Source organism: Sphingomonas faeni (assembly GCF_003053745.1).
GTDB lineage: Bacteria > Pseudomonadota > Alphaproteobacteria > Sphingomonadales > Sphingomonadaceae > Sphingomonas > Sphingomonas faeni.
On record NZ_QAYE01000007.1, the window covers coordinates 115,344 to 171,877 of the forward strand.

General features: G+C 65.1%; 57 protein-coding genes, 1 tRNA gene and 1 other RNA gene (2 of these 59 cut by a window edge). 35 read left to right on the forward strand and 24 right to left on the reverse strand.

The features are described 5' to 3' along the window. Positions 1-494 carry the beginning of a phage shock protein operon transcriptional activator gene (gene pspF, locus C8J25_RS13575; protein WP_107954891.1) on the reverse strand. The gene continues 544 nt to the left of window position 1, outside the view, so the window shows 494 of its 1,038 coding nt (coding positions 1-494); its start codon is at positions 492-494; its stop codon lies off the left edge, out of view. 172 nt (positions 495-666) lie between these two features. On the opposite strand from pspF, the gene C8J25_RS20770 reads away from it, so the two are divergent. The 9 genes from C8J25_RS20770 to C8J25_RS13615 all read left to right on the forward strand — a co-directional run bounded on the left by C8J25_RS20770 (position 667) and on the right by C8J25_RS13615 (position 3,968). Then, positions 667-810: a hypothetical protein gene (locus tag C8J25_RS20770; RefSeq protein WP_167397723.1), complete on the forward strand. Its 144-nt coding sequence runs from the start codon at positions 667-669 to the stop codon at positions 808-810. 54 nt (positions 811-864) lie between these two features. After that, positions 865-1,530 carry a phage shock protein PspA gene (gene pspA / locus C8J25_RS13580; protein ID WP_055878009.1) on the forward strand — a complete coding sequence of 222 codons (666 nt, stop codon included), beginning with the start codon at positions 865-867 and terminating at the stop codon, positions 1,528-1,530. A 1-nt stretch (position 1,531) separates the two neighbouring features. Further along, positions 1,532-1,819, forward strand: a complete 288-nt coding sequence (pspB, locus tag C8J25_RS13585) for an envelope stress response membrane protein PspB (protein ID WP_107954892.1) — start codon at positions 1,532-1,534, stop codon at positions 1,817-1,819. A gap of 1 nt (position 1,820) precedes the next feature. Continuing rightward, complete coding sequence (gene pspC / locus C8J25_RS13590) at positions 1,821-2,204, forward strand: envelope stress response membrane protein PspC (protein WP_056058224.1); 384 nt, start codon at positions 1,821-1,823, stop codon at positions 2,202-2,204. Positions 2,205-2,231: 27 nt separating this feature from the next. Further along, positions 2,232-2,543 carry a bZIP transcription factor gene (locus C8J25_RS13595; RefSeq protein ID WP_056058221.1) on the forward strand — a complete coding sequence of 104 codons (312 nt, stop codon included), beginning with the start codon at positions 2,232-2,234 and terminating at the stop codon, positions 2,541-2,543. Positions 2,544-2,554: 11 nt separating this feature from the next. Continuing rightward, positions 2,555-2,839, forward strand: a complete 285-nt coding sequence (locus tag C8J25_RS13600; RefSeq protein WP_056058216.1) for a hypothetical protein — start codon at positions 2,555-2,557, stop codon at positions 2,837-2,839. A 24-nt stretch (positions 2,840-2,863) separates the two neighbouring features. Continuing rightward, positions 2,864-3,112, forward strand: a complete 249-nt coding sequence (locus C8J25_RS13605; RefSeq protein ID WP_107954893.1) for a hypothetical protein — start codon at positions 2,864-2,866, stop codon at positions 3,110-3,112. A gap of 9 nt (positions 3,113-3,121) precedes the next feature. Beyond that, a complete protein-coding gene (locus tag C8J25_RS13610) occupies positions 3,122-3,361 on the forward strand; it encodes a hypothetical protein (protein WP_056482364.1) in 240 nt (79 codons plus the stop codon). Positions 3,362-3,560: 199 nt separating this feature from the next. Then, the gene (locus tag C8J25_RS13615; RefSeq protein WP_107954894.1) at positions 3,561-3,968 is read left to right on the forward strand and encodes a SufE family protein; all 408 of its coding nucleotides are present in this window, start codon (positions 3,561-3,563) and stop codon (positions 3,966-3,968) included. Positions 3,969-4,029: 61 nt separating this feature from the next. Here C8J25_RS13615 and C8J25_RS13620 read toward each other — a convergent pair whose 3' ends face one another. Together C8J25_RS13620 and C8J25_RS13625 are read right to left on the reverse strand one after the other, a co-directional pair. Next, complete coding sequence (locus C8J25_RS13620; RefSeq protein ID WP_244187092.1) at positions 4,030-4,389, reverse strand: (2Fe-2S) ferredoxin domain-containing protein; 360 nt, start codon at positions 4,387-4,389, stop codon at positions 4,030-4,032. Continuing rightward, entirely contained in the window at positions 4,374-4,913 is a 540-nt protein-coding gene (locus C8J25_RS13625; protein WP_056058203.1) for a J domain-containing protein, read from the reverse strand. The genes C8J25_RS13620 and C8J25_RS13625 overlap by 16 nt, the downstream gene beginning before the upstream one ends. Before the next feature lie 216 nt (positions 4,914-5,129). Between C8J25_RS13625 and C8J25_RS13630 the strand changes: the two genes are divergently transcribed. Both C8J25_RS13630 and C8J25_RS13635 read left to right on the forward strand, forming a co-directional pair. Beyond that, on the forward strand, positions 5,130-6,710 hold the full coding sequence (locus C8J25_RS13630) for a SulP family inorganic anion transporter (protein WP_107954895.1): 1,581 nt from the start codon (positions 5,130-5,132) through the stop codon (positions 6,708-6,710). Continuing rightward, a complete protein-coding gene (locus C8J25_RS13635; protein WP_107954896.1) occupies positions 6,707-7,345 on the forward strand; it encodes a carbonic anhydrase in 639 nt (212 codons plus the stop codon). Before C8J25_RS13630 ends, C8J25_RS13635 begins: the two co-directional genes overlap by 4 nt. Positions 7,346-7,390: 45 nt before the next feature. Here C8J25_RS13635 and C8J25_RS13640 read toward each other — a convergent pair whose 3' ends face one another. The 3 genes from C8J25_RS13640 to C8J25_RS13650 form a co-directional block, all read right to left on the reverse strand. Further along, a complete protein-coding gene (locus C8J25_RS13640; RefSeq protein ID WP_107954897.1) occupies positions 7,391-9,412 on the reverse strand; it encodes a hypothetical protein in 2,022 nt (673 codons plus the stop codon). A 60-nt stretch (positions 9,413-9,472) separates the two neighbouring features. Beyond that, positions 9,473-9,857, reverse strand: an RNA gene (gene rnpB, locus C8J25_RS13645) — RNase P RNA component class A. Between the two features lie 196 nt (positions 9,858-10,053). Further along, positions 10,054-10,686, reverse strand: coding sequence for an N-acetylmuramoyl-L-alanine amidase (locus C8J25_RS13650; RefSeq protein WP_056059541.1), 633 nt, complete (start codon positions 10,684-10,686; stop codon positions 10,054-10,056). A 280-nt stretch (positions 10,687-10,966) separates the two neighbouring features. Between C8J25_RS13650 and dcd the strand changes: the two genes are divergently transcribed. Next, entirely contained in the window at positions 10,967-11,521 is a 555-nt protein-coding gene (dcd, locus tag C8J25_RS13655; protein WP_055878967.1) for a dCTP deaminase, read from the forward strand. A gap of 556 nt (positions 11,522-12,077) precedes the next feature. On the opposite strand, the gene C8J25_RS13660 is transcribed toward dcd, so the two are convergent. The 5 genes from C8J25_RS13660 to C8J25_RS13680 form a co-directional block, all read right to left on the reverse strand. After that, positions 12,078-12,437: a tetratricopeptide repeat protein gene (locus tag C8J25_RS13660; RefSeq protein ID WP_107955031.1), complete on the reverse strand. Its 360-nt coding sequence runs from the start codon at positions 12,435-12,437 to the stop codon at positions 12,078-12,080. Positions 12,438-12,679: 242 nt separating this feature from the next. After that, positions 12,680-13,108 (reverse strand): ExbD/TolR family protein, encoded by a 429-nt coding sequence (locus tag C8J25_RS13665; RefSeq protein WP_208622606.1) that lies wholly within the window; start codon positions 13,106-13,108, stop codon positions 12,680-12,682. A 59-nt stretch (positions 13,109-13,167) separates the two neighbouring features. Then, the gene (locus C8J25_RS13670) at positions 13,168-13,644 is read right to left on the reverse strand and encodes an ExbD/TolR family protein (RefSeq protein WP_107954900.1); all 477 of its coding nucleotides are present in this window, start codon (positions 13,642-13,644) and stop codon (positions 13,168-13,170) included. 91 nt (positions 13,645-13,735) lie between these two features. Continuing rightward, complete coding sequence (locus C8J25_RS13675) at positions 13,736-14,530, reverse strand: MotA/TolQ/ExbB proton channel family protein (protein WP_056058190.1); 795 nt, start codon at positions 14,528-14,530, stop codon at positions 13,736-13,738. A 53-nt stretch (positions 14,531-14,583) separates the two neighbouring features. Beyond that, positions 14,584-15,264 carry an energy transducer TonB gene (locus C8J25_RS13680; protein ID WP_107954901.1) on the reverse strand — a complete coding sequence of 227 codons (681 nt, stop codon included), beginning with the start codon at positions 15,262-15,264 and terminating at the stop codon, positions 14,584-14,586. Positions 15,265-15,488: 224 nt separating this feature from the next. Between C8J25_RS13680 and C8J25_RS13685 the strand changes: the two genes are divergently transcribed. Continuing rightward, positions 15,489-16,385, forward strand: coding sequence for a hypothetical protein (locus tag C8J25_RS13685; protein WP_107954902.1), 897 nt, complete (start codon positions 15,489-15,491; stop codon positions 16,383-16,385). A 22-nt stretch (positions 16,386-16,407) separates the two neighbouring features. On the opposite strand, the gene C8J25_RS13690 is transcribed toward C8J25_RS13685, so the two are convergent. Then, positions 16,408-16,683, reverse strand: coding sequence for a Rossmann fold domain-containing protein (locus tag C8J25_RS13690; RefSeq protein WP_107954903.1), 276 nt, complete (start codon positions 16,681-16,683; stop codon positions 16,408-16,410). Between the two features lie 4 nt (positions 16,684-16,687). Further along, positions 16,688-17,059: a dihydroneopterin aldolase gene (locus tag C8J25_RS13695; protein WP_107954904.1), complete on the reverse strand. Its 372-nt coding sequence runs from the start codon at positions 17,057-17,059 to the stop codon at positions 16,688-16,690. A gap of 160 nt (positions 17,060-17,219) precedes the next feature. Between C8J25_RS13695 and C8J25_RS13700 the strand changes: the two genes are divergently transcribed. From C8J25_RS13700 to C8J25_RS13715, 4 genes are read left to right on the forward strand one after another with little or no spacing between them, the layout of a single operon-like run. Continuing rightward, positions 17,220-17,747 carry a GNAT family N-acetyltransferase gene (locus C8J25_RS13700; RefSeq protein WP_107955032.1) on the forward strand — a complete coding sequence of 176 codons (528 nt, stop codon included), beginning with the start codon at positions 17,220-17,222 and terminating at the stop codon, positions 17,745-17,747. A 43-nt stretch (positions 17,748-17,790) separates the two neighbouring features. Continuing rightward, positions 17,791-18,357, forward strand: a complete 567-nt coding sequence (locus tag C8J25_RS13705) for a DUF1285 domain-containing protein (RefSeq protein ID WP_107954905.1) — start codon at positions 17,791-17,793, stop codon at positions 18,355-18,357. Further along, positions 18,354-18,950 (forward strand): CoA pyrophosphatase, encoded by a 597-nt coding sequence (locus tag C8J25_RS13710; protein ID WP_056482395.1) that lies wholly within the window; start codon positions 18,354-18,356, stop codon positions 18,948-18,950. Before C8J25_RS13705 ends, C8J25_RS13710 begins: the two co-directional genes overlap by 4 nt. Next, entirely contained in the window at positions 18,941-20,119 is a 1,179-nt protein-coding gene (locus C8J25_RS13715) for a CCA tRNA nucleotidyltransferase (protein ID WP_244187093.1), read from the forward strand. Before C8J25_RS13710 ends, C8J25_RS13715 begins: the two co-directional genes overlap by 10 nt. A 27-nt stretch (positions 20,120-20,146) precedes the next feature. Here C8J25_RS13715 and C8J25_RS13720 read toward each other — a convergent pair whose 3' ends face one another. Both C8J25_RS13720 and parC read right to left on the reverse strand, forming a co-directional pair. Continuing rightward, entirely contained in the window at positions 20,147-21,820 is a 1,674-nt protein-coding gene (locus C8J25_RS13720; RefSeq protein ID WP_107954907.1) for a putative bifunctional diguanylate cyclase/phosphodiesterase, read from the reverse strand. A gap of 65 nt (positions 21,821-21,885) precedes the next feature. Continuing rightward, entirely contained in the window at positions 21,886-24,135 is a 2,250-nt protein-coding gene (gene parC / locus C8J25_RS13725; protein ID WP_107954908.1) for a DNA topoisomerase IV subunit A, read from the reverse strand. Positions 24,136-24,258: 123 nt separating this feature from the next. Between parC and C8J25_RS13730 the strand changes: the two genes are divergently transcribed. The 6 genes from C8J25_RS13730 to purQ all read left to right on the forward strand — a co-directional run bounded on the left by C8J25_RS13730 (position 24,259) and on the right by purQ (position 29,120). Further along, a complete protein-coding gene (locus C8J25_RS13730; protein ID WP_107954909.1) occupies positions 24,259-25,179 on the forward strand; it encodes an alpha/beta hydrolase family protein in 921 nt (306 codons plus the stop codon). After that, positions 25,176-26,390: a kynureninase gene (gene kynU, locus C8J25_RS13735; RefSeq protein ID WP_107954910.1), complete on the forward strand. Its 1,215-nt coding sequence runs from the start codon at positions 25,176-25,178 to the stop codon at positions 26,388-26,390. The genes C8J25_RS13730 and kynU overlap by 4 nt, the downstream gene beginning before the upstream one ends. Positions 26,391-26,450: 60 nt before the next feature. Beyond that, positions 26,451-27,326, forward strand: coding sequence for a DUF4349 domain-containing protein (locus tag C8J25_RS13740; protein WP_107954911.1), 876 nt, complete (start codon positions 26,451-26,453; stop codon positions 27,324-27,326). Between the two features lie 118 nt (positions 27,327-27,444). After that, the gene (purC, locus tag C8J25_RS13745) at positions 27,445-28,224 is read left to right on the forward strand and encodes a phosphoribosylaminoimidazolesuccinocarboxamide synthase (RefSeq protein WP_056050712.1); all 780 of its coding nucleotides are present in this window, start codon (positions 27,445-27,447) and stop codon (positions 28,222-28,224) included. Then, entirely contained in the window at positions 28,225-28,455 is a 231-nt protein-coding gene (purS, locus tag C8J25_RS13750) for a phosphoribosylformylglycinamidine synthase subunit PurS (RefSeq protein WP_056050714.1), read from the forward strand. It abuts the gene before it with no gap. After that, entirely contained in the window at positions 28,452-29,120 is a 669-nt protein-coding gene (gene purQ, locus C8J25_RS13755) for a phosphoribosylformylglycinamidine synthase subunit PurQ (RefSeq protein ID WP_107954912.1), read from the forward strand. The genes purS and purQ overlap by 4 nt, the downstream gene beginning before the upstream one ends. A 116-nt stretch (positions 29,121-29,236) precedes the next feature. Here the strand turns inward: purQ and C8J25_RS13760 are convergent, their stop codons facing one another. Continuing rightward, positions 29,237-29,992: a queuosine precursor transporter gene (locus C8J25_RS13760; protein WP_107954913.1), complete on the reverse strand. Its 756-nt coding sequence runs from the start codon at positions 29,990-29,992 to the stop codon at positions 29,237-29,239. A 61-nt stretch (positions 29,993-30,053) separates the two neighbouring features. On the opposite strand from C8J25_RS13760, the gene C8J25_RS13765 reads away from it, so the two are divergent. The 5 genes from C8J25_RS13765 to C8J25_RS13785 all read left to right on the forward strand — a co-directional run bounded on the left by C8J25_RS13765 (position 30,054) and on the right by C8J25_RS13785 (position 34,764). Then, positions 30,054-30,130: transfer RNA gene (locus tag C8J25_RS13765), tRNA-Arg, on the forward strand. A 297-nt stretch (positions 30,131-30,427) separates the two neighbouring features. Beyond that, positions 30,428-31,594, forward strand: coding sequence for a fumarylacetoacetate hydrolase family protein (locus C8J25_RS13770; protein WP_244187095.1), 1,167 nt, complete (start codon positions 30,428-30,430; stop codon positions 31,592-31,594). Between the two features lie 22 nt (positions 31,595-31,616). Next, positions 31,617-32,384 (forward strand): D-xylose 1-dehydrogenase, encoded by a 768-nt coding sequence (xylB, locus tag C8J25_RS13775; protein WP_107955033.1) that lies wholly within the window; start codon positions 31,617-31,619, stop codon positions 32,382-32,384. Further along, positions 32,368-33,276, forward strand: coding sequence for an SMP-30/gluconolactonase/LRE family protein (locus C8J25_RS13780; RefSeq protein WP_107954915.1), 909 nt, complete (start codon positions 32,368-32,370; stop codon positions 33,274-33,276). The genes xylB and C8J25_RS13780 overlap by 17 nt, the downstream gene beginning before the upstream one ends. 72 nt (positions 33,277-33,348) lie before the next feature. Continuing rightward, on the forward strand, positions 33,349-34,764 hold the full coding sequence (locus C8J25_RS13785; RefSeq protein ID WP_082452776.1) for a sugar porter family MFS transporter: 1,416 nt from the start codon (positions 33,349-33,351) through the stop codon (positions 34,762-34,764). A gap of 414 nt (positions 34,765-35,178) precedes the next feature. Here C8J25_RS13785 and C8J25_RS13790 read toward each other — a convergent pair whose 3' ends face one another. Both C8J25_RS13790 and C8J25_RS13795 read right to left on the reverse strand, forming a co-directional pair. Further along, complete coding sequence (locus C8J25_RS13790) at positions 35,179-36,957, reverse strand: IlvD/Edd family dehydratase (RefSeq protein WP_107954916.1); 1,779 nt, start codon at positions 36,955-36,957, stop codon at positions 35,179-35,181. 81 nt (positions 36,958-37,038) lie between these two features. After that, positions 37,039-38,130, reverse strand: coding sequence for a LacI family DNA-binding transcriptional regulator (locus C8J25_RS13795; protein WP_107954917.1), 1,092 nt, complete (start codon positions 38,128-38,130; stop codon positions 37,039-37,041). Between the two features lie 415 nt (positions 38,131-38,545). Here C8J25_RS13795 and C8J25_RS13800 point away from each other — a divergent pair, with 415 nt between their 5' ends. Together C8J25_RS13800 and C8J25_RS13805 are read left to right on the forward strand one after the other, a co-directional pair. Next, positions 38,546-40,099 (forward strand): aldehyde dehydrogenase (NADP(+)), encoded by a 1,554-nt coding sequence (locus C8J25_RS13800; protein WP_107954918.1) that lies wholly within the window; start codon positions 38,546-38,548, stop codon positions 40,097-40,099. A gap of 326 nt (positions 40,100-40,425) precedes the next feature. Next, entirely contained in the window at positions 40,426-43,548 is a 3,123-nt protein-coding gene (locus tag C8J25_RS13805; RefSeq protein ID WP_107954919.1) for a hybrid sensor histidine kinase/response regulator, read from the forward strand. Positions 43,549-43,852: 304 nt separating this feature from the next. Here the strand turns inward: C8J25_RS13805 and C8J25_RS13810 are convergent, their stop codons facing one another. Further along, entirely contained in the window at positions 43,853-45,448 is a 1,596-nt protein-coding gene (locus tag C8J25_RS13810) for an isocitrate lyase (RefSeq protein ID WP_107954920.1), read from the reverse strand. Between the two features lie 257 nt (positions 45,449-45,705). Here C8J25_RS13810 and C8J25_RS13815 point away from each other — a divergent pair, with 257 nt between their 5' ends. From C8J25_RS13815 to C8J25_RS13835, 5 genes are all read left to right on the forward strand, one after another. Then, positions 45,706-46,287 carry an SRPBCC family protein gene (locus C8J25_RS13815; protein WP_107954921.1) on the forward strand — a complete coding sequence of 194 codons (582 nt, stop codon included), beginning with the start codon at positions 45,706-45,708 and terminating at the stop codon, positions 46,285-46,287. A 31-nt stretch (positions 46,288-46,318) separates the two neighbouring features. Beyond that, a complete protein-coding gene (locus tag C8J25_RS13820; RefSeq protein WP_107954922.1) occupies positions 46,319-47,497 on the forward strand; it encodes a zinc-dependent alcohol dehydrogenase in 1,179 nt (392 codons plus the stop codon). Between the two features lie 12 nt (positions 47,498-47,509). Then, positions 47,510-48,295, forward strand: a complete 786-nt coding sequence (locus tag C8J25_RS13825; RefSeq protein ID WP_107954923.1) for an SDR family NAD(P)-dependent oxidoreductase — start codon at positions 47,510-47,512, stop codon at positions 48,293-48,295. Between the two features lie 29 nt (positions 48,296-48,324). Continuing rightward, a complete protein-coding gene (locus C8J25_RS13830; RefSeq protein WP_244187098.1) occupies positions 48,325-48,810 on the forward strand; it encodes a DUF4142 domain-containing protein in 486 nt (161 codons plus the stop codon). A gap of 122 nt (positions 48,811-48,932) precedes the next feature. Then, positions 48,933-50,603, forward strand: coding sequence for a formate--tetrahydrofolate ligase (locus tag C8J25_RS13835; protein ID WP_107954924.1), 1,671 nt, complete (start codon positions 48,933-48,935; stop codon positions 50,601-50,603). Between the two features lie 43 nt (positions 50,604-50,646). Here C8J25_RS13835 and C8J25_RS13840 read toward each other — a convergent pair whose 3' ends face one another. The 5 genes in view from C8J25_RS13840 to C8J25_RS13860 are tightly spaced (each overlapping or abutting the next) and all read right to left on the reverse strand, a layout consistent with a single transcriptional unit that may run on beyond the window. After that, positions 50,647-52,533 (reverse strand): XrtA/PEP-CTERM system amidotransferase, encoded by a 1,887-nt coding sequence (locus C8J25_RS13840; protein ID WP_107954925.1) that lies wholly within the window; start codon positions 52,531-52,533, stop codon positions 50,647-50,649. Beyond that, complete coding sequence (xrtA, locus tag C8J25_RS13845) at positions 52,534-54,009, reverse strand: exosortase A (RefSeq protein ID WP_107954926.1); 1,476 nt, start codon at positions 54,007-54,009, stop codon at positions 52,534-52,536. Continuing rightward, positions 54,006-55,280 carry a glycosyltransferase gene (locus C8J25_RS13850; protein ID WP_244187099.1) on the reverse strand — a complete coding sequence of 425 codons (1,275 nt, stop codon included), beginning with the start codon at positions 55,278-55,280 and terminating at the stop codon, positions 54,006-54,008. The genes xrtA and C8J25_RS13850 overlap by 4 nt, the downstream gene beginning before the upstream one ends. Continuing rightward, positions 55,277-56,314 carry a FemAB family XrtA/PEP-CTERM system-associated protein gene (locus C8J25_RS13855; RefSeq protein WP_107954927.1) on the reverse strand — a complete coding sequence of 346 codons (1,038 nt, stop codon included), beginning with the start codon at positions 56,312-56,314 and terminating at the stop codon, positions 55,277-55,279. The genes C8J25_RS13850 and C8J25_RS13855 overlap by 4 nt, the downstream gene beginning before the upstream one ends. After that, positions 56,311-56,534: the final stretch of an XrtA system polysaccharide deacetylase gene (locus C8J25_RS13860; RefSeq protein WP_244187101.1), read on the reverse strand. The gene runs 622 nt beyond the window's last position; 224 of the gene's 846 nt are visible here — the last part of the coding sequence; its start codon lies off the right edge, out of view; it ends in the stop codon at positions 56,311-56,313. The genes C8J25_RS13855 and C8J25_RS13860 overlap by 4 nt, the downstream gene beginning before the upstream one ends.

Sequence of the window (56,534 nt, forward strand, 5' to 3'; positions counted from 1 at the left end):
AGCAAATCGGCGCGGAACTCGTGGCGATCGACCTTGTCGGGGAGATGCTCGTTGGTCGCGGCCACAATCCGCACGTCCACCCGCATCGGCCGAGACGAGCCGATCCGCGTGATCTCGCCATACTCGACCGCGCGCAGCAGCCGGTCCTGTGCCGCCATCGACAGCGTGCCGAGTTCGTCGAGGAACAGCGTGCCGCCATCGGCCTCCTCGAACCGCCCTACCCGCGCCTTGGTCGCGCCGGTGAACGCGCCAGCCTCATGCCCGAACAATTCCGCCTCGATCAGCGTCTCGGGCAGTGCTGCGCAGTTCATGATGACGAGCGGCTGGTCCCACCGCGGCGACAGGCGGTGGAGGCGCTCGGCGACCAGTTCCTTGCCCGTTCCGCGCTCGCCGATCACCAGCACCGGACGGTCCAGCGCCGCCGCCCGCGATGCGCGTTCGAGCGCCGCCATGAACGTGCCGGACTCGCCGATGACCTGTGTGGTTCGCTCCATGGCAAAGATTTGGCGCGAATTCCCAACTCTTGGCAAGCTTCCGCCATGGTCCGAACACCTAAAATCGCACAAACCCCTGCAAACCCGCCGTTTTCAAAACTGGCACAAGAGATGCAAAGCTTCAGGCAACCCGCCGAATAGCGGAACCAACCATCCTTAAAGGGGATCCACCATGTTCAACACCAACATCGCCCGCACCGTCGCCGCCACCCTCTGCACCATCGTCGTCAGCGCAACCTGCGTCCTCGGCGCGGTCGGCCCCGCGATCGCAACCAACGCAACGCCCATCGCGGTAACCACCGCAATCGTGGCATAAGACTCCCGACGGACTCGCTGAGAGCCTCGGGCCGACCCCTGGAGTAGGATTTACATGGGCATCTTTTCCCGCACCCGCGACATCGTCGCCGCCAACTTCGCCGATCTGATCGAGAAGGCCGAAGATCCGTCGAAGATGATCCGCATGATCATCCTCGAAATGGAGGAAACCCTGGTCGAAGTTCGCGCCTCCGCCGCGCGCACCATCGCGGACCAGAAGGAGATGCGCCGCCATATCTCGAAGCTGGAGCAGCTCCAGGACAACTGGACTGAGAAGGCCGAGCTGGCGCTGAGCAAGGACCGCGAGGATCTCGCCAAGGCAGCCCTGGTCGAGCGCCAGAAGGCATTCGACATGGCCGAGCAGTTGAAGGCCGAGGTCGGCGTGCTCGACGATGCGCTCCGCGCGTCGGAGGAGGACATCGCCAAGCTCCAGACCAAGCTCCGCGAGGCGCGCACCAAGCAGAACGCGGTGCAGACCCGACTGGAGAGCGCGAACAACCGCACCCGGCTGCGCGAGATGTACAACGGCCCGAAGACGCACGAGGCGTTCAGCCGCTTCGACATCCTCGACCGCCGCGTCGACGAGGCCGAGGGCCGTGCGGATGCGATGGGGCTCGGGGTCGTCAAGACGCTCGAAGAGGAAATCGCCGAGTTGCGCAGCAACGACAAGGTCGACGCCCAGCTCGCCGCGCTCAAGGCGCGCATGAAGAAGGACGACTGAGATGGATGACCTGACCCCCGTTCTCGTCTGCGCGGTCCTCTTCATCGGGCTGCCGTGGGTGATCCTGCACTACATCACCAAGTGGAAGCAGGCGCCGCGGATTACCGAGGAAGATGAACGGCTGCTCGACGAGATGCAGATGCTCGCCCGCCGCCTCGAGGACCGCGTGATGACCGTCGAACGGATCATCGCCGCCGACAATCCCGACTGGAAGCCGGGGCTCGGCACCACGCAATCGCCGTATCTGTCGGACCATCAGTCCGACCGCACTTCTGATCGGAGGAACTGAGATGTCCGGCAGCCGCACACAGTTTTACCTCGATAAGCAGAACGCCAAGTGGAAGGGCGTCTGCGCCGGGATCGCCGACTATACCGGCGTCGATGCGCTCTTCGTCCGTGTCGGCATGGTCGTCCTGACGCTCGCCGGGGGATTTCCCTGGACGCTGCTGGCCTATTGGATGGTTGCCTGGATGGGGCATGCCAAGCCGATCGGCCTGTACGAGACGCCCGACGACGCGAAGTTCTGGCAGGGCGTCCGCTCGAACCCGAAGCGCTCGACCGCCGAGGTCCGCAGCAAGTTCCGCGACATCGACCGCCGCCTCGCCGACATCGAGACGCACTATACCAGCCGCAACAGCACCAGCCTCGCGGCAGAGATCGACAGCCTGCGCTGAGACGCGGCGTCAACAGGGAGAATGACTATGGCTTGGGGTGGACCAGGTTTCATTATCGCCATCATCGCGATCACGACCGTCGGCTGGATCGTCAACAACTGGATCCGTACGAAACACGGCTATCCGCCGAGCGACGACTGGGGCAACTCGATGAACTGGGGCGGCGGGCACAAGCAGGACCCGGCTGGCGAACGAAAAGTCGAACTGCTCAGCAGCGAGAATGAGCGCCTCACCGGTCAGGTTTCCCGCCTCGAGGAGCGGATCGCGGTCCTCGAACGCATCGCTACCGATCCCGCCGAGCGCACCGCTCGCGAGATCGACGCCCTCCGCGACCGCTGAAGGACACGACCATGCTCAGCCCCTTGCTCATCCCGATCCTCGGCATCTGCTGCGGACTGCTCGCGATCTTCGGCGGTGTCTTCGTCAGGCCCTGGTTCGCCTACCGGCACCGCCGCATGGAACTCGACGCGCAGATGATCGCCGAGAAGTCCGCGCAATATGCGGCGCATACCGACCGCCTCGAACAGCGCGTCCGGGTGCTCGAACGGATCGTCACCGACCGCGGGATCGAGCTCTCGAACGAGATCGACCTGCTCCGCGATACCGGTCCCGCGACCGAACGCCTGGCCAACTAGACCGACCCGTTAGGAGACAAGATCATGAATGGTGGACAGGTGATGGTCGTGATGATCGTCCTGATCGTGATGATTACCGGCATCTTCAAATCGCGCCACAAGAACGGCCGACATGCCGAGGGCACGTCATTGATGAACGATCACGAGGCGGTGCGGCTTCGCGACGAGGTGCAGCAGATGAAGGAGCGCATCCAGGTGCTGGAGCGCGTGATCACCGACAACCACAAGAGCGTCGATCTCGACCGAGAGATCGAACGGCTCCGCGACCGCTAGGAGGCGGACATGATCGAACCGAACGTCTATATCACCCTGGCGCTGGCGAGCCTTGCGGGGCTGGCGATGATCGTCGCCGGTGGATTGGCCGGATGGCGCGGATGGCTCTCGCTGCGACGGATGGAGCTGGATCACATGCAGGATGGCCGCATGCCGGTCGCGGTGTCGACCGGATCGCGGATCGAGATCGCGGATCTGAAGGAGCGGATCAAGAAGCTCGAGGCGATCGCGGCCGGGGTGGATCTTTAGGGCTCTTGACTAGAGGGCGGACCACCCCGGCGGAGGCCGGGGCCCAGTTGGAGAGTGGCAGTAACGGAGGACAGCACCTCACCATCGCCGTCCCCCAACTGGGCCCCGGCCTTCGCCGGGGTGGTGGTATTCAACGATACGCGCTCTAGTTTTGAGCCCTGGTGTTGAAGCGCTACGGCCGAACCGCTACCGGCGGGGAATGGCCACTCTCACCGACATTCGCGAGGAATACGACTTCCTTGAACCTGACGACCGCTATCGCCTGCTGATTGACCTTGGCAAAGAGCTTGAACCGATGCCGGAGGCGCTGAAGACCGATGCGACGTTGGTGCGGGGGTGCTCGGCTTCGGTTTGGGTGTATCCGACCACGACCGATGACGGCCGGCTTCATTTCCTGGCGGACTCTAACGCAGCGATCACGAAGGGGATTATCGCGTTGGTGTTGCTGACGGTGCAGGATCAGGCGCCAGGTATGATTGTCGCTACCGACATCACGGCGGAACTTGCGCCTTTCGATCTGAGTAAGCAGCTGAGTTCGAATCGGACGCAGGGGATTTCGAACATGATCGCTCTGATCCGTGAGACGGCCGAGCGGTACGCGGTGTAACGCCTAAATCGTGCCCTCACCCTTCCCACGGCCAATCGGCCGCGGGCCCTTCCCTCTCCCCTCAGGGGAGAGGGAGAGACGCCGGAGGCGGCGAGGGTGAGGGCACGCTGGCGGGTTCGCTGAGCGTAGCGACGACCTCTTCGGCGTCAGCACCGGCCGGGACCAGCATCCACCGGTCCGGCCGGGTGCCGTCGACCATCACAACCGCGTTCTTCGGGCACACGCCAAGACACTTCACCTCGACCACGCCGCGATCCGACTTGCGACCCTTCTTGACCCCGAGTGCATGACGCAACAGCTTCACGAGGGGCGTCCGGCCTTTTTCGCCAAACCCGCCATCCAGCTTCTTCGAGCATTTGCCGCAGACCAGAACGCTGCCCTGCCAGCGACTGGCAAGAACCCGGATCACGCCGGTTTCCACGTCCGCTGATCCTCGGCCACCTTCAAAACCTCATAGGCTGCCTGCACGCCCTGGAACCGCTTCGCAGCATCCTTGTCGTTCGGGCGCACGTCCGGATGATTCGCCTTCGCCATCCGCCGCCACGCCGCGCGGACGTCCTCGAACGTCGCGTCGGGCTCGAGGTCGAGCACCTCCAACGCGCGCATCTCGTCGCGCGACCGGCTGCCGTCGCCCGAGCCGGCCCAAGCGTAATGCTTGGGATCGGTGTAGCCGTCCGCGGTGCGCGTCTCCGCAGCCTCGCGCTCGGCCGCCTCCTCCGCGCTCAGACCTTCGAAATAATTCCAGCCGCGATTATATTCGCCGGCGTGGTTCATGCAGAAATACCAGCGGTCGGGGCTGTTGGGCGATTTCGGCGCCGGGCAGTTGCCGGGCTCGTTGCAGCCATGCCGATCGCATAGCCGGACGGTCACCGCCTCGGTGCTCGCGCCATACTCGCGCCAGCGCGGGAAACCCCAGTCGGAAGATCGTGTCGTGCTTCGAGCCATAGCGGCCCGAGATAGGCGTACCTACGGACAACGCAACCGCAGGCGGCACTGACGACCGAAACTCGCCCGATCCGACAATCTTCCGCGTCGCAACATTCCAACTTGAGTCAGACACCGTTCATCGATTACTGAACATGAACTATTTGTCATGTGGCATGGATAGATGCGTCCGGTGCGGACGTATTCCCGGCCGACACCTTAAGGACAGGAGCCCTGGTGCCGACTCTCATTCCAAAGCTTACCACATGGCGCGCGGATCTTCCCGCCTCCATCGTCGTCGCGCTCGTCGCGCTGCCACTCTGTCTCGGTGTCGCGCTCGCGTCGGGTGCGCCACTGTTCGCCGGCATTATTTCCGGCATCGTTGGCGGTATCGCGGTCGGCCTGTTCTCGAAATCGCCGCTGTCGGTGAGCGGCCCCGCCGCCGGCCTGACCGTGATCGTGCTGACCGCGATCGAGAGCATGCCGAGCTACCAGATGTTCCTGATGGCAGTCGTGCTCGCGGGCGTTCTCCAAATCTGCTTCTCGCTGACCCGCGCCGGCATCCTCAGCGAATTCGTGCCGTCGTCGGTCATCACCGGCATGCTCGCGGCGATCGGCCTGATCCTCATCCTCAAGCAGATCCCGCACGCCGTCGGTTTCGACCGCGAGGCCGAGGGCATCTTCGAATTCACCACGGCGAACGGCATCAACACCTTTTCGCGGATCCTCGACAGCCTCAGCGCAGCCGTGACTCCGGGCGCAATCCTGATCGCGTCGGTCAGCCTTGCCTTCTTGTTCTGGTGGGACGGCGCCAAGCCGAAGGACGGCCCGCTGCGCTTCGTCCCCGGCCCGCTCGTCGTCGTACTGATCGGCATCTTCGGCAACATGCTGCTCGGCGCCGTGAAGCCCGACTGGCAGCTCCAGGCCACGCACCTCGTCCAGGTGCCGATCACCCAGACGCTCTCGCAATTTCCGTCGCTGTTCACGTTCCCCGATTTCTCCGGGATCAAGATGGGCATCGTCTGGAGCAGCGCGGTCACGCTCGCGATCGTCGCCAGCCTCGAATCGCTGCTGAGCGTCAAGGCGGTCGACGAGATCGATCCGCGCCGTCGCTCGACCGACAAGAACTGGGAGCTGATGGCGCAGGGCGGCGGCAACATCCTGTCGGGCCTGATCGGTGGCCTGCCCGTCACCTCGGTGATCGTGCGTTCGTCCGCCAACGTCGATGCCAAGGCCGAGAGCAAGCTGTCGACGATCCTTCACGGTTTCTGGCTGCTGGTCAGCGTTGCGCTGATCCCGGCGGTGCTGAACCTTATCCCGCTGTCGGCGCTCGCCGCAGTGCTGATCGCGACCGGCTACAAGCTGACCAAGCCGAAGCTGTATACCGAACGCTTCAAGCAGGGCTGGACGCAGTTCATTCCGTTCGTCGTGACGGTGGCTGCGATTCTGTTCACCGACCTGCTCGAAGGCATCGTCATCGGGCTGGCGGTCGGCTTCGTGTTCGTCGTCGCGCGCAACTTCCGCACCGCGATCACCTTTGCCTGCGACGATGAGGACTGCCTCGTCCGCGCGCGACGCAACCTGTACTTCATCCATAAATACGAGTTGCAGAAGTCGCTCGCCAAGGTGCCCGACAATGCGAACCTGTTGATCGACCTGTCGTCGACCAGCTATGTCGATCTCGACAACGTCGACATCATCAACGCGTTCATCAAGGGCGCGCAGTATCGTGGCATCACCGTGCTCATCCGTGGCGATCTCGCGATGCGCACGGTCAAGCTGATCAACGCCCCCCAGACCGAGGTCCGTTTCGCATGAGGCAGTACAAGCAGCTCCTGCTCGCCAACAAGGCGTGGGCGGCCGAGATCATCGAGGAGAGCGCCGACTTCTTCCAGCGCCAGCTGGTCGGCCAGAACCCCGAGTTCCTGTGGATCGGCTGTTCGGACAGCCGCGTCGGGCCCGAACAGATGACCATGACGCCGCCCGGCAACATGTTCATCCACCGCAACATCGCCAATCTCGTCAACGACGACGACATGAATCTGATGTCGGTGCTGCAATATGCGATCGACGTGCTCGGCGTGCGCCACATCATCATCTGCGGCCATTATGCGTGCGGCGGAATCCGCGCGACGCTGGACGGCGGCACGACGGGTCCGGTCGACGACTGGCTCAGCACCGCGCGCTGCGTCTTGCACGACCATGCCGACGAGATCGACGCGCAGCCCGACCGCGAGCAGAAGGTCAACCGGCTGGTCGAGGTCAACGTCCGCGACCAGCTCATCCGGCTCGCGCGCACCAAGACGATCCAGGGTGCGTTCGCGCGCGGCCAGGAAGTGCTGCTCCACGGCTGGGTCTACGATATCCGCGACGGCCTGATCAAACCGATGATGGAGATCGATTCGACGACCGTGCTCGAAGAGGTCGGTCGGCCGGACAGGGTGCTGGTGTAGAAAACCCCCTTCCCACCATAGCCGTGGGAAGGGGCTGTTTTTTCCTTACGAGCCGCGCCGTGCCGAGTCTGGCAGCAGGAACTTGATACGGGTCGTCGTGGCGCCGCAACCGAGCCCCCCGTCGGGACGATACGTCTTGGCGTATTTGGCCTTGGTGAAGAACTTGGTGCCCGCCTCCGAGAAGATGAACGGGGGATAGCTCAACAGTGCGCGCTGGTTGATGACGTTGCCGTCCGCGCCGATGTCGAACTGAACCTGGGTCCAGCCTTCGAAACCCCAACGCATCGCTTCCATCGGGAACGCTTCCGATCCCGGCTGGGATACCATCTTCGGTGGTGCATCCATGATCGCGCACTGGTTCGCGGTCAGACCACTCGACGCGAATGTCGCCCGCGCCGCATCGATCTCTCCGTTGCGCTCTTCGATCGACGCGATGCGGATCAACGCGCCGACGCGCAGCGGATCGTTCGGCTTCAAGGCTTTGTCGTCCGCCACTTGCCGAAGCGTGACGATCGCCGTGTCGTTCTTCTCGGATTTTCGCGTCCGAGCGACGGCGCCATCGACCATCATCAACCGGATCGCCGCTCGCGCCTGGGGGTCGTTCGCATAGACGGGTTCCGATACCATCGGCGTCAACGTCCGCTCGAATACCCCCGGCCGCCAGATGTCGGTCACCGCATCGACGCGGCCCGGCAGGTCGAACGTCAGCCGCGCACTAGGCGGTGCATCGTTGGCGACCGCAATCGCCAACGCCCGCGCAGCCAAGGCCGCACGCTCTTCCCGCGCTACCGTGGGATTGTTCGTCAGACGGTAGATCGCGGCGAGCGTACGCAAACCATTAGGCGACTGGGCGTTCGCCGATGCGAGTTCGGCGCGCTGCCCAGCAAGTGCTGCTGCCTGCGAGCCGGTCGGTGCAGGGGCGACCGTGACGCCCTTGCTGGACAGCCACTGTTCCAGGACGTCGTCCAGTCCGTCGTCGATCGATGGCCGCTCGAACGCGGTCGAACAGCGCATCTCGACCCGCACATGATAGCGATAAAAGGCGGGGATCGCCTGGACCTTTTCGGCAGGCCACGACCAACCCTTGACCGCGCGCGCGAACTCCAGCGCGACCTGGCCGCCACCCGCGGCATAGATCGGCGCCGCCTGGTCGATCGTACCGTCGGAGGCGATGTTGAATTCGACCACCGCGACGTCCTGCGGCTTGAGACCGGCATCGCCGCCGCAATCGGGCGAGCGCATCTCCGCGGCGGGGTCGAACGATCCCTTCACCATGCGTCCGGCACCGGTATAGGCCATGTAGCGCCGCGCTTCGTCGGCATTACCGCTCAGCAGGAACGCGATCGCGGCATCGGACCGCGCCGATGCGTCCATGATATCGACCTTGTCCGTTTCGAGGCCGCCGAGAAGCCGGATCGCCTGCAACGCGCTGGCGCGGGCGCCGGCGATGTCACCGGTGTTGAGCTTCAACAGGGTCCGCTCGCGCGCGAACCGCGCGGCGACGCTCTTTTCGAGCTTCACCGTGCCGGTCAACGCATCGCTCCGCGCCAAAGTCGCCGCGGCGGCAGTGGGATCGATGAATATCTGCGCGGTCACGAGCGAGAGCATGGCCCCGAGCTTGTCGGCGGTGCTGATCGCGCTCGCCTCCGCTTGCTGGAGCGCGGTCACGGCACCCGCATAATCGAGCGTATCGGTCGCGACCTGGCCGAGGATGAGGAAGGCGCGCGTCCGGTCTTCTGCAAGACTGGCATCGTCCGCCGGCAGCAAGACGAGCCCTGCCCGTGCAGCCTTAACCGACTCGTCGGCGCGGTTCAGGGCGAACAGAGTCGGCGCCTTGCGGACCAGCACGATCCCGCGACTGCGTGATCCGGGCTTGGTTCGCGCCTCCAGTTTCTCCCAGGCCGCCAGCGACGCCGCGCGATCGGGTTTCGCATCCAGCGCCGTCGCTGCGTCGAAGTCCTGTTGAATTGTCGTCGTCGACGACGGTGTCTGCGCCCCAACGGGGACTAGCCCACCCGCCATCGCCAACACGCCTGCACCCAACAGCGCGATCGTCTTGATACGCATTACATTCCCCACGTCGCAGCCCAGCGTTATATCTGCGCAGTCTGCAATGGTTCGGGGAAGGATGCCAGAGGGTCTGTAAGCCGGGTTCTGTCCATTTCCGATCCTTCGATACGGAAGTTAGGCGACCATTCCTCTAGGACGACGGTTGCCCGCCGCCTCAAGCAATCAACCCGGGTGACGAGCTGAAACGAAGCCCATGTGCCACCCCTATTCGATCTTGCTCCCGGTGGGGTTTGCCGTGCCGCCCCTGTTACCAGGCGCGCGGTGCGCTCTTACCGCACCCTTTCACTCTGACCGCCCCAGCTTGCGCCGAGGGTTGGCCGTCTGCTCTCTGTGGCACTTTCCCTGAGGTCACCCTCGCCGGGCGTTACCCGGCACCGTCGTTTCGCGGAGCCCGGACTTTCCTCGCGTGTCCGAAAACACCCGCGGCCGCCCGACCCTCTGGCGACGCGAGCCCTAGCGCGCGGGCGGGCGATGTACCACCGTTTTCGTTGGCGTATTTTGGTATCCTCGCCCGCAAGGGGGAGGGGGAGGTGGCGACGAAGGCGACGGAGGGGGCGGACACGGAGCAGATGTTTCGCATGCCTCCCCCTCCGTCTGGCAAGTGCCAGCCACCTCCCCCTGGCGGGGGAGGATCGTGATTAGTCGTCGCCCATTGGCTTGGGCAGCAACAACGCCAGCAGGATGCATCTGCATTCGGCATCGACTTCGCCGTCCACCAGTTCCGGTCGGAAGCGCCGCTGGAACGCCATCGTCGCCGCCATCCGGTTCTCGACGTCGTAGCCGAAGCGCTCGAGCGCGAGGCAGAAGCCGCCTTCGGTCCAGCCTGGGTCCATCAGATTCTTAGTCGGCCGCGGCAGCGCCAGCCGGCGCCGCGCCAGTTCGTGCCACGGGAACAGCTCGCCCGGATCGCGCTTGCGCACCGGGGCGATGTCCGAATGGCCGACGATGTTGCCGCGGGTGATCTCGTGGCGATCCTTGATCTCGGCGACCAGCTGCACGACCGAGGCGATCTGCTCGGGCGGGAACGGGCGATAGCCGAACTCGTGGCCGGGATTTACGATCTCGATACCGATGCTCGCCGAGTTGACGTCGTCGACGTCGCGCCAGTGCGACTTGCCCGCGTGCCAGGCGCGCTTGTCCTCCGCGACCATCCGCAGGACGGTGCCGTCCTCCTCGACCAGGTAATGCGACGACACCTTCGCCTCCGGATCGCGCAACCGGGCGATCGCCGACGCGCCATCCTGCATCCCGGTATAGTGCAACACGATCATCGTGATGGGCAGCGAACGATCGTCGAAATTGGGTGACGGGGTCTCGATGAACTTCAAGCCAGCTTCCCTTTTAGCCGTCGGGCCAGCACCGATGGCGCAGTCTCGACCGTGGCGATCGTGACGCTGCATTGTGACGCCACCGCTCGACCGCATCAATAGCCTACGCGCGTGAGCAGACGCTTCGTCAGCGGCGTACAAACGGGGATACACGTGATTCGGCGCGTCCCTCTTGCCGTCGCCCCGCATCCGGGCGAAAGCCGCTCCCGAAAAGGGAGTTGCCATGTCCGTGATGTCCGACCGCTGGATCCGCGAGCGCGCGCTGGGCGATGCGATGATCGAACCGTTCCACGAAGCGCAGCGCCGCGACGGCTGCATCTCGTACGGGCTGTCGTCCTACGGGTATGACGCACGTGTTGCCGACGAGTTCAAGATCTTCACCAACGTCGACAGCGCGATCGTCGATCCGAAGGACTTCGCGGCGAACAGCTTCGTCGATCGCAAGACCGACGTCTGCATCATCCCGCCGAACAGCTTCGCGCTCGCACGCACCGTCGAGTATTTCCGCGTACCCCGCGACGTGCTGGTGATCTGCCTCGGCAAGTCGACCTATGCGCGGTGCGGGATCATCGTCAACGTGACGCCGCTGGAGCCGGAATGGGAGGGGCATGTGACGCTGGAGTTCTCCAACACCACGCCGTTGCCGGCCAAGATCTATGCGAACGAAGGCGCGTGCCAGTTCTTGTTCCTCAAGGGGAACGAGCCGTGCGAAGTGAGTTATGCGGACCGGGCGGGGAAATATATGGGGCAGCGGGGGGTGACACTGCCGCGGCTTTAGGGCTTGGGCTCGGGCGAGACCACCGCAGACGGTTGCTCAGCGTTAAACCTGATCTAATTGCTCCATGTCGCCGAACTGCGCGACTTCGCCGCGATGCTCCCCGCAACTTGGCAGACACTTGTAAGCAGTGGGTAACCGGCATGCCCTTCTGGCCACCCCCCCCGGCGAAGGCCGGGGTCCAGGTGGTGAGGTCTCGGTGATGACGCTCACCGCCCAGTTGGCAGCGGCTCCGAACTGGGCTCCGGCCTTCGCCGGGGTAGTGAGATGCTTGTCGTGGTTGACGGGTTTCCGGCTGCTAACGACCGTAAGGCCGCAAGCGGACAGAGCACGACACGTCGTCGGATCGCCGCCTAATCGCAGTACCTTCCAACCGCCGTCATGGCGCTCCGATCGAACGGTAAGGTACCTTACAGTTGATAGCTGTTCGCCGCTATGCACGTACGATCAACCGCCTCCTCATCTTGTTTCCCCGCGAGGGCGGGGACCCAGTCTGGACTCCCGCCTTCGCAGGAGAACGAGGTAGTACGCGACCTTCTCGGACGACGCGCGTCGGTCGTCAGCGAGTCGCAATCTGCTGCGAATGGCGCGCCAACGCACGGCTGGCCAGATCATGAGACGACACCACCGCACCCGATGGCAGGTCCATTGCGACCGCAGGCCGGTCCAGCACCGCAGCATACAGTGCGCGTGCCTCCGACTCGCGACCGGTGCGGTGGTAGACCGAGGCCAGGTTGAGCATCAGTTCGGGACGCTTCGGGAAAATCTTCCGCTCGGCGACGATGCGCTGTTCCGCAGTCGACAGGTCGCCTGCCGCGATCGCGACGTAGCCGGTGCGATCCGTCGTAGCGGACTGGTCCGCCAACGCCGGCGTGGCTGCACCCAGGGTTGCTAGAACGAACAGGACGGTCTTGCGCATCATCCATCTCCACTGACCTTCGCGTATCGGAAGGTTTCATTTTTGTGACAACGGTGTGTCACTTCGATGACTGTCATACAAGTACATTGATCAAGTTCGTTTCGGTGTCCGCGTGATCTCCTTTCGACATACCTCGGCGCGTTTCGCCGCTCCGGTCCCGTCGTTGCCCTGCACTAACGCAACAAAAAAAGGGCGGCCCCGGAGGACCGCCCTTTGGACGTTCGATGCTGTATGCAAACGACTTAGAAAGCGTTGCGATACTGCTCGTTGCCGATGAAGCCGAGCTTGGTGATCGCGGACCGCTTGATGACGGCCAGCGTGCGATCGACCACTTCATACTTCGATTCCGGATCGGGCTGGAAGTGAAGTTCCGGCTCGGGCGTCATGCCGGCGGACTGGTCCAGATACTGGCGCAGCGTCACCTCGTCGACCGGCGAACCGTTCCATGCGACCGTGCCGGCAGGATCGATCGAGATCTTGTTCTTCTGCGGATCGACCGGGTTCTGCGGCTGGTTCTTGCTGTTGACCGGAAGGTCGACCTTGACCGCGTGCGTCTGAATGGGGATCGTGATGATGAACATGATGAGGAGAACGAGCAGGACGTCGATCAACGGCGTCATGTTCATTTCCATCATCGGCCCGCCGTCTTCTTTGCCGCCGCTCATTGCCATCTTATACTACTCCTAAATACGTCCGAGCGATCATCAGCGTTCGGCATCAGCGTTCGCCATCAACGTTCGGTGGTCCCGCCGGGAGGCGGTTCGGAGATGAAGCCGACCCGAGCGAACCCGGCCTGCTGCATCGTGTAGATCGTTGCGCCGATGCAGCGATACGGGGCGTTCACGTCGCCGCGGATGTGAGCCTCGGGCAGTTCCAGACCGACAGCATTGACGCCGCCCTGACGCGCGATCTCAGCCTTCAGCTTGTCGACGGCACGCTGCAGCAGCTCTTCGTGAGTTACCGGCGAAAGACCCCAGTACACCTGGCACTGGCCGCCAGCCGACGTTACCGACAGCGAGACGTTCTCGGGCTTGGTCATCGTCGGATCGAACCGAACATCCGGCAGCTTCAGCTGCACAGCCTGGACCGCGACAGTCGTCGTCACCAGGAAGATGATCAGAAGCACGAGCATGACGTCGACCAGCGGCGTCGTATTGATGTCCGATATCGAACTCTCGGTGGAATCGCCACCAACACTCATCGCCATGTGCGAACTATCCTATCCATTTGATCGCCACCGGAACCGCCGGCGGCAATGAAGCGGGGCCGCTGCGAACAGCAGCCCCGCCTTTCGCGTCTTAGTTGGCGCGCGGTACGCCACCGGTCTGGCCGGCAGTCGTGGTCGTCGTAGCAGGCTTGGCCGAAACCGGCTTGGCAGCCGTTGCGATCGACGGACGCACTGCGCCGTTCGAGGCAAGGAAGCCGAGCACGTCGTTCGAGAAGGCCGACAGGTCCTCTGCGATCGACTTGTTGCGGCGCTGCAGCCAGTTGTACGACAGAACGGCAGGAACCGCGACGACCAGACCGAGGGCGGTCATGATCAGTGCTTCACCGACCGGCCCTGCGACCTTGTCGATCGATGCCTGACCCGATGCACCGATCTTCACGAGTGCACGGTAGATGCCGATAACCGTACCGAACAGACCGATGAACGGCGAAACCGAACCGACCGTCGCGAGGAAGGCGAGACCGCCACCGAGCTTCGAGTTGATCGCGGCTTCCGAACGCGCCAGCGAACCGTGCAGCCAGTCATGCGCCTCGACCGGATCGGTCAGCTTCGAATGCTGATCCTGAGCAGCCAGACCGTCGTCGACGATCTGCTTGTAAGCCGAGTTCTTCTCGAGCTTGGCCGAACCTTCGCGAAGGCTGTTCGACGACCAGAAGGCCTGGCGGACGCGCTTGCCCTGACCGATGATCTTCTGCTGCTCGAACAGCTTCGAGAACAGGATGTAGAACGACACGACCGACATCAGCACGAGAATGCCGAACACGGTCTGCGAAATCAGGCCGCCTTCGCGAAGTGCGGCTTGCAGGCCGTACGGGTTGGCGTCGGCTGCGGCGGGCGCTGCCGCTGCAAGAATGGTGGTGATCATGTTCGCTTAGTCCTCTGACTGAATTTTATCTGGTGCGGTTGACGTAGGATGGATCATTCCTGAGGCAGGACCCACCTGATGTTCAGCTGGTACGACGACCCTACGGCATTGCCGTTCTCGTCCTTGGCAGGCGTGAAACGCACCCTCGCCTTGGAGATCCGGCAGGTCGCATCATCCAGCGTCGTGTTGCCGCTGGACGACGTCACCGAACAGTCGGTCACGCGACCATCCGTACCGATCGTCAGTTTCGCGGAAACGCGACCCTGAGCACCCTCGCGCTGAGCCGACGGCGGATAATTGTCCGCGCCGAAATACTGCCCTGGGTTACCCTTGAGACCAGCAGCCTGCGAGACACGTGGCACAGGCGGCGGTGCCGGCGGTGCTGGTGGTGCGGGCGGCGACGGCGGTGCCGTCGGCTGGAACCGAGGAATGATGCTCGACGTCGTCAGCGCGGGCGCTGGCTGCGGCGTTACCACGACTGGCGGCGGCGTCACGACCGTGGTCGGTGGCGGCGGCAGGTTTGGCTGGTCGGGTGGCGGCGGCGGGGGCTCGTCGGGCGGAGGCGGCGGCGGTGGCGGCTCCACGTCGAACGTCGTCATCTTTTCCTGGGCCTTTTTCACGTACTGGTACGCGAGGCCAGTGACGAAAGCATAGCCCAAGGCCGCATGAATCAGCGCGACGATCACGATCGCGACGATTTTGCCTCCGGACATCTTTTGGTCAGTATAGGCCATTCAGAAACGACACTCCCTTAATCTGCCTGCTCCGTACGCACGTGCCCGCAATGGGTACGCGGCACATGCGTCTGCCGTTGGCCGGAATAACCACGGGGCAGTGAGCAAGTCCTATCGCCACGTTCTGCGACACGCAAACGCTTTGTCGGACGCAACAAACGTACAACCATAGGATGGCAGAATTATTTCTGTATCGTTCAGCTTGCGTAGCGTAGCCTGAAGACATGAATCTTCTCTTTCACGTTACGGCTTCGGCCCTCTCCGTCATCATCGCGGCGGCTCCCCTCAGCGCTGAGCAAACCCAGGCCGCACCCCGGGTTTTCGCCGATAGCGCGGGTGCACCACAGGGTGCAGTGCAGCGCGAAGCGGCTGGCGGCATTGGATATTCCGACATCGCCGACCTGGTGCTTTCCGCCCCCGTGATCGCCGACGCGACCGTCCGATCGACGACGAAGATCAAGCCGGCCGAGGCACCGAATCTCGCGGCGGGTCATGTCAGACTATATGTCGAGGTCGACGTCACCGCGCTGGTCCGCGGCGCCGACGGGCTGCCTCCGCGAATCGGATATCTGCTCGACGTGATGCCCGACGCAGCCGGCCGGGTGCCGAAATTCAAGAAGGCGCGCGTGCTGATCTTCGCCCGACCCGTGTCCGGCGCGGTGAATCAGGTCCAGCTGGTCGCGCCCGACGCGCAGCTGGATTGGACGCCGACCGCAGATGCACGCGCACGGAAGATCGCCCGCGATGCACTGGCGAGCGATGCGCCGCCGGTCATCACCGGCATCGGCAACGCGTTTCACGTGCCTGGCGCGCTGCCCGGTGAAGGCGAGACCCAGATCTTCCTGACAACCGCGGACCAACGCCCGGTGTCGCTATCGGTGCTGCGTCGTCCCGGCGAACAGCCACGCTGGGCGGTTGCGCTGAGCGAGATCGTCGACGAATCGGCGGCGCCCCCCGCCCCGGAGACGCTGCTGTGGTACCGGCTGAGCTGCGCCTTGCCGCAGGCCTTGCCGGACCGCAGCACGGGATCGCTGGAGGCCGCCGATGCGGCGATCGCGCGGGAGGATTACGCATTCGTCCTGGCCGCGTTGGGGCCGTGCGGACGGACTCGAAAAAGCTGAACTACCCTCGGAAGCGCGCAGGCTAACCAACAACCAGTAATTGTCCGGTGGTGGAGCGCGCCTGCTCGAGAAACGCGACCGCGGCGTCTACATCGGGTTGTTGGGCCGCCTCGACCGGTGCCACCGCATTCACGCGAACCGCTGGCGCCAACTCGATCGCGAGGGGGCCGATCGCCGCCCTCGCCTGCGCCATCGTCAGCGGATCGAGGTTCGCGGGGATCAACACGACCCGCGATTCGCCGATCGCGCCACGGACGAGCGCCGCAATGTCCCCGCCCGGCTCCAGCGTCAGCAGCATGCAATCAGCGGCGATGGCGGACGAGGGTCACGCCGATCGCCTCGTCGGCTTCGGCGATCGCGAGCTTTACGATCTTGACCTGCACCCGCAGCACGCGCGCATCCTGCAGGAACAGCGTCTCGCAGATATGATCTGCAACGCCCTCGATCAGCGTGAAATGCACGCCGGCCGGCAGCGCCGTGGTCGCGGCGTTCTTTAGATCGAGATAATTCTTGGATGCCGACAACGGCGTATCCGGCGCGAAGTGTCTCGGGCAGACCATGTCCACGGTCAGAGAAATCCGCAACGGCTGCGGCAGGTGCGTCTCCTCCGAATAGATGCCGGTCAGGACCTGCACTTCGAGATCGTGGACTTCGAGTTGGAGACTGTCTTCCATCTGCGCGCCTCTAGCAGACGCACCGCGAGATGAAAGTCACACCGTTCGCGCGCCGGGTCGTCCGAGCGTCGATCCGGTTATCCTTGCGTTCAGCGTCGCCACGGCTAAAGCGCGCTGCCCTTCCCGCGTGTACGCGGCGCAGTCCGGGCCGGAGATGCCGTTGATCACTCTCGTTCCCCTGGCCAGCATCAACCCGACAGCGGTCGAGATGCTGCTCGATGCCGCTTTCGGCCCGGATCGGTTCACGCGAACCGCGTACACGATCCGCGGTGGGACGAAGCCGGTCGCCGCGCTCAGCTTCGCCGCGGTCGAGGATGGCGTGCTGGTTGGCTCGATCCAGTGCTGGCCGATTGCTCTGATCGACGACGACAGACTGTTTCCACTGATCATGGTCGGCCCAGTCGCCGTAGTACCCGACCATCAAGGAGATGGCATCGGTCGTAGCCTGATGACGCAGGCGCTCGATGCGGCCGCCGTCACGGGGCTCGACGATGCGCTCATGTTGATCGGCGACCCCGACTATTACGGCCGGTTCTTCGGCTTCTCCGCCCAGCGCACCACCCGCTGGAACGCCCCCGGCCCGGTCGAACGGCACCGCCTGCTCGCCCGCGGCGATGCCGTACCGGACAGCACCGGCATGCTCGGTCCCCGCGTTGCCGAGGCCATGCCGGTCACCGCATCCGCATAAGCCACCGCTTTACCTCCGCCCCCCGCCCGCCTAGTCCGCCGCCATGCCCATGGATGCCATCCCCGATATCGCCTCGCTCAGTCTCGCCGAAATCGCGAAGCTCGTCGAAGAGGCCAAACTCCCGCCGGTCGAGAAATGGAACCCGACACACTGCGGCGACAGCGAGATGCGGATCGCGCGCGACGGCACCTGGTATCACCAGGGCTCGCCGATCGGCCGCCCGGCGATGGTTCGGCTGTTCTCGACCATCCTGCGTCGCGAGCCCGACGGCAGCCATGTCCTGGTCACGCCCGTCGAAAAGCTCGATATCGAGGTCGAAGACGCGGCGTTCATTGCGGTCGAGATGAAGGCCGAGGGTAGCGGTAGTGAGTCGAAGCTCGCTTTCCGGCTCAATACCGGCGACCTCGTCACCGCAGGCCCCGAGCATCCGCTGCGCTTCGTCGAGGATACGGACGGCCCTCGTCCCTACCTCGCCGTCCGCGGCGGGATGGAAGCGCTGGTCGTCCGCTCGGTCTATTACGAACTCGCCGAGCGCGCGATCGCAGACGACGCGACGCCCGCCGGCCTCTGGAGCGACGGTGCGTTCTTCCCGCTGGAGCCCGCTGCATGAGCCTGACGGAACGGATGACCGCGGCGCTGGCAAAGGGCGCCGGGTCGCACATGATCCTGCTCACCGGCGACCAGCATGACGGCGATCTCACGGCTGCCGACACGCTGCTCCCCGCCGCGGTGCTGATCGCGGTGACCGACCGCGCCGATCCCGGCGTGATCCTGACTCAGCGTACCGACACGATGAGCCGCCACCCCGGCCAGATCGCGTTCCCCGGCGGTCGGATCGATCCCGGCGAGGACGTCGTCACCGCCGCGCTGCGCGAGGCCGAGGAGGAGATCGCACTTCCTCGCGACAAGGTCCGGGTGATCGGCGAAGCCGACAGCTACCGCACGGTGACCGGGTTCCAGGTGACACCGGTGATCGGGATCATCCCGCCCGACCTGGTCTTCACACCCAGCGAAGCGGAAGTCGCCAGCGTCTTCGAAGTCCCGCTCGCATTTCTGCTCGACGAGGCGAACCATGTCGAGGCGACGCTCGAATGGCAGGGCCACGACCGGCATTATTACGAGATCATGTGGAACGAGCGCCGTATCTGGGGTGCGACCGCGGCGATGATCGTCAACCTTGCCCGCCGCCTGAGGTGGTCTTGATACTCCCGGCGGCGCCATGGCGCGAACGTGACGGTCTCGCAGCACTGACGGAGGTTCTGGGTGCGACCGAGGGCGAGTCGCGCTTCGTCGGTGGTGCTGTGCGCGATACGCTGCTCGGGATCGACGTCGCCGATGTCGATATCGCCACGCGCCTGCCCCCGCAGGAGGTGATCGAGCGACTCCAGGATGCGCGGATCAAGGCGGTTCCGACCGGCCTCGCGCACGGCACGATCACCGCGGTCACCCCCGCGGGTCCGGTCGAGGTCACGACATTGCGCCGCGACGTCTCGACCGACGGCCGCCATGCGATCATCGCCTATACCGACGACTGGCGCGAAGACGCGGCGCGGCGCGATTTCACGATGAACGCGCTTTACGCCGATCCGGCGACCGGCGAGATCTTCGATTATTTCGGTGGTCTCGACGACCTCGCGGCCCGGCGCGTGCGCTTCATCGGCGACCCGTTGCAGCGGATAGCCGAGGATCACCTCCGCATCCTCCGCTTCTTCCGCTTCCACGCGCGGTTCGGCACCATGATTGACCAAGCCGGTCTCGATGCCTGCACCGTGCGCGCCAACGACCTGATGGCACTCTCCCGTGAGCGTATCGCGAGCGAAGTGCTGAAGCTGTTGGTCGCCGCCAACGCCGTGCCTGTCGTGGCGCTGATGGTCGAACGGGGCATCTTCCTGGCGGTATTGCCCGAGATCGACGCCTGGGGAGCAGCGCGTCTCGGCGTGCTGGCCGAGCGAGAGACGGACGCGGGCATCGCACCGGACCCGATTCGCCGCCTCGCCGTGGCGATCGCGCCTGCCGCCGCCGAAGCCGTCGGAGCGAGGCTGAAGCTGTCGAACGTCGACCGCAAGCGCCTCATGGCTGCCACTGCGGGACCCGGTGAGGAAGGCCCGCTAGCCTTGGCCTATCGTGTCGGTGTGGCCGGTGCAGTCGACCGTCTGCTGATCGCTGGCGAAGACGTGTCCCAAATCAAGGACTGGACGCCGCCTGCGTTCCCGTTCTCCGGCGGGGCTCTGGTCGAACGTGGACTCCGCAAGGGGCCGGACGTGGCTGCGATGCTGCGCCGGGTCGAGACGCAGTGGATCTCGGAAGGGTTTCCGGGCGCCGAGCGCGTGGCGGTCATCGCCGACGGACTGGTGGCGGAGGTTTCCGCCTAACCCGTTTTAAGCCGGCGTGGGCGCCAGTCAGTTCGTAGCAGTGATAGAGTTGATCATCGCATACGCCGCATCCGGCTCCAGCGGTCGTGCATAGAAATAACCCTGCCCGTACGTGCAGCCCAGCGCTGCGAGCGTCTGGGAGAGTTCATGCGTCTCGACCCCCTCGGCCGTCGTCCGCATCCCCAGTGCCTGCGCGAGACTGAGGATAGCGCGGACAATCGACACCTTGTCGCGGTCCGCCAGCATGCCCGTCACGAAGCTTCGGTCGATCTTGAGAATGTCGATCGGCAGCTTCTGGAGATAGGCGAGGTTCGAATACCCCGTCCCGAAATCGTCCATCGCCAGGTTCGTCCCGAGCGCCTTCAGCGCGTGCATCGTCCCCGCGATCCGGTCGGGATCCGAGACGATCGCGCTCTCGGTCAGTTCGAGCGTGAACCGATCTCCCGACAGCCCCGTCGAGTCCAGCGCGGCCTGCAGCACCGGGGCGATCGCATCGCGCTGCAACTGGATCGCCGACAGGTTGACGGCCAGCCTCACGCCGCACGGTCCGCCGTTCGCAGCGTCCCAGCGCGCTAGCGTCTGCGCCGCTTCCTCGATCGCCCATCGCCCCAGTGGCACGATCAATCCCGATTCCTCGGCGACCGCGATGAATTCGGTGGGCGAATGTTCGCGGCCATCCTTATCGGTCCAGCGCGCCAGCGCTTCGAACGACACGATCCGGCCGGTCGCCAAGTCGCAGATCGGCTGATACGCCAGCCGCAGGTCGCGGTGCTCGATCGCACGGCGGAGCGCGGTCTCCATGCCGAATTGCGCGCGGGCGATCGCGAAATCCTGGACTTGGTAGAACTCCGCGCGACCACTCACCTTCGCCCGTTTGACCGCGAACTGCGCGTGGCGGACCAGGTCGACATTGTCGCCGGACTCATCGGCACCAAAGGCGATACCGACCGAGCACTCGACGTTGATCTCGTAATCGGTCAACCGGAACGGCGTTTGCAACGTCCGGTGGATCCGCTCGGCCAGCGCCTGCGCCTCCTCCCGATCCTGGTCGATCGATATCAGGATACCGAATTGATTCCCGCCAATCCGCGCCAGCGTGTCGCGCGCGCGCAACGCACCCTTGATCCGACGCGCCACCGTGATGAGCAATTCGTCACCCGCCAGCGAGCCAAGGCACGAGTTCAGCCGCCCGAACCGATCGAGGTCGATCGCGAGCACGGCCCTGACCGTATGGTCTTCGAGTTCCTCGATCAGGTCCGCGAACCCTTCCCGGTTCAACAGTCCCGTCAGGCTGTCGGTCGTCATCTCGCGACGCAGACTGCGCTCGGTCTGGACCTGCGACGTCAGGTCGATAAAACTTATCGTACACCGTTCACGGAATATGGGATCGGAACGTGCGATCGTGACGCGGTAATGGCGGCAGTCAATCTCGTCGCCCAGGACCCAATCGAAGTCGGACCTGATCTGCTGCGAGCCAAGGAATGCGCGGATCTGGTCGCCAAGCTCGGCAATCATCCGCGACCGCTCCGCAACGACACCGAACCCGGCTAGCCGATACGCGCGATTCATCGCGAACAGCTCGATCCGACCCGCGTCCAGCACGACATGAACCGCCGGGATCGCCACGAGTTCAAGCCCGCGTGCGATCATATCGCTCGTCACGATCGGCTTTGCAGTCTCTTCGAGGGCGGTCGATGGCATGCTCCCCGGTACCACGGGTTCGTTAAGAGGCTCTGAAGGACCCTGAATGGGGCCTTTCTCATCCATTATCCGAATCGATTATCGCGCGGAAACCCCGTTGGCGGCATCCGGCCGGCGGCGCCGCGGGCCGCACGCCACGGGCCAAGGTCCGATTCGGTCCGGGTCCGGCCGGTGCCGCCGCCCATCGCCCAGCTGAGGCCCTCGGCGAACGTGAACGTGATCGCATCCGCCAGCCCACCGTCGCGGTAACGCTGCAACTGGAGTCCCTGACCGCGCGTCATCTCGACCAGTTCGGCGAGCGGGAACACCAGCATTTTCCGGTTATCGCCGATCGCCGCGACGTAATCGTCATTGGGGCCGATCGGCCGGACGATCTTCAACTGCGCGCCCGGGCGCGGCGTCATCACGGTCTTGCCCTTGCGCGTCTCGGCGACGACCTCCGCCGAACTGACCGAAAAGCCACGCCCGTCGGTCGCCACCACCAGCAGTTTCGGATGCTTGCTCGCCGGCAGCAGCGCGACGATCCCGACGCTGCCGTCGAGGTCGATCATCGCGCGCACCGGCTCACCGAATCCGCGTCCGCCCGGCAGCTTGTCCGCCGCCAGCGTGTAGAACCGCCCGTTCTCCGCCGCGAGCAGTAATTTGTCGGTGGTCTGCGCATGGAACGCATAGGCCGGGCCGTCGCCCTCCTTGAACTTCAGCGCCTCCGGGCTCGCCAGATCGTTGTGGCCGCGCATAGCCCGGATCCAGCCGCGCTGCGACAGGATCACGGTAATCGGCTCGCGTTCGATCATCGCTTCGAGCGGGATGTCGCGGGTCGGAGCATGCTCCTCGATCGTCGTGCGTCGTTTGCCGAGTGGGGTCTCAAGCCCGTATCGATCGCGGATCTTCGCCATGTCGCGCTTCATCCGCGCGCGCTGTTTCTTCGGGTCGGCGAGCAACGCTGCCAGCGTCGCCTGCTCCTTGTCGAGCTTGTCGCGCTCGGTCTTGATCTCGAACTCTTCGAGCCGCCGCAGAGACCGCAGCCGCATGTTGAGGATCGCCTCGGCCTGGCGATCGGTCAGCGCGAACTCGGCGATCATCACCTTTTTCGGCTCGTCCTCGGTCCGGATGATCTCGATCACGCGGTCGAGATTGAGGTACGCGATCAGATAGCCGTCGAGCAGCTCGACGCGGTCGGCGATCTTCGCCAGCCGGTGCTCGGTACGCCGGCGCAACACGACGAACTGGTGATCGACCCACGCCGCCAGCGCCTCGCGCAAGCTCATCACCCGCGGCGTGCGATCCTTGTCGAGCACGTTCAGGTTCAGGCTGATCCGCGTCTCGAGATCGGTAAGCCGGAACAGCCCGTCCATCAGGATCTGCGGATCGACCGTGCGGCTGCGCGGTTCGAGCACGATGCGGATCTCGGTGTCCGATTCGTCGCGCACGTCGGCGAGGATCGGCAGGCGCTTGGCGTTGATGAGGTCGGCGATCTGCTCGATCAGCTTGCCCTTCTGCACGCCGTACGGGATCTCGGTGACGATCAGCTGCCAGCCGCCGCCCTTCTCCCGCTCGGTCTCCCAACGTGCGCGGACACGGAAGCCACCACGCCCGGTCGCATAGGACTCGCGGATGACAGCAGGCGGGTCGACGACCAGCCCACCGGTCGGGAAGTCGGGCCCCTTCACATGCTCCAGGATCGCCGCATCGTCCGCGTCCGGCGTGTCGATCAGCACGATCGCCGCCTCCAGCAACTCGGCCGCGTTGTGGGGCGGGATGCTCGTCGCCATGCCGACCGCGATCCCGCTCGCGCCGTTCGCCAGCAGGTTCGGGAACAGTCCGGGGAACAGCTCGGGTTCGTGATCCTCGCCGTTATAGGTCGGGCGATACGCGACCGCGTCCTCGTCGAGCCCGTCCATAAGGTCGATCGCGACCTGCGTCAGCCGCGCCTCGGTGTAGCGGTAGGCGGCAGCGTTATCGCCGTCGATGTTGCCGAAATTGCCCTGCCCGTCGACCAGCGGATAGCGCATCGCGAACGACTGCGCCAAGCGCACCATCGCGTCGTAGACCGACTGGTCGCCGTGCGGATGATATTTACCGATGACGTCGCCGACGACACGAGCGCACTTCTTGTAGCCTTGCGCGGGATCGAGCTTGAGCAGCCGCATCGCCCAGAGCAGCCGCCGATGCACCGGCTTCATCCCGTCGCGGACGTCGGGTAGCGACCGCGCGGTGATCGTCGATAGCGCATAGACGAGATACCGCTCGGACAGTGCGCTGTCGAAGGGGGCGTCGACGATGGAGTCGAACGGATCTTTGAAATCGGTGGCCATTGCGCGCAGCGATAGCAGCCGCGAACGAAACGATCAAAGCATGAACGTACGTCGCGGCCTGCGCGCTCGATCACGACGATATGCCTGCATGACGCGGTCGATCGAGCTCGCTACACCAACCCCATGATCCGCCTTGCCTTTCTCGCGCTTGCCGCGATGTCCACGCCCGTTTTGGCCCAAACGCCTGCTCTCCCACCGGCCAAGCTTCTGACCTGGCCTGACCTGACCAAGCGGCCGAAACCGATGCCCGATGCGACCGTCGACTATGGCACCGACCAGATGCAGAAGGTCGATGTCTGGCTTCCTAAGGGCAAGACCAAGGGGCTGTTCCCTGTGGTCTTGATGGTCCATGGCGGCTGCTGGACGACGAGCATCGCCGATCGCAGCCTGATGAACTGGATCGCCGACGACCTCCGGAACACCGGTATCGCAGTTTGGAACATAGACTATCGAGGCGTCGACCGGAGCGGCGGCGGCTATCCCGGTACGTTCGCGGATGCTGCGAAGGCTGCGGACCAACTCAAGGTCAGCGCCAAGACGTTCAACCTGGATACGCGCCGCGTGCTAGCGATCGGCCACTCCGCCGGTGGTCACCTCGCGCTCTGGCTCGCCGCCCGCGCGAAGCTTCCGACAACGAGCGTGCTCCACGCCGCGCATCCGCTCCGCATCCGCCACGTCGTCAGCCTCGGCGGCCTGCCCGATCTCGAAGCCACCGCGACCAACGCCGACAATGGCTGCGGCACCGAAGTCGTCGCGAAACTGGTAGGCGCGCCCACACCTCAGCATCCGGACGTCTACGCCGACACCTCGCTCCCGCGCCTTCTGCCGCTCGGGGTAAAGCAGGACCTCGTCAACGGCCACGAGGACCGGATCATCCCCTTTGTCATGGCCACCGACTATGTCGCCAAGGCAACTGCGGCCGGCGACACCGCGACGCTCCACACCATCCCGGCGACCGGCCATGTCGAACTGATCGCGCCGGAAACGCCTGCCTGGGCCGAGGCCAAACGCCTGATCCTGTCCTATTTCGGAAAGACGCAGTGACTCTCGAAGACGCCCGCGCACTCGACGCGAACGATCCGCTCGCCGCCTACCGCGACAAGTTCGCGCTCCCCGAGGGCGTGATCTACCTCGACGGCAACTCGCTCGGCGCGCTTCCCAAGGCAACGCCCGCCGCACTCGCCGACGTCGCCACCCGCCAATGGGGCGACCGCCTCATCCGCAGCTGGAACGAAGGCTGGATCGAGGCCCCCCAGCGGATCGGCGCGAAGATCGCCCCGCTGATCGGCGCGGCCGCGGACGAGGTGATCATCGGTGACACGACCTCGACGCACCTTTTCAAGGCCTTGGTTGCCGGACTGCGCAGCAACCCGGAGCGTCACACGGTCTTGAGCGAGGCCGGCAACTTCCCCACCGACCTGCACATTGCGGAAGGCGCGGTCGCCTGCGTCCCCGGCGCACGCCTGAAAGTGGTCGCCCGCGAGGACCTTGCCGCCGCGCTCGACGAGGACGCCGCAGTCCTTCTCCTCACCCATGTCCACTACAAGACCAGCGACCGCTTCGACATGGCCGCCTGGACCGCCTGCGCGCACGACGCCGGTGCGCTCATGCTCTGGGACCTGAGCCACAGCGCCGGGGCGGTCCCGATCGACCTGAACGGTGCGAACGTCGACCTCGCGGTCGGTTGCACGTACAAATACCTCAACGGCGGCCCCGGCGCGCCCGCGTTCCTCTACGTCGCCAAGCGCTGGCAGGAGGCGCTCGCCAGCCCACTCTCCGGCTGGATGGGCCACGCCGCGCCGTTCGCGTTCGAGGACGCCTACCGCCCCGCCCCCGGCATGAAGCGCTGGCTCGCCGGCACCCCCGCGATGCTCTCGACCGCCGCCCTCGAAACCGCGCTCGACCTCTGGGCCGACATCGATCAGCAACTGGTTGCCACCAAGAGCGCCCAATTGTTCGATATTCTTGCCGCAGCCGGCGACGCGCTCGGCCTCGACTGCGTCAGCCCCCGAGACCCCGCCAAACGCGGCAGCCACATCAGCTTCCGCCACCCGCACGCCTACGAGCTTACCCAGGCCCTCATCGCGCAGGGCGTAATCGGCGACTTCCGCGACCCCGATATCCTCCGCTTGGGCCTGACGCCATTGTATCTCAGCCATGAAGATGTGTGGCGGGCGGGCGAAATACTATGTAAAATCATTACCAGTGGAAGTTGGAAGGACCCACGCTTCTCGACACGATTTGCCGTCACCTGATCTCGATTGACCGCACTACTGATCGCATTGATAGTATGTCCGACGAACGGGAGAGCGGGCATGCGATACGTGGTTATTGGTGCGGTAATCCTGTCGCTCACGGCCTGTAGCAAGGCGCCAAACGGAGCGCCGGCACAGAAGCTGAACACCTACGACGTTGAGCCGTCGGCGCAGGAACTCGCAAAATCACCGAGCGCGGCGAACGCGCCGCAACCGATCGCGGTCGCGATCCCGCAAATGGCGTATTCCTATAAATACGCGTTCCGGCTTGCCGGCGACGCGATTGGCCGAGCCGAACAGACGCACGTCGCGTTGTGCGACAGGCTCGGTCCCGCCCGATGCCAAGTACTTGCGCTGGACAGCGGCAAAAGCGACGGTACGGCTTCGACCGGCACGCTGAAACTGCGCGTCCAGAGCAGTATTGCCCGCCGCTTCGGCCAACAATTGCAGGACACCGTCGCGAAGGCCGGCGGTCGCGCGGTATCGAGTTCGATCGTGGCCGAGGACGTGTCGAAGGATATCGTCGATACCGAAGCGCGACTGCGCCAGCGAACGCTCTTGGTCGAACGCCTGACGGAGATACTCAGGACGCGAAGCGGCAAGGTCTCGGAACTTGTCGAGGCCGAACGCAGCGTCGCCGCCGCACAGGAAGAGATCGATCAGGCCAAGGGCTGGCTCGGCGAACTTCGCGGACGCGTCGCCATGTCGACGATCGAGATCAGCTACGATGCGGTCGCGGCCGATCCCGGTAGTCGGAGGTCCGGATTAGGAGATTCCATTGCCGGCTCATGGAGCACTTTCTCGATCGGCATTGCAGCCATACTCAGCACACTGATCTTCCTTGCGCCTTGGGCCTTGCTCGCGGGGCTCGGCTACTTCGGATGGCGTACGATCCGCGGTCGCGTCCACCGTCGCGCAGAGAACGATCACGCCTGATTGCACCCCCCGCACCCTTCGCCTATAGGCGCGGCCTATTCCGGCCTCGGCTTCGCGGTACATAGCGCGTAGGCTGGGGCCGCTCGATTTTCATCGCTCGATTTCCAGGGGACCGCGCATGGCTCGCCGCCGCCAGATCTACGAAGGCAAGGCCAAGATCCTCTACGAGGGTCCCGAGCCAGGCACGCTGATCCAGTATTTCAAGGACGACGCGACCGCGTTCAATGCCCAGAAGAAGGGCACGATCAACGGCAAGGGCGTGCTCAACAACCGGATTTCCGAGCACATCTTCACGCTGCTCGATCATATCGGCGTGCCGACGCACTTCATCCGCCGCCTCAACATGCGCGAGCAGCTGATCCGCCAGGTCGAGATCGTCCCGATCGAAGTCGTCGTGCGCAACGTCGCCGCGGGCTCGATCTCGACGCGCCTCGGGATCGAGGAGGGCACCAAGCTGCCCCGCACGATCATCGAATATTACTACAAGGACGATGCGCTCGGCGATCCGATGATCTCCGACGAACACATCGCCGCGTTCGGCTGGGCGAGCCAGGAGGAGATGCACGACATCGCCGACCTCGCGATCCGCGTGAACGATTTCCTGTGCGGGCTGTTCGCCGGCGTCGGCATCCGCCTGGTCGACTTCAAGCTCGAATTCGGCCGCATCTTCGACAACGACTTCGGTCGGATCATCCTCGCCGACGAGATCAGCCCCGATGGCTGCCGCCTGTGGGACATGGAAACCAACGAGAAGATGGACAAGGATCGCTTCCGTCGCGATCTCGGCGGTGAAGTCGAGGCGTATCAAGAGGTTGCACGCCGTCTCGGCCTGCTGCCCGAGGGTGCGGACAACGCCGTCCTCGACCTCGAAAAGCATCGCAAGAACCGGGGCAAGTAAATGAAACTCAAGGTTTTCGTGACATTGAAGCCGGGCGTGCTCGATCCACAGGGCCGGGCGATCCACCACGCGCTCGGCAGCCTCGGCTTCGACGGCGTGCAGGACGTCCGCCAGGGCAAGCTGATCGAACTGGAGGTCGCCGACGATACCGACGACGCGACGATCGACGGCATGTGCCGCAAGCTGCTCGCCAACACGGTGATCGAGAACTACCGGGTCGAGCGCGCATGAAAACTGCGGTCATCGTCTTCCCCGGCTCCAACTGCGACCGCGACATCGCCGTCGCGCTGGAGGCGGTGACCGGCGTCAAACCGCTCATGGTCTGGCACGGTGATGCGGACTTGCCGGCGGATGTCGGCCTGGTCGCGGTACCGGGTGGGTTCTCGTACGGCGACTACCTGCGCTCGGGTGCGATCGCAGCACGGTCGCCGATCATGCGTGCGGTCGTCGAGCAGGCGAGCAAGGGCTTGCCCGTGCTTGGTGTCTGCAACGGCTTCCAGGTGTTGACCGAGGCGGGCCTGCTGCCTGGCGCGCTGATGCGCAACGAGGGGCTGAACTTTGTCTGCCGCGATGTCGCGCTGACCGTCGAGACGGCGAGCTCTACATTCACCTCGGGCTATTCCGCGGGCGAACGCGTCTCCTTCCCGGTCGCGCATCATGACGGCAATTATTTCGCCGACACAGAGACGCTCGACCGACTCGAAGGCGAAGGCCGCGTGGCGTTCCGATATGCGGAGAGCGTCAACGGCTCTGCGCGCAACATCGCCGGTTTGCTGAACGACAAGGGCAACGTGCTCGGTATGATGCCGCATCCGGAACGTCGTATCGAAGCGGCTCACGGCGGCACTGATGGCCGTCGCCTGTTCGAGGGCCTGCTCGAAGCCGTCAGCGCCTAATCCACGCCGTCACCATACCCCTTCCGTTCGCCCTGAGCGAGGTCGAAGGGCCTGAGACTCAGGTGCTTCGACTTCGCTCAGCACAAACGGAGGGGGGACGTAGAAACTTCGGACCGTCAAACCCGAGTCCGGAAGGGCGAGAAGTCCGTCCCCCGGTCGTACACATCGACCCCTTCGCGCCGCTTCAACCAGCCTACTGCCAAATAGGTCAGCGGCGTAAGCAGCACCTCCCACGATACCTTCAGCAAAAACTGGCTGACCATCACCATCAGCATCGCGTCCACGGGCCAGTCCGGTGCGCCGTAGAAGGCAAGCGGGTAGAAGATCAGGCTGTCGAACGCCTGCCCCACCACCGTGCTGCCGATCGTCCGCGTCCACAGCATCCGTCCTTGCGTCCAGATCTTCATCCGCGCGAGCACGAAGCTGTTGGCGAACTCGCCGACCCAGAACGCGCAGATCGACGCGAACACGATCCGCGGCACTTGGCCGAACACGGACTCGTACGCCGCCTGTCCGGTCCACCCAGCGTCGGGCGGCAAGGCTACGACGACAGCGGACATGAACACCATGAACAGCATCGCACCGAACCCCGCCCAGATGCAGCGCCGCGCGTAGGCATAGCCGTACACTTCGGTCAGGACGTCGCCGATCACATAGCTGACCGGAAAGAAGAAGATGCCCGCTCCGAACGGCCACGCGCCGATGAACGGCAGGTCGATCACCGCGCGCTTGCCCGCGCCGATCACGTTCGACAGCAGCAGGATCGTGACGAACGCCGCCATCATGAAGTCGAAATACCGAAACTGCATCCCGCCGACTGCATTCGCGTCGACCGGTTCGAGCCTGGGCGCCTGATCGGTTCCAATTTCCATGCTCGGCGTTATGATCGAGGTTCCAAGCCCGCACAATCCGCGCTAGTCGTCGCCGCAGCGCGCGCCCGTAGCTCAGCTGGATAGAGCAAGGAGCTTCTACCTCCTCGGTCGGGGGTTCGAACCCCTCCGGGCGCGCCAACTCGCAAGCCGCCCTTGTCGTGCTTTGGGGCCACGACGGGACCTGGCGCATAATGGCAAGCTTGGCGTTATGATATCGATACCACGGCATCGGTAGCGTATGTGAGGTGTTCCGTACGCATCTATCGGCAGCCGGACACCTGCTTCCCATATTTTAATTGTGTGATTAATCGGCCACGTTTACTTGAAGCGTCGTGACGTCTGTGATGGGTCACCGACGCGACGTCAGGATTGGGGACTTGACGCTGACGCTACGCAGCATACGGTACCGCTAACAAAAACGGAGGGGATAACATCGTGGAGATCGCATTCACGTCGGCGGGGGCTTTGCCCGTCGACTGGGAACAGGCGGCGTTGCTCGGTCGTATCGACCTTGGCGACGGTCCGACGCCCGTGATCGTTCGCGGTGGCCGCGTGTATGACATGTCCGCCGTCGCGCCGACAGTCGCCGATTTGATCGCGGGTGGGGATTTCAATACCGATGCCGGCGTCAATCTTGGTGCCCTCGGCGACTTGAAGCTAACACCAGCGGCCGATGGCAAGACCCGTCTGCTCAGCCCTATCGACCTGCAAGTGGTCAAGGCATCGGGCGTAACCTTCGCCGTCTCCGCGCTCGAACGCGTGATCGAGGAGCGCGCGCGTGGTGACGCATCGGCAGCAACTGCGGTCCGCGCCCGCCTCGAAGAACGCGTCGGTGGCAGCATCCGCTCGGTCGTGCCGGGCTCGCCCGAAGCCGCTGCGCTGAAGGCCGCGTTGATCGAAGACGGCATGTGGTCGCAATATCTCGAAGTCGCGATCGGCCCCGATGCGGAGATCTTCACCAAGGGACCGACGTTGTCGACGATCGGCTGGGGTGGCGAGATCGGCATCCGCTCCGACTCCACCTGGAACAACCCCGAACCCGAAGTCGTACTGGTCGTCGATCGCTCCGGCAAGACGGTCGGCGCGGCGCTCGGCAACGACGTCAACCTGCGCGATTTCGAGGGGCGCTCGGCGCTCCTACTCGGCAAGGCAAAGGACAATAACGCGTCTTGTTCGATCGGCCCATTCATCCGCCTGTTCGACGAGAATTTCGGCATGGACGACGTCCGCGCCGCACAGATCGCGCTGACGATCGAGGGCGCCGACGGCTACCGCCTCGACGGCAGCAGCAGCATGGACCAGATCAGCCGCGATCCCGAGGAACTCGTTCGCCAGGCGATGAGCGAGCATCACTATCCCGACGGCTTCGTACTGTTCCTCGGCACGCTGTTCGCACCGACGCAGGACCGTAACGAGCCCGGCCGCGGCTTCACGCACGCGGTCGGCGATGTAGTCACGATCTCGAACCCGAAGCTCGGCGCGCTGGTCAATCCGGTGACGACGTCGAAGGATGCGGCGCCGTGGAATTACGGGATCGGCGACCTGATGCGGAATCTCGCGAGCCGGGGCCTGCTCGGCCATACCAAGAATCAAGGGGCGTAAGCGCGTGTTGCAGAAGACCGAAATGGCCGACCAGACGGCGATATATCCAAGCCTGAAGGGCAAGCGCGTCCTGATCACCGGCGGCGCGTCGGGGATCGGCGCCGGTCTGGTCGAGGCGTTCGCGCGCCAGGGTGCACATGTCGCGTTCGTCGACATGGCCAAGGATGCCGCGGAAGCGCTGATCGAGACGCTGACGCCCGACGTCGCCACCGCGCCGATATTCCTGCCGCTCGATCTGCGTGACGTCGACGCGCTGAAAACGACCGTCGCGACGATCGAGGATCGGCTCGGCGGGATCGACGTGCTGATCAACAACGCCGCCAACGACGATCGCCACACGATCGAAGAGATCACGCCCGCGTATTGGGACGAGCGGATGGCGACCAATTTGCGCCACCTGTTCTTCGCCGGGCAGGCCGTGGTGCCGTCGATGAAGCGCGCGGGCGGTGGCGTGATCCTGAATTTCGGGTCGATCTCGTGGCATCTCGCGCTGCCGGAACTGCTGATCTACCAGACCGCCAAGGCCGGTATCGAGGGTATGACCCGCGCGATGGCGCGTGATCTGGGCGGCGACGGCATCCGCGTCAACACGATCGTCCCCGGCAACGTCGAGACGTCACGCCAGCTGAAATGGTACACGCCCGAGGGCGAGGCCGAGATCATTGCGGCGCAGTGCCTCAAGACCCGGGTCCAGCCTGCGGACGTCGCGGCGCTGGTGCTGTTCCTGGCCTCGGACGATGCGCGGATGTGCACCGGCCACGATTATTTCGTCGATGCCGGGTGGCGTTGAGATGAGCCGCGAAGTCCCCGTCGAAATCACCGCGAAGAGCATTTGCGACGTCGGCGCGACGCTCGGCGAAGGCCCGATCTGGGTCGCGCGCGACGCGGCGCTCTGGTTCGTTGATATCAAGGCACCGCATATCCACCGCTTCGATCCGGCGACGGGCAAGCTGGACACCTGGGACGCGCCCGACCAGACCGGCTGGGTGATCCCCGCCGACGATGGCGCCTTCCTGGCCGGGGTTCGCGGTGGCCTTCACCGTTTCGATCCGGCAACCAGCGCGTTCGATAAGATCGCGACGGTCCACGCCGAAACGCCTGGCAACCGCCTCAATGACGCCGCGCGCGATCCCGCTGGCCGCGTCTGGTTCGGGACGATGGATAATGCCGAGTCCGATGACACCGGCCACGTCTATCACTGGCATGACGGTGAACTGACCAAGACGGACATACCGCCTGTCGCGATCACCAACGGCCCTGCAATCTCGCCCGATGGCGGCACGCTCTATGCGGTCGACACACTAGGAAAGCGCATCGACGCCTACCCGATCGACGCGGCCGGCAATGTCGGCGAGCCACGCCTTTTCCTGACGATCGGCCCCGATGACGGCCACCCCGACGGGGCGATCTGCGACTCCGAAGGCGGTGTCTGGGTCGGATTCTTCGGCGGTTGGGCGGCACGCCGGTTCGCGCCGGACGGCACCTGCACCGACATCGTCCGCTTCCCGGTCGCGAACATCACCAAGATCGCGCTCGGCGGCCCCGACGGTCGCACCGCCTATGCGACGACCGCCGCGAAGGGCCTCGACGATGAGGCGCTCGCAGCCCAGCCGCTCGCCGGAAACCTGTTCACCTTCCGCGTCGCCATTCCCGGCGTCCCGGTCGAACCCGTCTCACTTTAGTGCAACCCATTTTACGACACCCCATTCACGATAAGCGTCGCCGTTAGAGCGCCGTCACGGAGAGGAAAACCAATGACTATAGCGGCAGAATCCGCGCCCCAAGTGAACCGAGCACTGATTGCGATGATCGTCATCGTCGCGACCATCGGCGGGTTCATGTTCGGCTATGACTCGGGCGTCATCAACGGCACGCAGGCGGGGCTCGAGAGCACGTTCGCGCTGTCGTCGCTCGGCACGGGCTTCACTGTCGGCGCGATCCTGATCGGCTCGTCGGTCGGCGCGTTCATGGCCGGGCGGCTTGCCGACAATCTCGGCCGTCGCAACGTCATGATGATCGCCGCAGTGCTGTTCATCGTCAGCGCACTCGCGGCAGGTGCGGCAACGTCGGCGACGATGTTCGTGCTCGCCCGCATCGTCGGCGGCCTCGGCATCGGTGCCGCCAGCGTGCTCGCGCCGGTCTACATCTCCGAAGTCGTCCCCGCGAACGTCCGCGGCCGGCTTTCGAGCGTGCAGCAGATCATGATCATCACGGGGCTTACCGGCGCGTTCGTCGCCAACTGGTATCTCGCCCGCATCGCCGGGTCCTCGACCGCGTTGTTCTGGCTCGATTACCCGGCATGGCGCTGGATGTTCTGGATGCAGGTCATCCCCGCCGCAATCTATCTCGCGACGTTGTTCCTAATCCCCGAAAGCCCGCGCTTCCTGGTTCTCAAGGGCCGCTACGACGAGGCGCAGGTCGTCCTCACCCGCCTGTTCGGTGCCGCCGAGGCCACGCGCAAGGTCGCCGAGATCCGCGGCTCGCTGTCGGTCGACGCGCATCGCCCCAAGCTGTCCGACCTGATCGATAAGGCGAGCGGCAAGATCCGCCCGATCGTCTGGACCGGTATCGGCCTCGCAATCTTCCAGCAGTTCGTCGGCATCAACATCGTGTTCTACTACGGCTCGGTGCTGTGGCAGTCGGTCGGCTTCAGCGAGAGCGATGCGCTGCTCATCAACATCCTGTCGGGCTCGCTGTCGATCATCGCCTGCCTGCTCACCGTCGCGCTGGTCGACAAGGTCGGCCGCAAGCCGCTCCTGTTGATCGGTTCGGCCGGCATGACCGTCGCGCTGGCGATCGTCGCGATCTGCTTCGCCAGCGGCGCGATCGTCGAAGGTTCGCTGCACCTGTCGGATCGCAACGGCCTGATCGCGCTGATCGCGGCCAATGCGTATGTCGTGTTTTTCAACCTGAGCTGGGGCCCGATCATGTGGGTGATGCTCGGCGAGATGTTCCCGACGCAGATCCGTGGTTCGGGTCTGGCAGTCGCCGGTTTCGCGCAGTGGTTTGCGAACTTCGCGATCTCGGTGAGCTTCCCGACGATGGCGATCTCGCTCGGCCTGTCGCTCACCTACGGCTTCTACGCCCTGTCCGCGTTCGTCTCGTTCTTCTTCGTTTGGAAGATGGTTTCGGAAACGCGTGGCCGCGAGCTGGAAGACATGGTGGGGTGAAGCGGACCACCGGACCGCGGCTTGGGCCGCGGTCCGGTAGGTACGATTCATCGCGGGGTCCGACTTGGCGTGGTCGTGTCAGACCGCCATTGTCCTCCCCACGATAGCACTACCCCGGCGGAAGCGGGCCCAGTTGGCGAGGCGGAAATAACGGCGGCCCCTCCTCCGCTAGCAACGTCCCCCAACTGGGCCCCGGCCTTCGCCGGGGAGGCGTTTTTTGGGGGACGACTCCGGTTCATGATACCGCGTCTCGAGGCGCCTGGCCGCCTCGCTCGGTCACTCCAGCGGAGGCGCGAAACCATATTGGCTGAACCCTGCGCATTCATCGCAAGGCTCAGCCAATATGCATTCTCGGCGCGGAAGATGATCAGTGACTCAAGGATGGGGTGAGACACCGAGCCCCGCCCTCAGCCCTCAGTGATTGTGCCGAGGCGTCTTCGCCGAAATCCCGCGATACTTCACCGCGAAGTCCAGCACGCCCCCCTCGGCGAGCTGCCCAGTCTTCTCGCGGTACAGTTCCTCCCACGGCGTATTGCTCTCAGGCACCGGTGGCAGCCCCTCGCCTTTGCGCCGCGCGATCTCGTCGGACTCGACCAGCGCATCGCACCGACCCGTAACCAGATCGATCCGCACGACGTCGCCCGTCCGGATCCACGACAGTCCGCCGCCGACAGCACTCTCAGGCGACACGTTCAGGATCGACGGGCTGTCCGACGTCCCCGACTGCCGCCCGTCGCCAAGCGTCGGCAGCGCCAGCACACCGCGCTGGATCAGCGCATCGGGCGGCTGCATGTTGACGACTTCCGCCGAGCCCGGCCAGCCGATCGGCCCCGCCCCCCGGATCACCAGAATACAGCCCTCGTCGATGTCGAGCGCGGGATCGTTGATCCGGTGGTGATAATCGTCCGAGCCCTCGAACACGATCGCCCGCGCCTCGAACCGATCTTCCGCGCCCGGCGTCGACAGATACCGCGCGCGGAACGCCGGCGAGATTACCGATGTCTTCATAATACCGAAGTCGAACAGATTGCCCTTCAGTACCAGGAAGCCCGCGCGCTCCATCATCGGTGCGTCGAACGGCTTGATCATCTCGCGATCGCGCGTCTCGCGGCCAGCGATGTTCTCACCGATCGACCGGCCCGTGACGGTCAGGCAGCTAGTGTCGAGCTTCCCGCCCGCAATGAGTTCGTGCAGCACCGCAGGCACACCGCCCGCCCGGTGGAACCGCTCACCGAGATACTTGCCCGCCGGCTGCATGTTGACCAGCAGCGGCAGGTCGTAGCCGTGATCCGACCAGTCCTCCGGGTACAGCGTCACGCCGGCATGCTGCGCCATCGCCATGATGTGCGGCTGCGCGTTGCTCGACCCGCCGATCGCGCTGACCACGCGGATCGCATTTAGGAAGCTGTCGCGCGTGAGAATCTTCGACGGGCGCAGGTCCTCATACGCCATCTCGACGATCCGCCGCCCGGTCTCGTACGCCATCTGACCGCGCTCGCGGTACGGTGCGGGAATCGCCGCGCAGCCGGTAAGCGACAACCCTAGCGCCTCGGCGACCGCGTTCATCGTCGAGGCCGTGCCCATCGTGTTGCAATGCCCGGCTGACGGCGCGCTGTCGGTGGCGCGGTTGAGGAACTCCTCCTCGTCGATCTCACCCGCGGCCAGCTTGCGCCGGCTACGCCAGATCACGGTGCCCGACCCGACCAGTTCGCCGTCATGCCAGCCGTCTAGCATCGGCCCGCCCGACAGCACGATCGCGGGGATATCGACGGTCGACGCCGCCATGATGCCTGATGGCGTCGTCTTGTCGCACCCAGTGGTCAAAACCACCGCATCGATCGGATAGCCGTACAGTGTCTCGACCAGACCGAGATATGCGAGGTTGCGATCGAGCGCCGCGGTTGGCCGCCGGCAATTCTCGAAGATCGGATGGACCGGGAACTCCATCGCGATGCCGCCTGCGTCGCGGATTCCGTCGCGCGTGCGCTTGGCGAGTTCGAGATGGATGCGGTTGCACGGGCTCAGGTCGCTGCCCGACTGCGCGATACCGATGATCGGCCGCCCCGAGCGCAGTTCCGCCGGGGTAAGCCCGTAATTCATGAAGCGTTCGAGATACAGCGCGGTCATGTCCGAGCGGGCGGGATCGGCGAACCAGTCGCGCGATCGGAACGGCTTCACCGGTACACGGTCCACTGCAAACTCTCCTGAACGCGGTCGATTATCTTATGGGAGCGCTACCGCGACGGTCGTCGGTCGGTCAAGCGCCAGTCGATACTATGCGTGAACACGCGACGGTGGTCGGCGACGCGGCGCAGCGTCCGACTGACGACGCACCAGCGTGTAATCGAGAACGACGTGGCCGTTCGCATCCTTGCCGCCGCTGCGACGATTGAAGATCGCCGAGACGAGAAGTTCGACCGCCGCACGCGACATGTCGGCGATCGGCTGGTGGATCGTCGTCAGTTCGGGCCAGATCGTCGTCGCGAGCGCGCTGTCGTCGAACCCGCACACCGTCAGGTCGCCCGGCACGTCCAGACCGCGGCGATGCGCGACCGCGACGGTCGCCGCCGCCATGTCGTCGTTGCTGGCGAAGATCGCGGTGGGCGCATCCTTCGCGTCGAGCAATTGCTCGGCACCGTCGAGCCCGGAGCGATAGGTAAACAGGCCGCTCACCACCAGCGACTCGTCGGGCGCCAGACCGGCATCGGCGATCGCCGCGAGATACCCTTCGTGACGAAGCCGGCTTGCGGTCTGGTTCGGGTTGCCGATAATGAATCCGATTCGCGAATGACCAAGTTTAACAAGGTGTTCGGTCATCGCGCGGGCCGCTTCGAAATCGTCGATCGTCACGGCGGCCGACCCTTCCGGTGGGGACCCGGTCGCGACGACCACGGTCGGCACGCCGGCCTCCGTCAGCACGTCGAGCACCGCACGCGAATCGCACAGCGGCGGCGGCAGGATGACGCCGTCGATGCCGCTCTCGATCATGTGCCGCGCGACCTCGATCTCATGGTCGCCGATGTCGCATTTCTCGACGATCAACTGCACGTCGCTGCGGCTTGCCTGTTCGAGGCTGCCGACCAGGAACTCGCTCAGATACGCAGCGCTCGGGTTGCTGTAGAGTAGGCCGATCCGCATCTGCCCGCCGCCGGCCAGGCTGCGCGCGGCGCGGTTGGGTGCGTATCGCAGCGTATCGATCGCGACGTTGACCGCCTCGCGCGTCGCTTCCCGAACCTTCGCTTCCCCGTTGATGACGCGCGAGACGGTCATGGGTGAGACGCCTGCGAGAACCGCGACGTCGGAAATGGTGGGTGCGCCGCTTCTGCGGCCCGAAGTGTTGCGCGGCTTGCGCGTGGCGAGGCTCATGCCGCGCTTTTTAGCAGGTGATCGCAATATTATCAGCATGTAATCTGAGTTACTGTGGTCGTATACTCAGAGAACATCGCGCCGCGGCCGTTCGCACTTGCGTGTTATCGCTCCCAAGATTAGTCGGACAATCGGGTTTTGCCTTACCGGGCAGCAAGCACATATGGGACGGACGGGGAGTGCGCGTGCGATACGATCTGATCCGTACACTCTACCCAAGCCATGGCCGCGGTGTCACATTGCCGTCCGCGACTGCTGCTACACACTGGAACATGGTTCGCCTTCGCACCACATTGGAGCAGGTAGCCGAGAGTGATAGCGCGACCTTTGTGGCCTCGGCGCATCTTGGCCGACGATTTCCCGACGCACCGCCGTTCCGGTCGGCGCGTCCCTCGATTTGATTTGGAGAACTGACATGGACGGTACCTTCCCGATCGGCGCGCGCGCCGTAGACAGCGACGTCACCTTCCTCGCGATCGACCCGTCGACCGACGCAAAGATCGAACCCGCCTTTGCCGTTTCGAGTGAAGAAGACGTCGCGGAAGCCTGCAAGCTCGCCGAAGCAGCGTTCGATACCTTCCGCGAGACCGACCCCGAAACGCGTGCGAAATTCCTCGAGACGATCGCCGACGAGATCGAGGCGATCCACGATCCGCTCGTTGCTCGTGCGATCCAGGAGAGCGGCCTGCCCCGCCCACGCCTCGAAGGCGAGCGCGGTCGTACCACCGGTCAGCTCCGCTTGTTCGCCAAGCATCTCCGCGCTGGCACCTGGGCCTCGGTCATCATCGACGAAGCACAGCCCGAGCGCAAGCCCGCCCCCCGCTCCGACCTGCGCCAGCGCCGCATCGCGGTCGGCCCCGTCGCGGTGTTCGGCGCGTCGAACTTCCCGCTCGCCTTCTCGGTCGCTGGCGGCGACACCGCGTCCGCACTCGCCGCCGGTTGCCCGGTGGTCGTCAAGGGCCACCCCGCGCATCCCGGCACGTCGGTGATGGTCGGCAAGGCGATCCAGGCCGCGGTCGCCAAGTGCGGCCTGCCGGAGGGTGTGTTCTCGCTGGTCCAGGGTCCCGCCAACGAACTGGGCGCGGCACTCGTCAAGGACGCTCGGATCAAGGCGGTCGGCTTCACCGGCTCGCGCGGCGGTGGCCTTGCGCTGGTCGCACTCGCCGCAGCCCGCCCCGAGCCGATCCCGGTCTATGCCGAGATGAGCAGCGTCAACCCGGTGATCCTGTTCCCCGCAGCCCTCGCGGCGCGCGGTGAAGCGCTCGGCAAGGCCTATGTCGGCTCGCTGACGATGGGCTCGGGCCAGTTCTGCACGAACCCCGGCATCGTCGTCGCGGTCGATGGCCCGGATCTCGACACCTTCGTCGAAGCCGCCGCGGCTGCGCTTGGCGAGGCTGCGCCGCAGGTCATGCTGACCCCCGGCATTCACGCCAGCTACGACAAGGGCGTCGCCGCGCTTGCCGGTCACGATGCAGTCGAGACCCTCGCCCGCGGCACCGAGGCCGAGGGCGCAAACCGCGGTCGTGCAGCGTTGTTCTCGACCACTGGGAAGGCGTTCGTCGCCGACCCTGCGCTGTCGCATGAAGTCTTTGGTGCGGCCTCGATAATCGTCCGCTGCGCCGATCTCGCCGAGGTCCGCCAGGTTCTCGAACAGGTCGAGGGTCAGCTGACGATCACGCTGCAGATCGACGACGGCGATTATGCCGACGCTGCAGCGATGGTGCCGGTGCTCGAGCGCAAGGCTGGTCGCATCCTCGCGAATGGCTGGCCGACGGGCGTCGAGGTCGCCCCTGCAATGGTCCATGGCGGGCCTTTCCCCGCAACGTCGGACCCGCGCACGACCTCGGTCGGTACAGCGGCGATCGAGCGCTTCCTGCGCCCGGTCTGCTACCAGGACCTGCCGGATGCGCTGCTGCCGAAGGCGGTCAAGCACGACAACCCGCTGGGCCTGCCGCGCACCGAGGGCTGATCGACCGAGAGAATGAAGGGCGCGCTGCCGAACGACAGCCCGCCCTTCTTTGTTCTCCCGCGAAGGCGGGAGCCCAGTCTGGGTCCCCGCCTTCGCGGGGAAACAGGGTTGAGTTCGGCTACCCCGTACCACCCCGGCGAAAGCCGGGACCCAATTGGAGAGGTCGCAATAATGGAGCGGAGCGCGCCGTTAGCTACGTCACCCAATTGGGCCCCGGCCTTCGCCGGGGTTGGTGTTCGCGCGATCGATAAGGTGCGCTCAGGTACAGTCCCCCCCAAACACCCCTAATCATTGACAGGCGTGCGCGCGATACCCACTAGTCCGGCATGACAACGCCTGACTCGTCGCGCACCATTTCCCTGCCCGCAGACCTCGGCAGCTACATCGACGAATTGACCGATGGAGGGCATGGCGACGCCGCCGCCATCGTCCGCACCGCGCTCGAGCAGATGCGCGACCGCAGCGCCGCCTTGGCCGCACCAGCGGAAATCCTGATCGGCGGCGGCGAATGCGGGATGCTCGTCCGCCAGCGCGACTGGGGCGCGACGTCGCTCGGCCCGATCGACTCGTGGCCCGCCGAGCTCCGCGTCACGCTCGCCAACATCCTCAACTCGCCCGTCGCCAAGGTCGTGATGTGGGGCCCCGAGCACATCATGCTCTACAACGACAGCTACCGCGCCGTCGCCGGCGACCGCCACCCGGCCGCGCTCGGCAGCCCGGTCGCGACCGCGTTCCCCGAGGTGTGGGACTGGAACCGCGCGGTCCTCGAAGCAAGCCTGCGCGGCGAGACCGTCGCCTATCGCGACCAGCCGATCCTGTTCCGGCGCCCCGAAGGCCCCGAAACGCTGACGCTCGACCTGTTCTACACGCCTGTCTATTGCGCCGGTGGCACAGTCGGCGGCGTCCTGTGCACGATGGTCGACAATAGCGGCCGCGTCGAAGCCGAGCACCGCCTCGCCGCCAGCGAAGCCGAACTCCGCCGTGTCACCGACGCCGTGCCGATGCTGATCTCGTACGTCGATCGCGACCACGTCTATCGTCTCGCCAACGCGCAATATGACGAATGGCTCGGCATCTCGCCCGAGACGATGATCGGCAAGCCCGTCCGCGACGTGCTCGGCGACGCGGTCTACCAGGATCGCCGCCCCTCGTTCGAGCGCGCGTTGGCCGGCGAGAGCTTCATCGCGCAGACCGTCTTTCCGCACCGCGACGGCCGTCCGCGCCGCTCCGAATTTCGCTATGTCCCGCATGTCCAGGCGGACGGCGCGATCGCCGGCATCTACGTGCTCGGCATCGACGTGGAGGATCGCGCCGAACGCGAGGCCGCACTCGGCATCAGCAACGGCCGCTTCCGCACCGCGATGGATGCGGTCCACGGCGTGCTCTGGACCAACAGCCCGGACGGCCGAATGATCGGCGAGCAACCCGGCTGGGCGACGCTCACCGGCCAGTCGATCGACGAATACCAGAATTTCGGCTGGGCCGACGCGATCCACCCCGACGACGTCGCATCGACGATCAAGGCGTGGACCGCCGCGGTCCTGAACAAGTCGATGTTCGTGTTCGAACACCGCGTCCGCCGCCATTGCGGGGCATGGCGCACCTTCGCGGTCCGCAGCCTGCCGATCCTCGACGCAGGCGGCGAAGTCATCGAATGGGTCGGCGTCCACACCGACATCACGCATCAGCGCGCCGCCGAGGCCGCCCTGCGCGAACAGGCCGAAGCGCTCGCCCGCCAGGTCCGCCACCGCGAGCGCGCCGAGGATCAGCTCCGCCAGCTCAACGAGACGCTGGAGGCGCGCGTCATCGCAGAGATCGGCGAGCGCCGCGAGGCCGAAGCCAAGCTCGCGCAATCGCAGAAGATGGAGACCGTCGGCAAGCTAACCGGCGGCGTCGCGCACGACTTCAACAATCTGCTCCAGGTCGTTTCGGGCAATCTCCAGCTGCTCGGCAAGAACCTCGCCGGCAACGAGCGTGCGGAGCGCTGGGTCGCCAACGCGATGGCCGGCGTCACACGCGGCTCGAAGCTCGCCTCGCAGCTGCTCGCGTTCGGGCGTCGCCAGGCGCTCGAGCCCAAGGTCGTCAACGTCACGCGGTTCGTGCGCGGGATGGACGACATGCTGCGCCGCGCGATCGGCGAAGGCGTTGAGATCGAGACCGTGGTCGGCGGTGGCCTCTGGAACACCTTCATCGACCCCGCGCAGATCGAGAACGCGCTGCTCAACCTCGCGATCAACGCGCGCGACGCGATGGAGGGCCAGGGCAAACTCACCATCGAGCTCGGCAACGCCCACCTCGACGACGCCTATGCGCGCAGCCACGAGGAGGTTGAAGCCGGGCAATACGTCCTGCTCGCGGTGTCCGACACCGGCAGCGGCATGTCGCCCGAAATCATCGAGAAGGTGTTCGAACCGTTCTTCTCGACCAAGAGCGAAGGCAAGGGGTCGGGCCTGGGTCTGTCGATGGTCTACGGCTTCGTCAAACAGTCCGGCGGCCATGTGAAGATCTATTCGGAGGTCGGCGAAGGCACGACGATCAAGCTCTATCTGCCGCGCGCGATGGAGAGCGAGGACGTCGAGGTCGTCGCCGATGCAGGGCCGATCTGCGGCGGCACGGAGACGGTGCTGGTGGTCGAAGATGACGACGAGGTCCGCACCACCGTGGTCGAGCTGCTCACCGATCTCGGCTACAGCGTCCTGAAGTCGGTCGACGCGGCCAGCGCGCTCAACGTGGTCGAGAGCGGCGTGCCGATCGACATCCTGTTCACCGACGTGGTGATGCCCGGAACGTTGAAGAGCCCGGAACTCGCACGCAAGGCAAAGGAACGGCTACCCAATCTCGTGGTGCTGTTCACATCGGGCTATACCGAGAACTCGATCGTGCACGGCGGCAAGCTCGATGCCGGCGTCGACCTGTTGTCGAAGCCATATTCGCGCGAGGCGCTGGCACGAAAGTTCCGCGAAGTGCTGGCCAATCGGCAACGTGGCGATGCTCCGGCCGCCAAGGTCGCGCGCGACGCGCGGATCGAGGCGGACCGGCGGCTGGACGCATCGGCACGGCGCACCGTCCTGCTGGTCGAGGACGACGAGATGATCCGCGCGAACACTGCCGAGATGCTGCAAGGCAGCGGCTTCGTGGTGGTTGACGCGGCGAGCGCGGAGGATGCGATGACCGCGCTCCAGACCGTGCCGATCGACGCGCTGGTGACCGACATCAACCTGCCCGGCTTGTCGGGGCCGGACTTCGCCCGCACCGCGCGCGCGCTGCGGCCGGGCGTGGGGATCGTCTTCGCGAGCGGTGACACCGCGTCGGTTCAGGGCGATACGGATGCGATCATGCTGGAGAAGCCGTATGGGCTCGATGCGCTGACGGCGGCGGTGCTGGCATCGCTGGGCGGGACGGCGCTGGCGGAACCGCTTGCGGCGGACCGGGTGGACCCGGCGGAGTAAAGCTGGTCGGCGTGACTTACGCGACGGTGCTACGATCCTCCCCCGCCAGGGGGAGGTGGCAGGCGCTTGCCTGACGGAGGGGGAGGCAAGGGAAACCTCTGTTCCGTGTCTTCCCCCTCCGTCACCTTCGGCGACACCTCCCCCTGGCGGGGGAGGATCACTCGATACGGATGTCGGCTTTCGCGAGCCTCTTCGAAACTAGGCTACGCGCCGCGGCAAAGCCGCGTCGTCGGACGGGGCTTTTGGCCCCGCCGGCCGGGCGTGATGCCGGATCCGCGCCGGAGCTTTCGCTCCGGCTTGGGCATCACGCCGCAAATTGATTCATTGTATTATGCGCGCCGCCAGCCTTCAGCGCAGCCTCACCCGCAAAATACTCCTTATGGTCGTCGCCAAGATCCGAGCCCGACATGTTCTGGTGCTTCACGCAGGCAATCCCCTCACGGATTTCCTTGCGCTGGACGCCCTTCACATAGCCGAGCATCCCCGCATCCCCGAAATACTCCTTGGCAAGATTGTCGGTCGAAAGCGCAGCCGTGTGATACGTCGGCAGCGTGATCAGATGGTGGAAGATCCCCGCGCGCTTTGCCGAATCCGCCTGGAAAGTGCGGATGCGTTCGTCGGCTTCGTCGGCGAGCTTGGTGCCGTCGTAATCGACGCTCATCAACCGCGCGCGATCATAGGTCGACACGTCCTCGCCCGCAGCAGACCAGGCATCGAACACCTGCTGGCGGAAGTTCAGCGTCCAGTTAAAGCTCGGTGAGTTGTTATAGACGAGTTTCGCGCTCGGAACGACCTCGCGGATGCGGTCAACCATGCCGGCGATCTGTTCGATGTGCGGCTTCTCGGTCTCGATCCATAGCAGGTCGGCGCCGTTTTGTAGCGACGCGATGCAGTCCATCACGCAACGATCCTCGCCGGTCCCCGCGCGGAACTGGAACAGGTTCGACGGCAGGCGCTTGGGACGCAGCAGCTTGCCGTCCCGGTTGAGGATGACGTCGCCGTTCTGCGCGGTCGCCGGGTCGATCTCCTCGCAGTCGAGGTACGAGTTATACTGATCGCCGAGGTCGCCCGCCTCCTTGCTGACCGCGATCTGCTTGGTGAGGCCGGCACCGAGCGAGTCGGTGCGCGTGACGATGATGCCGTCCTCGACGCCGAGTTCGAGGAACGCGTAGCGGCACGCGCGGACCTTCGCGAGGAAGTCCTCGTGCGGCACGGTGACCTTGCCGTCCTGGTGGCCGCACTGCTTCTCGTCGCTGACCTGGTTCTCGATCTGGAGCGCGCAAGCCCCCGCCTCGATCATTTTCCGCGCGAGCAGGTAGGTTGCTTCTGCATTGCCGAAGCCCGCATCGATGTCGGCGATGATCGGCACGACGTGCGTCTGGTGGTTCTCGATCGCGTTGAGCAGGCGCTGTTCCTCGATCGCGTTACCGGACGCACGTGCCGCGTCGACGTCGCGGAACATCATGCCGAGTTCGCGTGCGTCGGCCTGGCGCAGGAAGGTGTAGAGCTCCTCGATCAACGCGGGGACACTGGTTTTCTCGTGCATCGACTGGTCGGGCAGCGGGCCGAACTCGCTCCGCATCGCGGCGACCATCCAGCCGGAGAGGTAGAGATACCGGCGGTCGGTGGTGCCGAAATGCTTCTTGATGCTGATCATCTTCTGCTGCGCGATGAACCCGTGCCAGCAACCGAGCGACTGCGTGTAGTTCGCCGGATCTGCGTCATAGGCTGCCATGTCCTTGCGCATGATCGCCGCGGTATAGCGCGCGATGTCGAGACCCGTGGTGAACCGGTTCTGCAACCGCATCCGCGCGACGGACTCGGGCGAGATCGCGTCCCACGTGCCGTTTTGGTCGGCGATGAGGTTGGTCAACTGGGCGATGTGCTTCTGGTAGGTCACGGGCGGTCCTCGTCTGCTGCGATGATCGACTTGTAGGTATGTTTACATCGCTCAGCGGCCGAAAAGCCCCGAGATTGGCGTGCGAGTGTAACGAACGCCGGCTCCCGGATGTGACGATGTAAACTTCGTGACACTGAGCGGATTCTGCGCGGGGCCGAATGTCCTGATCGATATCAAGTCTTGCAAATTCAAGACCAAGGCGGCGGAACATAGGTCTTCGGACACTGTTGGAAGGACTTCGCAGCCAGGAGACGGTGATGACTGAAAGCGATCCAAGAGATGACGCTCCACTAAGCACGTCCAAGCGAAGCGACGCCGTAGCGGACGCGACGCAGGACCTTGCGGACGGCAAGGGCAGCAGCATCGTTGCCCGTGCGGTTACAATCAATCGCCCGGTCGGCGAACTGTTTGCCTATTTCCGCGATTTCGCGAACCTTCCGAGTTTCATGGAGAATGTCGAGCGTATCGACGTCCTCGACCAGCGCCGCTCGCATTGGGTGGTCAAGGGTCCGGCGGGCAAATCCTATGAATGGACGTCGGCGATTACCGACGAAGCGCAGGACGGCTTCATCGCATGGTCGTCGGAGGATGGCGCCGATGTGCCTAACAGCGGCCGCGTCGAGTTTCGGGATGCGGGCGCGCGCGGCACGGTGGTCGTTGCGACCATCCTGTACGATCCGCCGGGCGGCGTGATCGGCAAGCTGATCGCCAAGATGTTCCAGCGCGAACCCGCGATCCAGGCCCGCCGGGACCTACGCCGTTTCAAGCAGTTGATGGAAACCGGCGAGATCGCGACTGCCGCGATGAACCGCAAGCAGCATGAAGAGGAACTCGCCTAATGCGCGCGATTCTTATTGAGGAGCGACGCTAATGCGCGCTCTGGCATGGCACGGTAAGCACGACGTCCGCGTCGATACGGTCGACGATCCCGAAATCGTCAACCAGCGCGACTGCATCATCAAGGTCACCGCGACCGCGATCTGCGGCTCCGACCTGCATTTGTACGACGGTTATATCCCGACGATGCAGGCTGGCGACATCCTCGGCCATGAGTTCATGGGCGAAGTCGTCGAGGTCGGCGCGAAGTCGACGCTGAAGAAGGGCCAGAAGGTCGTCGTCCCGTTCACGATCGCCTGCGGCAGCTGCTACCATTGCGGCAAGCACCAGTATTCGGCGTGCGACAACGGCCTCCCCGCCGACAATCAGGACATCGCGCAGGAAATCTACGGCCAGCCCATGTCCGGGTTGTTCGGCTACAGCCACATGACGGGCGGCTATGCCGGCGGCCAGGCGGAATATGTCCGCGTGCCGTTCAGCGACGTCGGCCCGATCGTCATTCCCGACGGTGTCGACGACGAGAAGGTGTTGTTCCTCTCCGACATTTTGCCCACCGGCTGGATGGCGGCGGAGAATGCGCAGATCGAGCCCGGCGATACGGTCGCCGTCTGGGGTTGCGGTCCGGTTGGTTTGTTCGCGGTGCAGTCGGCGTTCCTGATGGGCGCCGAACGCGTGATCGCGATCGACCACTTTCCCCACCGCCTGGACCTTGCGAAGAAGTTCGGCGCCGAGACGATCAACTACAAGGAAAGCGCAGTCTACGAGGCGTTGATGGTCATGACCGGCGGGATCGGCCCCGACGCGGTGATCGACAGCGTCGGCCTGGAAGCACACGGTTTCTTCGTCGACAACGTCGTCGACCAGATCAAGGCCTCGACCTTCCTCGGCACCGATCGCGCGCATTCGATCCGCCAGGCGATCATCGCCTGCCGCAAGGGCGGGCGCGTGTCGATGCCAGCGGTGTATGGCGGGTTCATCGACAAGTTCCCGCTCGGTGCGCTGATGGAGAAGGGGCTGACGCTCAAGACCGGCCAGACGCACGTCCAGCATTACATGCCCGCGCTGCTCAACGCGATCATGGAGGGCAAGATCGACACCACCTTCCTGATCTCGCACCGCATGGACCTGGAGGACGCCCCCAAGGGCTACGACATGTTCAAGAACAACCAGAACGAAGTGACGAAGGTCGTGCTCAAGCCCGGCTTCAACTGAGGATGACTGACAATGGCCGATAAATTTGCGATCATCACCGGTGCCTCGACGGGCATCGGCTTCGAACTGGCGACATTGGCGGCGAAGGACGGCTACGACATACTGGTCGTAGCCGACGAGGCGTTGATCGACGCCGCCGCGCAGGACTTCAAGCAGTTCGGCACCGATGTTCAGTCGCTCCAGGCCGACCTCTCGACGATCGAGGGTGTCGACCAGCTTCTGGCGGCGACGAACGGCCGGACGATCGATCTGGTCTGCGCGAATGCCGGGCGCGGGCTCGGCAAGGCGTTCCTCGACCAGGATCTGGCCGAGTGGCGCAAGGTCGTCGACACCAACGTCATCGGCACGGCGTATCTGTTGCAGAAGGTGCTGCCGCCGATGGTCGCGCGCAATGCGGGCAAGGTGCTCGTGACCGGATCGATCGCAGGGTACATCCCCGGTGCGTTCCAGGCGGTGTATAACGGCACCAAGAGCTTCGTCGACAGCTTCGTCGCGGCGATCCAGAACGAGATCAAGGATGCGGACGGCGTCACGCTGACCAACCTCATGCCCGGCCCGGTCGATACCGAGTTCTTTGACCGTGCGCACATGCTCGACACCGACGTCGGCACCGATCCCAAGAAAAGCGATCCCGCCGACGTCGCCAGGGACGGCTGGGACGCGCTGATGTCCGGCAAGGCCGCGGTTGTGTCGGGTTGGAAGAACAAGATCCAGTCGGCGGTCGCCAACGTCACGCCGAACGCCGTGCTCGCCGAGATGCACCGCAAGATGGCCGAGCCCGGCACCGCGAACGATTGAACGACAGTTTCAACAGGAGAGAGAAGACCATGACACGATTTCTGACTGCCGCCGCGCTGATCGCGCTACCGATTGCCGCCGTCTCTGCACAGGCACCGATGCCCGCATCCACCTATGTGATGAAGGCCGGCGCCGGCGACCTGTATGAGAAGACGTCGAGCCAGATCCTGCTCGAGACGACCACCAATCCGAAGCTCAAGAGCTTTGCGCAGATGATGATCACCGATCACACCAAGAGCTCCGAGGACGTAAAAGCCGCGGCGATGGCGGCGCATGTGAAGGTCGCACCGCCTAAGCTCGATCCGATGGGTGCCAAGAACGTCGCGGCACTTCGCGCGGCGAAGGGCACGGCGCGCGACCGGCTGTACGTGACGCAGCAGAAGGCGGCGCATGCCAAGGCACTGACGTTGCAGCAGGGCTATGCCGACAAGGGCACCGTGGCGGGCCTGAAGACGGTCGCGGCCGGGATCGTGCCGGTCGTCCAGTCGCACATCACCGAACTGCAGACGATGTAATCATACGGCGTCCTATCGACGGCGGATTACAGACGGCGCTCGCTTCACAAAGCGGGCGCCGTTCTGCATTCGGGACTCCTAATCGTCTGGAAAGCCATCCCCGGCCCCGCTAGGTCAGCGCCATGGAAACCGATATCGCCATCGCTCGCAGCGTCGCCCTGCGCCCTATCGCCGCCATCGCCGAGAGCCTGCTGATTCCCGACGACGCGATCGAACCTTATGGCCGGTACAAGGCGAAGATCTCGCTCGAATGGCTGAACGCACGCAAGTCTCCGGCGAACGGCAAGCTCATTCTCGTCACCGCGATTAACCCGACCCCGGCAGGCGAAGGCAAGACCACCACCTCGATCGGCCTCGCCGACGCGCTCCGCCATACCGGGCGCAAAGCCGTCCTTGCTCTTCGCGAACCCTCGCTCGGGCCCTGTTTCGGGACCAAGGGCGGCGCAACCGGTGGTGGTCGTGCGCAGGTCGCGCCGATGGAGGATATCAACCTCCACTTCACCGGCGATTTCCACGCGATCACAGCGGCGCACAATTTGCTCGCGGCGATGATCGACAACCATATCCACTGGGGCAACGCGCTCCAGATCGACGTGCGGCGCGTGGTCTGGCGGCGCGTCCTCGACATGAACGACCGCGCGCTGCGCGATATCGTCCAGTCGATCGGTGGCGTCGCCAACGGCTATCCCCGCGAGTCGGGCTTCGACATCACGGTCGCGTCGGAGGTGATGGCGATCCTGTGCCTCGCCGACGGGCTCGCGGACATGGAACGGCGGCTGGGCGATATCGTCGTCGCCTATACGCGCGACCGCACGCCGATCACCGCGCGCGACCTGAAGGCGGACGGTGCGATGGCGGTGCTGCTGGCCGAGGCGATCAAGCCCAACCTCGTCCAGTCGCTGGAGGGGACGCCGGCGTTCCTCCACGGCGGACCGTTCGCCAACATCGCGCATGGCTGCAACTCGGTGATCGCAACGCGGGCGGCGCTCTCGCTCGGCGATTACGTCGTGACCGAGGCGGGCTTCGGCGCGGATCTCGGCGCGGAAAAGTTCTTCGATATCAAGTGCCGCCAGGCGGGACTCGCCCCCGATGCGGTGGTCATCGTCGCGACGGCGCGCGCGCTGAAGATGAACGGCGGTGTCGCCAAGGCGGACCTGGGGCGTGAAGACGTCGACGCGGTACGCCGCGGTGCGGTCAACCTTGTCCGGCACATCGAGAACATCCGCCAGTTCGGCGTGCCCGCGGTCGTCGCGATCAACCATTTCTACACGGACAGCGACGCGGAGATCGCTGCGATCGTCGAGGCCGCTGCGCACCACGGCTCGCGCGCGATCCTCTGCCGGCATTGGGCCGATGGTGGCGCCGGTGCGGTCGAACTGGCCGACGCTGTCGCCGAGCTTTGCGACGGGCACGGGGGCGGGTTCGCGCCGATCTATGGCGACGAGCTGTCGCTGTTCGACAAGATCGATACCGTCGCACGCCGCATCTACCGCGCCGAGCACGCCGTCGCCGAGCCGAGCGTCCTCGCGCAGTTGAAGCGCTGGGAGGATGCGGGCTACGGCCATCTGCCCGTCTGCCTTGCGAAGACGCAGTACAGTTTCTCGACCGACCCTGCCCTACTCGGTGCGCCGACCGGGCACATCGTGCCGGTGCGTGAAGTCCGGCTCGCGGCCGGTGCCGGGTTCGTGGTCGCGATCTGCGGGGAGATCATGACGATGCCGGGCCTGCCGCGCGTGCCGGCCGCCGAGGCGATCCGGTTGAACGCTGATGGGCTGATCGAAGGGCTGTTCTAAAACTCTAAAGTCCTCCCCCGCCAGGGGGAGGATCAAATGATTGCTACCCGAACATCCGCTTCATCGAGCGTTCGAGCATCACGAACTGCCACAAGGTCCGACCGTGTTCCGCACGCCCCATCCGGTGCTCGTCGGCGATCCGCGCGATCGTCGCCATGTCGAACCACCCCGTCTCGCCCAACGTCCGCGACTTGGCGAGCGCGGTCGCCTCGCCTGCCAGCGCGCCACGGAACCAGGCGCTGATCGGCGTCACGAAGCCCATCTTCTGGCGATAGAGGATGTCGCGCGGCAGATACGGCTCCATCGCCTTCTTCATCAGCCATTTGCCCTCGCCGTGCCGCAACCGCATGGTCGCCGGCAGCGTCGCGCAGAACTCGATCAGGCGGTGGTCGAGCAGCGGTTCGCGCGCTTCGAGGCCGACCGCCATGCTGGTCCGATCGACCTTGGTCAGGATGTCGCCGGGCAGCCAATGCTTGATGTCGGCATATTGCGCGCGGTCGATCGCGTCGCGGGCGGGCGCGTTCGCCATCGTCGCGACATAGCGGTCCTCGGCCCGGTATCCACCGAGCTTCGCGCGAGCGCCGGCGTTGAACAGCTGCGCGCGGAGTTCGGGCGTGGTGACGCCGACCGAGCGCGCATAGGCCTCACCGCCACCTTGCGCGAGCGCGAGCAGCGTCGACTTCGCGCGAAGCGGCCGCGGCGCCCAGTCGGCCTTCGGATACCAGCGGCCCAGCGTGCCGAAGACGTCGGCGCGGAGATGCGACGGCAGCAAGCCGCGGACGCGCTCCTCGACCGACTGGAACTTGTAGCGGCGGTATCCGGCGAGCGCTTCATCCGCGCCATCTCCAGACAGCGCGACGGTGACGCTCTCCCTGGCCAGCGCGCAGACCTGATAAGTGGCGAGCGCGGAGGCGTCCGCAAAGGGCTCGTCGAAGCTCGCGACCAGCGTATCGATCAGCCCGAAATCACCAGACTGGACGACGCGCTCGCGGTGATCGGTCGCAAAACGCCGCGCGACGGTGTCGGCATAGCTGCGCTCGTCATGCCCGGCCTCGTCGAACCCGATCGTGCAAGTCCGGACCGCCTTCGGGCTGGCCTCCGCCATCAGCGCGACGACCGCGGAACTGTCCACCCCGCCCGACAGGAACGCACCCAGCGGCACGTCGGCGACCATGCGCGACCGCACGCCGGCCCGTATGCGGTCGACCAGTTCCTCGCCCAGCGCTTTGGCGGAACCAGTCGCGCGGTTCGAGAAGTCGACGTCCCACCATTTGCGCGGCTGCGGCACCGACTTGCCACGCTCGACCAGCAGGAAATGCCCAGCCGCGAGCTTCTTGACGCCCGCGACCATGCAGGAGTCATCGGGGACGTACCCGAACGCCAGGTAATCCTCGACCGCGTGCAAGTCCGGCACGCGGCGAAGTTGTGGATGCGCAAGCAGGCCCTTCAATTCCGACGCGAACGCCAGCGACCCGTCCGCCAGTTCGACATAATGGAGCGGCTTCACGCCCATCCGGTCGCGCGCGAGAAACAGCGTGTGCGCGGCAGTGTCATGGATCGCGAAGGCGAACATGCCGTTCAGCCGGTCGAGCATCGACGGCCCCCAGGCGCGCCAAGCATGCAGCAGGATTTCGGTGTCGCCGGACGTTCGGAAGATCGCACCCTTCGCGGCCAGTTCGTTGCGTAGTTCGGCGAAGTTATACACCTCGCCATTATAGGTGATCGTCAGCGAGCCATCGGACATCGGCTGCGGCGAGCCTTCGAGGTCGATGATCGACAGGCGGCGATGCCCCAGACCAACGCCGGGCGCGGTCCAGATGCCGTCTCCGTCGGGGCCGCGATGCGACAGCGCCGCGATCATCGCGTGGACGCGGTTCGGGTCGACCGGCTTGGGCGTGCCGGGGTGGAAGATCCCGGCGATGCCGCACATCTAGCGCATCCCCGCGGAGTGATCGGCGACCGGCGCGATCGGTCCGAGCGCGGCAAGGAAGCGCGCGATCGGGCGTGGATCGGCGCCCTCGACCGACAGGTGGATCGCCACCGCGCGTTGCGGCCCCCCGAGCAACCGCGCCTTCATCGTTTCGATCTTCACCAGCGTTTCGTCCTGCGCGGTCGTGTCGCCGACCCGGTACCACGTCGCGACGATCCGCTCTACGGGTCCCGGCGCAGTGATCCGCATGACGCTACCGCCTGCAATATTCGGCAAATCGGCGACGCGGACCCAGCGATCTTCCTCGCGCAGCACGCCGGTACCGTAGGCGATCAGTTCCTTGCCCTCATGCTGGCTGCCGAACACCGCGATGCTCATGTCGACCTGCGCGCCGGTCGCGTCGGCGTAGCGGCCGAACAGATAATGGTCCGCGCCGGGGTAATAGGGGGTCCACGGCGCGCGCGTGCTAACCGGAACGCGCTGCCAGCCGGCGATCTCGGGCAGGTCGATATGCGCGGGAAGGGGCTGTGCGCGGCTGGCGACTGCCGCGCTCCACGCCGGGAACGCTGCGACAGTGGCTAAGACCAACGCCGTCGCGATGGCGAGATCGGTCCCGTGATGTGGTGTCGCCTTAAGCTTCGCCGGATCGAACGCGGGATCATCGGGTGCGCGGTCAAACCAGCGCCAGCCGATGGCCATCACGCCCGCCATGACCAGCGCGAAGAACACCCAGCCATAGACGATATGATCGATCCCCGTCGCCGCCTCGACCGAAGTGAGGTCCGCCGCCCAGATCGTCCCGAACGCGCGGAAGCCATTGGCGATAACGGGCACGACGACGGACACGACTAGGAAAACCGCGCGGCGCTTCCACGACACGAAGCAGAGGTTGGCAACGAGCACCCCGAACGCGACCATCGCGATGACGAACTTGGCGCCCGAACAGGCCTCGGCCATCTCGAAATAATAGCGCCCGGCGTGGATCAGCACGCCGTCGACGACCGCGGGTACGCCGACGAGGTGGAGCAGCGGCATGACGATCGCGACCGTGACGGTCTGCAGCAGCGGTTCGAGGCCCTCGCCGAACGGCACGAGGAAGAACGCGTAGGCGAGCGGGAAGAGCAGCCCGCGCGCGACGTTGGGGCCGAGGATCGTCACGACCGCGCCTTGCAACATCATGATGAGCCCGAGGTGGCGCGCGAACCCGACCGAGGCTGCATCGCCCATCAGCCAGCCGAACCCGCCGATCGCGACTAGTGCGAGGCCAGGCCACCAGCCGGTCGGGGTCAGTTGCGCCAGCTCGGCACGGCGTTGCCAGAGCAACCACACGATCACGGGGCCGATGAATAGGCAGTGGCCGAAGGTGGTGCTGGTCCACCAGATATGCGCGAGATCGGCAACGTCGCTTCGGAACGTCAGGAGTATCAGCACCGCGACGACCGCGAGCGCGATGCCGTGACGACGCCATGCGGTCATTCCGAGAGGCCGAGCAGCGCGTCCAGCGGCGCGAGGCGTGTGTCCCAGCCGTAGCGGCGGATGACCTGCGCGCGGGCGGACTGGCCAAGCGCAGCTGCCGTGTCGGGGGCTTCGATCAGGTCGCAGATGCGGTCGGCGAACTCCTGCGCGGTCGTGGCGACATGGATCGTGCCGGCATGGTCGATGCCCTCGGCCGCGGCCGTCGAGGCGACGACGGGGCGCGCCATCGCCATCGCCTCGAGCACCTTGTTCTGGATGCCGCGGGCGAGTTTCAGCGGGGCGACGCAGACGTCCGCGGCGGCGAGCCAGCCCCGGACGTCGTCGACCGCGCCAGTGACGGTGACGTGATCGCTCGCGAGCGCCTGAACGGCGGCGCTCGGCGCCCGGCCGACGATCGCGAAGTGGGTGGGAAAGCGTTGGCGCACGAGCGGGAGGATGTCGCGCGCGAACCAGATGACGGCGTCAATGTTGGGCCGGTAGTCCATTTGGCCGGTGAAGACGATCAACGCTTCTGCCCCCCTCCCTGAAAGGGAGGGGTTGGGGGTGGGTCGGCCCGCTTGGGTCGCAGCTGGTGGAGAATACGGAAGCCGACCCACCCCCGGCCCCTCCCTTTCAGGGAGGGGGGAAGATTGGCGGGCGAAGTTAGCTACCGGATCGAACTTCGCCGAATCGATGCCGTTCTCGACCGCAATGATCCGCCCGGTTGCCCCACCCTCCCGGAACAACCCCGCTTCAGCCTCGCTGACGAACAGGCTGGCCGACACCCTGCCCGCCACCTCACGCTCGAACGCGCCGAGCAGCCGAGCCTCGCGGCGCATCATCCACCGCATCGGCCCCGATGCGTCGTCGGCAAAACCAGCGAACTTGGCCGAATCGACGTCGACGAGATCCATGACGACCGGCGGACCGCCAACCGGCAGATACTGCGCCATCTGGCCGGAGAAGCAGTAGACCCTGCTAACCTCGGGCAAGACACGATCGACGGCATCCTGCATCGCCGCGCTCGCAAATGCGGTCAACGAAACGGGCTTACCTGTCGCTAGCGCTTCAATCGCAGCACGTTTCTGAGACTTCTGGCGTGGCAAGATCGCGCAACTCGCCACCATATCGGTGAATACGGCAGGCGGATCTAAGTCGGCTTCGTCGTCGGCGAACGCCACCAGATGCACCGGCGTTCGCGTCGCCAGATACTGGAGTATATGGAAACTGCGGATCTTGTCGCCGCGGTCGGGCGGAAAGGGGATGCGGTGCGCCAGGAAGAGCAGGCTCACCCCAGGCCTCGGGAAATCCACGGTCCTGCTGCATTGGCCGCCCAGAGCGGGAGCTTTTTCCACGTCCGCACCATCAGCGCGTATTTCGGGTTCAGCGGATTCACCTCTCGCGCGGGGCCGCCGCTGCGCTTGGCATAGAGTCGCGGCTGGGGCGTGAAACCCCAGTTCTTCTTGAACGCCGCCGCCCCCGTACCGGTCTTCGAACGGCCAAAATCGAACCGGGTGCAACCACGCGCGCGGGCATGCGCCATCAGCGCGAAATACATCCGGTCGTTGGCGCGCAAGCCGCGCGCAGCATCGGTCCCGCCGCCCCAATAGGGATAGACAGTGGCGTTGAAATACAGGCTCAAGACGCTCGCAACAGCGCGGCCTTTGTGTCGAACGGTGAGAACATCTGCATCCATCACGCTCGCAACGCTACGGAAAAGCTTAGCCGGGAAGACCGGCGTGCCAAGATTGCGAACCGACTCCGCATAGACTCGGTAGTGCTCGGCCAGCATTGCCCGGTCGTTGCCAATGACGATCTCTAGGTCGAAGCCGAGTGCCCGACGGACTTCGGCACGCTGCTTTCGGGGGATCGCGAGCAGTTCCGCATCGTCATCCGCGGCCAGGTCGCGAACGAAGCCTAGATAGCTGGTGTCATCGCTATCCCAGCCCCTAGGCGCAGGGCCTCCACGCAACTCGACCGAGGGACAACCGGTTCGCAGCGCAAGGTTCCAAGCGCCCGCCGACAGCGGTTCGACCGCATCACCCAAAATGCCGCCATCGACGCCAAACCCGGTCGACACGAACGCGCGCCCGAACAGTGGCGAGCGCATCTCGGTCAACGGCAGCACGCCGTCGATCGCGCCTCCGTTCTCCGACACCAGATAATGCGCGCACTGGCCGCAGCCGTCCTGCGCCGCGAGGCTCCAGGCGGGCAGGTGGAACGGCGTGGCGCCGTCGCTGGCCTCTACGAACGCCGTGATCCGCGCATATTCAGCCGGGTCGCGAAGGTCCGCTCTGCGCACGCCGACGGGCATCGGCGCGGTCACGCCAGCCGCGCCGCTTCGCGCGCTACGACAGTGTCCACACGGCCCCAATCGTGCCGGCCAAGCAGTCCGCGCAACTTGCCGGCCATCGCGCCGAGCCGCGAATAGTGACGGATCTTAGACCGCATAGGTGCCGCATCGACACGCGGCTGCGCGGGGTCGATCTCCCAAGGGTGGAAATAGAACATCGCCGGGCGGTCTTCGAGATTGACCTGCCGCACCG

Coding starts and splice junctions, on each gene's coding strand:
- C8J25_RS20770 (WP_167397723.1), top strand. CDS start 667: ATGTTCAACACCAACATCGCCCGCACCGTCGCCGCCACCCTCTGCACC.
- pspA (WP_055878009.1), top strand. CDS start 865: ATGGGCATCTTTTCCCGCACCCGCGACATCGTCGCCGCCAACTTCGCC.
- pspB (WP_107954892.1), top strand. CDS start 1,532: ATGGATGACCTGACCCCCGTTCTCGTCTGCGCGGTCCTCTTCATCGGG.
- pspC (WP_056058224.1), top strand. CDS start 1,821: ATGTCCGGCAGCCGCACACAGTTTTACCTCGATAAGCAGAACGCCAAG.
- C8J25_RS13595 (WP_056058221.1), top strand. CDS start 2,232: ATGGCTTGGGGTGGACCAGGTTTCATTATCGCCATCATCGCGATCACG.
- C8J25_RS13600 (WP_056058216.1), top strand. CDS start 2,555: ATGCTCAGCCCCTTGCTCATCCCGATCCTCGGCATCTGCTGCGGACTG.
- C8J25_RS13605 (WP_107954893.1), top strand. CDS start 2,864: ATGAATGGTGGACAGGTGATGGTCGTGATGATCGTCCTGATCGTGATG.
- C8J25_RS13610 (WP_056482364.1), top strand. CDS start 3,122: ATGATCGAACCGAACGTCTATATCACCCTGGCGCTGGCGAGCCTTGCG.
- C8J25_RS13615 (WP_107954894.1), top strand. CDS start 3,561: ATGGCCACTCTCACCGACATTCGCGAGGAATACGACTTCCTTGAACCT.
- C8J25_RS13625 (WP_056058203.1), bottom strand. CDS start 4,913: ATGGCTCGAAGCACGACACGATCTTCCGACTGGGGTTTCCCGCGCTGG.
- C8J25_RS13635 (WP_107954896.1), top strand. CDS start 6,707: ATGAGGCAGTACAAGCAGCTCCTGCTCGCCAACAAGGCGTGGGCGGCC.
- C8J25_RS13640 (WP_107954897.1), bottom strand. CDS start 9,412: ATGCGTATCAAGACGATCGCGCTGTTGGGTGCAGGCGTGTTGGCGATG.
- C8J25_RS13650 (WP_056059541.1), bottom strand. CDS start 10,686: ATGATCGTGTTGCACTATACCGGGATGCAGGATGGCGCGTCGGCGATC.
- dcd (WP_055878967.1), top strand. CDS start 10,967: ATGTCCGTGATGTCCGACCGCTGGATCCGCGAGCGCGCGCTGGGCGAT.
- C8J25_RS13660 (WP_107955031.1), bottom strand. CDS start 12,437: ATGCGCAAGACCGTCCTGTTCGTTCTAGCAACCCTGGGTGCAGCCACG.
- C8J25_RS13665 (WP_208622606.1), bottom strand. CDS start 13,108: ATGGCAATGAGCGGCGGCAAAGAAGACGGCGGGCCGATGATGGAAATG.
- C8J25_RS13670 (WP_107954900.1), bottom strand. CDS start 13,644: ATGGCGATGAGTGTTGGTGGCGATTCCACCGAGAGTTCGATATCGGAC.
- C8J25_RS13675 (WP_056058190.1), bottom strand. CDS start 14,530: ATGATCACCACCATTCTTGCAGCGGCAGCGCCCGCCGCAGCCGACGCC.
- C8J25_RS13680 (WP_107954901.1), bottom strand. CDS start 15,264: ATGGCCTATACTGACCAAAAGATGTCCGGAGGCAAAATCGTCGCGATC.
- C8J25_RS13685 (WP_107954902.1), top strand. CDS start 15,489: ATGAATCTTCTCTTTCACGTTACGGCTTCGGCCCTCTCCGTCATCATC.
- C8J25_RS13690 (WP_107954903.1), bottom strand. CDS start 16,683: ATGCTGCTGACGCTGGAGCCGGGCGGGGACATTGCGGCGCTCGTCCGT.
- C8J25_RS13695 (WP_107954904.1), bottom strand. CDS start 17,059: ATGGAAGACAGTCTCCAACTCGAAGTCCACGATCTCGAAGTGCAGGTC.
- C8J25_RS13705 (WP_107954905.1), top strand. CDS start 17,791: ATGCCCATGGATGCCATCCCCGATATCGCCTCGCTCAGTCTCGCCGAA.
- C8J25_RS13710 (WP_056482395.1), top strand. CDS start 18,354: ATGAGCCTGACGGAACGGATGACCGCGGCGCTGGCAAAGGGCGCCGGG.
- C8J25_RS13720 (WP_107954907.1), bottom strand. CDS start 21,820: ATGCCATCGACCGCCCTCGAAGAGACTGCAAAGCCGATCGTGACGAGC.
- parC (WP_107954908.1), bottom strand. CDS start 24,135: ATGGCCACCGATTTCAAAGATCCGTTCGACTCCATCGTCGACGCCCCC.
- C8J25_RS13730 (WP_107954909.1), top strand. CDS start 24,259: ATGATCCGCCTTGCCTTTCTCGCGCTTGCCGCGATGTCCACGCCCGTT.
- C8J25_RS13740 (WP_107954911.1), top strand. CDS start 26,451: ATGCGATACGTGGTTATTGGTGCGGTAATCCTGTCGCTCACGGCCTGT.
- purC (WP_056050712.1), top strand. CDS start 27,445: ATGGCTCGCCGCCGCCAGATCTACGAAGGCAAGGCCAAGATCCTCTAC.
- purS (WP_056050714.1), top strand. CDS start 28,225: ATGAAACTCAAGGTTTTCGTGACATTGAAGCCGGGCGTGCTCGATCCA.
- purQ (WP_107954912.1), top strand. CDS start 28,452: ATGAAAACTGCGGTCATCGTCTTCCCCGGCTCCAACTGCGACCGCGAC.
- C8J25_RS13760 (WP_107954913.1), bottom strand. CDS start 29,992: ATGGAAATTGGAACCGATCAGGCGCCCAGGCTCGAACCGGTCGACGCG.
- xylB (WP_107955033.1), top strand. CDS start 31,617: ATGGCCGACCAGACGGCGATATATCCAAGCCTGAAGGGCAAGCGCGTC.
- C8J25_RS13780 (WP_107954915.1), top strand. CDS start 32,368: ATGCCGGGTGGCGTTGAGATGAGCCGCGAAGTCCCCGTCGAAATCACC.
- C8J25_RS13785 (WP_082452776.1), top strand. CDS start 33,349: ATGACTATAGCGGCAGAATCCGCGCCCCAAGTGAACCGAGCACTGATT.
- C8J25_RS13795 (WP_107954917.1), bottom strand. CDS start 38,130: ATGAGCCTCGCCACGCGCAAGCCGCGCAACACTTCGGGCCGCAGAAGC.
- C8J25_RS13800 (WP_107954918.1), top strand. CDS start 38,546: ATGGACGGTACCTTCCCGATCGGCGCGCGCGCCGTAGACAGCGACGTC.
- C8J25_RS13805 (WP_107954919.1), top strand. CDS start 40,426: ATGACAACGCCTGACTCGTCGCGCACCATTTCCCTGCCCGCAGACCTC.
- C8J25_RS13815 (WP_107954921.1), top strand. CDS start 45,706: ATGACTGAAAGCGATCCAAGAGATGACGCTCCACTAAGCACGTCCAAG.
- C8J25_RS13820 (WP_107954922.1), top strand. CDS start 46,319: ATGCGCGCTCTGGCATGGCACGGTAAGCACGACGTCCGCGTCGATACG.
- C8J25_RS13825 (WP_107954923.1), top strand. CDS start 47,510: ATGGCCGATAAATTTGCGATCATCACCGGTGCCTCGACGGGCATCGGC.
- C8J25_RS13830 (WP_244187098.1), top strand. CDS start 48,325: ATGACACGATTTCTGACTGCCGCCGCGCTGATCGCGCTACCGATTGCC.
- C8J25_RS13835 (WP_107954924.1), top strand. CDS start 48,933: ATGGAAACCGATATCGCCATCGCTCGCAGCGTCGCCCTGCGCCCTATC.
- C8J25_RS13840 (WP_107954925.1), bottom strand. CDS start 52,533: ATGTGCGGCATCGCCGGGATCTTCCACCCCGGCACGCCCAAGCCGGTC.
- xrtA (WP_107954926.1), bottom strand. CDS start 54,009: ATGACCGCATGGCGTCGTCACGGCATCGCGCTCGCGGTCGTCGCGGTG.